General features: G+C 68.0%; 46 protein-coding genes, 4 tRNA genes and 1 pseudogene (1 of these 51 running past the window's edge). 29 read left to right on the forward strand and 22 right to left on the reverse strand.

Annotated elements, in window-relative coordinates:
• The 7 genes from Apa02nite_RS11905 to Apa02nite_RS11930 all read left to right on the forward strand — a co-directional run.
• A protein-coding gene (locus Apa02nite_RS11905) for a hypothetical protein (protein WP_203825095.1) crosses the window boundary here: on the forward strand, window positions 1–490 show its 3' portion. The gene continues 137 nt to the left of window position 1, outside the view; 490 of the gene's 627 nt are visible here — the last part of the coding sequence; the start codon falls outside the window, past its left edge; it ends in the stop codon at window positions 488–490.
• 698 nt (window positions 491–1188) lie between these two features.
• Window positions 1189–1281, forward strand: coding sequence for a hypothetical protein (locus tag Apa02nite_RS11910; RefSeq protein ID WP_203825096.1), 93 nt, complete (start codon window positions 1189–1191; stop codon window positions 1279–1281).
• Between the two features lie 12 nt (window positions 1282–1293).
• Window positions 1294–1632 (forward strand): hypothetical protein, encoded by a 339-nt coding sequence (locus Apa02nite_RS50955; RefSeq protein ID WP_239164262.1) that lies wholly within the window; start codon window positions 1294–1296, stop codon window positions 1630–1632.
• Window positions 1633–1718: 86 nt separating this feature from the next.
• The gene (locus tag Apa02nite_RS50960) at window positions 1719–2087 is read left to right on the forward strand and encodes a hypothetical protein (RefSeq protein WP_239164263.1); all 369 of its coding nucleotides are present in this window, start codon (window positions 1719–1721) and stop codon (window positions 2085–2087) included.
• A gap of 458 nt (window positions 2088–2545) precedes the next feature.
• Window positions 2546–4807, forward strand: a complete 2262-nt coding sequence (locus Apa02nite_RS11920; protein WP_203825097.1) for a tetratricopeptide repeat protein — start codon at window positions 2546–2548, stop codon at window positions 4805–4807.
• Window positions 4808–4927: 120 nt separating this feature from the next.
• Window positions 4928–6130, forward strand: a complete 1203-nt coding sequence (locus Apa02nite_RS11925) for a methyltransferase domain-containing protein (RefSeq protein ID WP_203825098.1) — start codon at window positions 4928–4930, stop codon at window positions 6128–6130.
• Window positions 6127–7251: an aminotransferase class I/II-fold pyridoxal phosphate-dependent enzyme gene (locus tag Apa02nite_RS11930; RefSeq protein WP_203825099.1), complete on the forward strand. Its 1125-nt coding sequence runs from the start codon at window positions 6127–6129 to the stop codon at window positions 7249–7251. The genes Apa02nite_RS11925 and Apa02nite_RS11930 overlap by 4 nt, the downstream gene beginning before the upstream one ends.
• On the opposite strand, the gene Apa02nite_RS11935 is transcribed toward Apa02nite_RS11930, so the two are convergent.
• Window positions 7182–8249 carry an aminotransferase class I/II-fold pyridoxal phosphate-dependent enzyme gene (locus Apa02nite_RS11935; RefSeq protein ID WP_203825100.1) on the reverse strand — a complete coding sequence of 356 codons (1068 nt, stop codon included), beginning with the start codon at window positions 8247–8249 and terminating at the stop codon, window positions 7182–7184. The two genes, Apa02nite_RS11930 and Apa02nite_RS11935, sit on opposite strands and share 70 nt — an antisense overlap.
• 10 nt (window positions 8250–8259) lie before the next feature.
• Window positions 8260–9132 carry a 2-hydroxyacid dehydrogenase gene (locus Apa02nite_RS11940; protein WP_203825101.1) on the reverse strand — a complete coding sequence of 291 codons (873 nt, stop codon included), beginning with the start codon at window positions 9130–9132 and terminating at the stop codon, window positions 8260–8262.
• A gap of 146 nt (window positions 9133–9278) precedes the next feature.
• Here Apa02nite_RS11940 and Apa02nite_RS11945 point away from each other — a divergent pair, with 146 nt between their 5' ends.
• Window positions 9279–10016 (forward strand): SDR family NAD(P)-dependent oxidoreductase, encoded by a 738-nt coding sequence (locus Apa02nite_RS11945; RefSeq protein WP_203825102.1) that lies wholly within the window; start codon window positions 9279–9281, stop codon window positions 10014–10016.
• Here Apa02nite_RS11945 and Apa02nite_RS11950 read toward each other — a convergent pair.
• A complete protein-coding gene (locus tag Apa02nite_RS11950) occupies window positions 10013–10939 on the reverse strand; it encodes an agmatinase family protein (RefSeq protein ID WP_239164267.1) in 927 nt (308 codons plus the stop codon). The genes Apa02nite_RS11945 and Apa02nite_RS11950 overlap by 4 nt on opposite strands.
• Window positions 10940–11314: 375 nt before the next feature.
• Here Apa02nite_RS11950 and Apa02nite_RS52325 point away from each other — a divergent pair, with 375 nt between their 5' ends.
• Window positions 11315–11440 carry a hypothetical protein gene (locus Apa02nite_RS52325; RefSeq protein WP_203825104.1) on the forward strand — a complete coding sequence of 42 codons (126 nt, stop codon included), beginning with the start codon at window positions 11315–11317 and terminating at the stop codon, window positions 11438–11440.
• A 193-nt stretch (window positions 11441–11633) separates the two neighbouring features.
• Here Apa02nite_RS52325 and Apa02nite_RS11960 read toward each other — a convergent pair.
• The 4 genes and pseudogenes from Apa02nite_RS11960 to Apa02nite_RS11975 all read right to left on the reverse strand — a co-directional run bounded on the left by Apa02nite_RS11960 (window position 11634) and on the right by Apa02nite_RS11975 (window position 19818).
• Window positions 11634–12512 (reverse strand): annotated as a pseudogene (locus Apa02nite_RS11960) (IS5 family transposase).
• 150 nt (window positions 12513–12662) lie between these two features.
• Window positions 12663–15473 (reverse strand): hypothetical protein, encoded by a 2811-nt coding sequence (locus Apa02nite_RS11965; RefSeq protein WP_203825105.1) that lies wholly within the window; start codon window positions 15471–15473, stop codon window positions 12663–12665.
• 231 nt (window positions 15474–15704) lie between these two features.
• The gene (locus Apa02nite_RS11970) at window positions 15705–18521 is read right to left on the reverse strand and encodes a DUF6042 family protein (protein ID WP_203825106.1); all 2817 of its coding nucleotides are present in this window, start codon (window positions 18519–18521) and stop codon (window positions 15705–15707) included.
• A 937-nt stretch (window positions 18522–19458) separates the two neighbouring features.
• Window positions 19459–19818: a hypothetical protein gene (locus Apa02nite_RS11975; protein WP_203825107.1), complete on the reverse strand. Its 360-nt coding sequence runs from the start codon at window positions 19816–19818 to the stop codon at window positions 19459–19461.
• A gap of 533 nt (window positions 19819–20351) precedes the next feature.
• Here Apa02nite_RS11975 and Apa02nite_RS11980 point away from each other — a divergent pair.
• Window positions 20352–20750, forward strand: coding sequence for a hypothetical protein (locus Apa02nite_RS11980; protein WP_203825108.1), 399 nt, complete (start codon window positions 20352–20354; stop codon window positions 20748–20750).
• Between the two features lie 52 nt (window positions 20751–20802).
• Here Apa02nite_RS11980 and Apa02nite_RS11985 read toward each other — a convergent pair whose 3' ends face one another.
• Complete coding sequence (locus Apa02nite_RS11985) at window positions 20803–21042, reverse strand: hypothetical protein (RefSeq protein WP_203825109.1); 240 nt, start codon at window positions 21040–21042, stop codon at window positions 20803–20805.
• 328 nt (window positions 21043–21370) lie between these two features.
• Entirely contained in the window at window positions 21371–22129 is a 759-nt protein-coding gene (locus Apa02nite_RS11990) for a TnsA-like heteromeric transposase endonuclease subunit (protein WP_203825110.1), read from the reverse strand.
• A gap of 764 nt (window positions 22130–22893) precedes the next feature.
• Between Apa02nite_RS11990 and Apa02nite_RS11995 the strand changes: the two genes are divergently transcribed.
• Window positions 22894–23712 (forward strand): MOSC domain-containing protein, encoded by an 819-nt coding sequence (locus Apa02nite_RS11995; protein WP_203825111.1) that lies wholly within the window; start codon window positions 22894–22896, stop codon window positions 23710–23712.
• Between the two features lie 85 nt (window positions 23713–23797).
• Window positions 23798–24754 carry an expansin EXLX1 family cellulose-binding protein gene (locus tag Apa02nite_RS12000; RefSeq protein ID WP_203825112.1) on the forward strand — a complete coding sequence of 319 codons (957 nt, stop codon included), beginning with the start codon at window positions 23798–23800 and terminating at the stop codon, window positions 24752–24754.
• A gap of 330 nt (window positions 24755–25084) precedes the next feature.
• Here the strand turns inward: Apa02nite_RS12000 and Apa02nite_RS12005 are convergent.
• The 3 genes from Apa02nite_RS12005 to Apa02nite_RS12015 form a co-directional block, all read right to left on the reverse strand.
• Window positions 25085–25167 (reverse strand) — tRNA-Leu (locus Apa02nite_RS12005).
• A gap of 279 nt (window positions 25168–25446) precedes the next feature.
• Window positions 25447–25923, reverse strand: coding sequence for a thioredoxin-dependent thiol peroxidase (bcp, locus tag Apa02nite_RS12010; RefSeq protein ID WP_067700814.1), 477 nt, complete (start codon window positions 25921–25923; stop codon window positions 25447–25449).
• Window positions 25924–25944: 21 nt separating this feature from the next.
• A complete protein-coding gene (locus tag Apa02nite_RS12015; protein ID WP_067700817.1) occupies window positions 25945–26373 on the reverse strand; it encodes an S-adenosylmethionine decarboxylase family protein in 429 nt (142 codons plus the stop codon).
• Between the two features lie 254 nt (window positions 26374–26627).
• Here Apa02nite_RS12015 and Apa02nite_RS12020 point away from each other — a divergent pair, with 254 nt between their 5' ends.
• Window positions 26628–26999: an Asp23/Gls24 family envelope stress response protein gene (locus Apa02nite_RS12020; protein WP_067700820.1), complete on the forward strand. Its 372-nt coding sequence runs from the start codon at window positions 26628–26630 to the stop codon at window positions 26997–26999.
• Here Apa02nite_RS12020 and Apa02nite_RS12025 read toward each other — a convergent pair.
• The 4 genes from Apa02nite_RS12025 to Apa02nite_RS12040 form a co-directional block, all read right to left on the reverse strand.
• Window positions 26992–27978: a hypothetical protein gene (locus Apa02nite_RS12025; RefSeq protein ID WP_239164264.1), complete on the reverse strand. Its 987-nt coding sequence runs from the start codon at window positions 27976–27978 to the stop codon at window positions 26992–26994. The genes Apa02nite_RS12020 and Apa02nite_RS12025 overlap by 8 nt on opposite strands.
• Window positions 27975–28724 (reverse strand): DsbA family protein, encoded by a 750-nt coding sequence (locus Apa02nite_RS12030; protein WP_203825113.1) that lies wholly within the window; start codon window positions 28722–28724, stop codon window positions 27975–27977. The genes Apa02nite_RS12025 and Apa02nite_RS12030 overlap by 4 nt, the downstream gene beginning before the upstream one ends.
• Window positions 28721–29206: a MauE/DoxX family redox-associated membrane protein gene (locus Apa02nite_RS12035; RefSeq protein WP_067700838.1), complete on the reverse strand. Its 486-nt coding sequence runs from the start codon at window positions 29204–29206 to the stop codon at window positions 28721–28723. The genes Apa02nite_RS12030 and Apa02nite_RS12035 overlap by 4 nt, the downstream gene beginning before the upstream one ends.
• 66 nt (window positions 29207–29272) lie before the next feature.
• Window positions 29273–29830 carry a sigma-70 family RNA polymerase sigma factor gene (locus Apa02nite_RS12040; RefSeq protein ID WP_203825137.1) on the reverse strand — a complete coding sequence of 186 codons (558 nt, stop codon included), beginning with the start codon at window positions 29828–29830 and terminating at the stop codon, window positions 29273–29275.
• Between the two features lie 85 nt (window positions 29831–29915).
• On the opposite strand from Apa02nite_RS12040, the gene Apa02nite_RS12045 reads away from it, so the two are divergent.
• The 8 genes from Apa02nite_RS12045 (at window position 29916) to Apa02nite_RS12080 (ending at window position 40360) form a co-directional block, all read left to right on the forward strand.
• Entirely contained in the window at window positions 29916–31577 is a 1662-nt protein-coding gene (locus Apa02nite_RS12045) for a copper resistance CopC/CopD family protein (protein ID WP_203825114.1), read from the forward strand.
• A gap of 140 nt (window positions 31578–31717) precedes the next feature.
• Window positions 31718–35422 (forward strand): hypothetical protein, encoded by a 3705-nt coding sequence (locus tag Apa02nite_RS12050; protein ID WP_203825115.1) that lies wholly within the window; start codon window positions 31718–31720, stop codon window positions 35420–35422.
• 486 nt (window positions 35423–35908) lie between these two features.
• The gene (gene orn, locus Apa02nite_RS12055; protein ID WP_083972211.1) at window positions 35909–36499 is read left to right on the forward strand and encodes an oligoribonuclease; all 591 of its coding nucleotides are present in this window, start codon (window positions 35909–35911) and stop codon (window positions 36497–36499) included.
• An 88-nt stretch (window positions 36500–36587) separates the two neighbouring features.
• A tRNA-His gene (locus Apa02nite_RS12060) sits at window positions 36588–36663 on the forward strand.
• A gap of 661 nt (window positions 36664–37324) precedes the next feature.
• Window positions 37325–37492, forward strand: coding sequence for a hypothetical protein (locus Apa02nite_RS12065; protein ID WP_157441815.1), 168 nt, complete (start codon window positions 37325–37327; stop codon window positions 37490–37492).
• A 207-nt stretch (window positions 37493–37699) separates the two neighbouring features.
• On the forward strand, window positions 37700–38974 hold the full coding sequence (locus tag Apa02nite_RS12070) for a glycoside hydrolase family 12 protein (protein ID WP_203825116.1): 1275 nt from the start codon (window positions 37700–37702) through the stop codon (window positions 38972–38974).
• Between the two features lie 41 nt (window positions 38975–39015).
• Window positions 39016–39534 (forward strand): SigE family RNA polymerase sigma factor, encoded by a 519-nt coding sequence (locus Apa02nite_RS12075; protein WP_203825117.1) that lies wholly within the window; start codon window positions 39016–39018, stop codon window positions 39532–39534.
• Window positions 39527–40360, forward strand: coding sequence for a hypothetical protein (locus Apa02nite_RS12080; RefSeq protein ID WP_203825118.1), 834 nt, complete (start codon window positions 39527–39529; stop codon window positions 40358–40360). Before Apa02nite_RS12075 ends, Apa02nite_RS12080 begins: the two co-directional genes overlap by 8 nt.
• A 19-nt stretch (window positions 40361–40379) precedes the next feature.
• Here Apa02nite_RS12080 and Apa02nite_RS12085 read toward each other — a convergent pair whose 3' ends face one another.
• The 3 genes from Apa02nite_RS12085 to Apa02nite_RS12095 form a co-directional block, all read right to left on the reverse strand.
• Window positions 40380–40835 carry a hypothetical protein gene (locus tag Apa02nite_RS12085; RefSeq protein WP_203825119.1) on the reverse strand — a complete coding sequence of 152 codons (456 nt, stop codon included), beginning with the start codon at window positions 40833–40835 and terminating at the stop codon, window positions 40380–40382.
• 141 nt (window positions 40836–40976) lie between these two features.
• Complete coding sequence (locus Apa02nite_RS12090; RefSeq protein WP_203825120.1) at window positions 40977–42245, reverse strand: L,D-transpeptidase; 1269 nt, start codon at window positions 42243–42245, stop codon at window positions 40977–40979.
• A 153-nt stretch (window positions 42246–42398) separates the two neighbouring features.
• Entirely contained in the window at window positions 42399–43634 is a 1236-nt protein-coding gene (locus tag Apa02nite_RS12095; RefSeq protein ID WP_203825121.1) for a L,D-transpeptidase, read from the reverse strand.
• Window positions 43635–43766: 132 nt separating this feature from the next.
• On the opposite strand from Apa02nite_RS12095, the gene Apa02nite_RS12100 reads away from it, so the two are divergent.
• The 3 genes from Apa02nite_RS12100 (at window position 43767) to Apa02nite_RS12110 (ending at window position 44995) form a co-directional block, all read left to right on the forward strand.
• Window positions 43767–43839 (forward strand) — tRNA-Lys (locus tag Apa02nite_RS12100).
• A gap of 72 nt (window positions 43840–43911) precedes the next feature.
• On the forward strand, window positions 43912–44883 hold the full coding sequence (locus tag Apa02nite_RS12105; RefSeq protein ID WP_203825122.1) for an SEC-C metal-binding domain-containing protein: 972 nt from the start codon (window positions 43912–43914) through the stop codon (window positions 44881–44883).
• A gap of 36 nt (window positions 44884–44919) precedes the next feature.
• Window positions 44920–44995: transfer RNA gene (locus Apa02nite_RS12110), tRNA-Lys, on the forward strand.
• Window positions 44996–45059: 64 nt separating this feature from the next.
• Here the strand turns inward: Apa02nite_RS12110 and Apa02nite_RS12115 are convergent.
• The gene (locus tag Apa02nite_RS12115; protein ID WP_203825123.1) at window positions 45060–45269 is read right to left on the reverse strand and encodes a hypothetical protein; all 210 of its coding nucleotides are present in this window, start codon (window positions 45267–45269) and stop codon (window positions 45060–45062) included.
• 240 nt (window positions 45270–45509) lie between these two features.
• Complete coding sequence (locus tag Apa02nite_RS12120; RefSeq protein WP_203825124.1) at window positions 45510–47306, reverse strand: glycoside hydrolase family 9 protein; 1797 nt, start codon at window positions 47304–47306, stop codon at window positions 45510–45512.
• Window positions 47307–47418: 112 nt separating this feature from the next.
• Between Apa02nite_RS12120 and Apa02nite_RS12125 the strand changes: the two genes are divergently transcribed.
• Window positions 47419–48048 carry an NADPH-dependent FMN reductase gene (locus Apa02nite_RS12125; RefSeq protein ID WP_203825125.1) on the forward strand — a complete coding sequence of 210 codons (630 nt, stop codon included), beginning with the start codon at window positions 47419–47421 and terminating at the stop codon, window positions 48046–48048.
• Here Apa02nite_RS12125 and Apa02nite_RS12130 read toward each other — a convergent pair.
• A complete protein-coding gene (locus tag Apa02nite_RS12130; protein ID WP_203825126.1) occupies window positions 48045–49562 on the reverse strand; it encodes a sulfatase family protein in 1518 nt (505 codons plus the stop codon). The genes Apa02nite_RS12125 and Apa02nite_RS12130 overlap by 4 nt on opposite strands.
• 466 nt (window positions 49563–50028) lie before the next feature.
• On the opposite strand from Apa02nite_RS12130, the gene Apa02nite_RS12135 reads away from it, so the two are divergent.
• The 4 genes from Apa02nite_RS12135 to Apa02nite_RS12150 are packed head-to-tail and all read left to right on the forward strand — an operon-like array spanning window position 50029 to window position 53544.
• Window positions 50029–51102 carry an ABC transporter substrate-binding protein gene (locus Apa02nite_RS12135; RefSeq protein WP_239164265.1) on the forward strand — a complete coding sequence of 358 codons (1074 nt, stop codon included), beginning with the start codon at window positions 50029–50031 and terminating at the stop codon, window positions 51100–51102.
• A 23-nt stretch (window positions 51103–51125) separates the two neighbouring features.
• Window positions 51126–51920, forward strand: a complete 795-nt coding sequence (locus Apa02nite_RS12140) for an ABC transporter ATP-binding protein (protein ID WP_203825127.1) — start codon at window positions 51126–51128, stop codon at window positions 51918–51920.
• On the forward strand, window positions 51917–52675 hold the full coding sequence (locus tag Apa02nite_RS12145; protein ID WP_203825128.1) for an ABC transporter permease: 759 nt from the start codon (window positions 51917–51919) through the stop codon (window positions 52673–52675). The genes Apa02nite_RS12140 and Apa02nite_RS12145 overlap by 4 nt, the downstream gene beginning before the upstream one ends.
• On the forward strand, window positions 52672–53544 hold the full coding sequence (locus Apa02nite_RS12150; RefSeq protein WP_203825129.1) for an ABC transporter permease: 873 nt from the start codon (window positions 52672–52674) through the stop codon (window positions 53542–53544). Before Apa02nite_RS12145 ends, Apa02nite_RS12150 begins: the two co-directional genes overlap by 4 nt.
• Window positions 53545–53947 lie beyond the last annotated feature (403 nt).

A 53947-nucleotide genomic window follows, 5' to 3' on the forward strand; every position in this document is an offset into this window, starting at 1 on the left:
GATGTTCGTTCAACAACTGCGTGAGAGGTACCTCGCTGAGCGGTCGACTGCCGACGTCGATGTGCCGGTCACCGCTGAGTGCGTGAGCATTGATGCCAAAACGGCTGCGGAGTCGAATAGCGACCTTCTCGGTTCGAGGAGCGTAGGAGTGCAGCCGTCGGCGAAGCGTACGGTTCGGCTGCCGAGTACTCGACCCCCATACGAAGATCGTGTCGGCAAAAGCGGCGCTCGTGATATTTCCAGTCCTGACAGCGATCGCCCGTGGGCTGATCGTGTGGCTGCCCTCATGATCAACAGTGGCGATCGTGTATGGTCGATCGAGCAGTTGAACATCAAGTTGATCGATGTGCGTTGGAGCGCAGAGGTGCAACGTAGAGCCAAGACGGCGCTGCGCAAGGCTGTGGAGCGGATGCTGAGTCGGGGGCAAGTAGTGCGTACCGGAACCGCTGAATACCGGCCAACGGCCCTGATCGCCAATGCGAGCCGATGATCTGATTTAGACAGGCTTCCGGTCCGCAAGAGCTATCCTTTCGTCCGTTACCGCTGCCTGTGCGGCCACGAGACACTCTCTTGGACTGGCTTTCTACATGGCACACCGTTTATGACGGTCATGCGGAACGACCGAGTCGTTCGGAAATGAACGACCATGACGGTATTCACAGGGTCTCGGGTAGGGCTCCCAGGCAACTTTTCTGCTGGTTGCGCACCTTATTCAGGAACATCTTCGGCGGGAATATATCCTGCCCAAAAGGGCAGGCCAGCCGCTGCTATCCGGTCGCGAACTAAAGCTTGTTCTTGATGTCGGTTTGCTTTGGCCTCAGCGATTATCCGAGCGTGTTGTGCGCGGAGCTCCGCTCGCCGCGTCACTGCTTCCGGAGCGTCACCGCTGATCTCGGCCAGCAGTTGACGAGTCCGTTCGGCGCTCGCGAGCAGCTGCGGGGACGGAACCGCGCGCCAAGAACGTCGCCCATGGCGCGGCGATAGCTGCGGCATAGCGGCTATGCCGGCAGGTGGGTGGTGACCTGTACGACCGTGTTCGCACAGGTCAAGATGTCTGTTCACCGGCCCGGCGACGATAATCATCGATGTTGCTCCAAGAGTGCCGCAAGATTTATTTGGCGACGTCGGGGTTGCGTGGGTCGGTGAAGAACAGACATTCATGTTCCTTCATGAAACGGGGTGACTGCGATGCGGGAGATCGCGAGCACCCTGCGCAGCGCTGCCGACACCTACGAAGCCGAAGACCGGGCCGGCGCCCACCGGATCAAGAACATCTACTGACGGGGGAACGTGATGTTCAGCGTCGCGCAGCACGAAGCGGTGATCGCGGAGATCAACGAGGGAATGAACACGCTCAACGCAAAGCTGGATCAAGCCATCCCCGCCGCCGACCGTGTGGCCAGCCAGTGGTGGGTGGCCGACGTGATCGGCGAAGCGCTTATGTACATAGCCCGCGAGACCGTGGAACTTGGCAAGGAGATCGTCGCTTTTATCGCCGACCTGCTCAAAGGGGCCGTCGCGCCGATCATCATGTTCCAGGATTCCTGGAAGTGGGCCGACATCAAAAGCGGGTTCAGCGGCGTCGCGACCGAACTCAGCGACACCAACCTGATCATCGACGACTCAAAATAGTCCGGCGACGCCAAGAGCGCCTACGTCACCGTGGCGGCGGCGCAGTCCGCTGCCGCCAGCCGGTCAGCTCGATCGCCGGAACCACCATGGGCAACCTGATCCAATGCGCACTTGCCGGCTCGGTCTTCTACCTCGCGGTCGCCACGATCGCCGCCAAACTGATCGTCGCCGCCTCGGCCGCAGTCGCGGCGATCAGTAGCGCAGTCTTTTCCGAGATTGGCGGCGTGATCTTCGTGGAGGAAGGCACGGTGAACATCACGGCACTGTCCGTGGCCGCCGGTGTCCTCGCGACGTTCCTGTCCTCGCAGGCCGTCGCCATGGTCATGATGCACAGCGACGCTACCGATCCGACCAGCTTCCCGGGCGGCGGCCATTGGCCAGCAGCTAACACCGCCCGCTACAACGACGCGACTATCAACGACACCGACGCGGACTGGAACCTCAAGGGCGAATAGTCGACGTCGTAACGCCGGCATGGAAAATCCCAGGCGGGAGGCCTTACGTTCGGACGTGTGTTCAAAGTCTTGACGACGTGGATTACGGGCAGGCTTATGGAACCGTGCTCAGGCGCTATGTGATCCAGGCGCGTTCTTGACACGGCAATCACGAGCAGGCAAAACGGTTAAATCAAACAGTCAGGCAGGAGCGTATCCCTTTGGCGGATTGAGATTAGAAGTGCGGCGGGTAGGCAAGGGTGTCTAACAGCATCCGAGCCCTCGGGGCTGTTCCGAGGCGCTCCGTCGAAACGGGGAACTCAGGTCCTGCGGCGAGCGGTGTGCCTGCGACTAGAGCTAAGACGATGGGTCTTGTGCTTGGCGGATAACCTGACTCGCAGTCGCTAAGATTCGCGGGCTGCAAACGGATCATACTGTTACCGCTGTGATCATGGGCATCTATTGACTACTCTAAGATGATGGACGCTGGAGCACTGTGGACGATTGTCGGCTCTGTGGCCGGCGTCGGAGCCCTGATCATCGGGTCCGCTCAGCTACAGCAGGGCAAGAAGAGTCTGCAGCGAAAGGCCAGCACGGCGGATGCGGCGCCTCACGAGGGCGGTTCCGGTTATGTTCTCGGTGACACTGTAGCGGTCCCGCTCGGTCGGTTGCCCCGCGAGGTTGTCGGACGTGAGACGACTCTGCGACTCCTTGCCCGTGCATTCAGGCAGGGGGATCGAGTCATCGTTCTCGCTGGCGTTGGAGGCATAGGCAAATCGACCGTCGCAGCGGAGTTTTGCCGGACCATGACAGGCCGTAGCTGGCCGCGGCGACCCAGTCCCTCAGTGTGGTGGATCGACGGATCGGACCGGGCGCGGCTCGTCGGCGGTCTGGTATCGGTGATTCGAGCGGTCGGTGGTACCGAAGCCGACTGTGTCGCAGTGCGTGACGGATATCCCGATGCGCCCGACCGATTATGGCGCCTCCTGCGCCGCTCGTCGCAGCGCTGGGTGATTACGATCGATAATGTCGACGACCCGTCCGTGCTCAACTGGGTCGCCGCCGATGCACCGGGACAATCCGCCAACGTCTCGACCGGGACAGGGTGGGTGCGATCGAGCCCACGCGGTTTGCTCATCATCACGTCGCGGAATGCAGACGCTACCTCGTGGAGCAGTAAGTCAGACATTGTCAACGTTGACACGCTGAGCCGTTCGGACTCTGCTAGCATCCTGCTCCGCCTGGCGCCGCAGGCTGGCGTACGAGAGGACGCCGAAGTTCTGGCCGACACCTTGGGAGGACTTCCGCTCGTTCTGCGCGTCGCAGGCGCCTATTTGGCATATCCCTTGGCTCGGTGGGCGACGTTCGACGAATACCGGTTGGCTTACCGGCATCAAACCGTAGAGGTGTTGGCCGCCACCAACACAACTTCGATCGGTGAACGGGATGATCTCATGACGACTTGGGAGCTGTCACTCGACGATCTGTCCAAACGCGGTGTTCCGGAGGCCAGAGCACTTCTACGCCTCATATCGTGCTACGCGGCGAACGCGACCATTCCACTCGACCTTCTCGATTCTGAGGCGCTACATCCGCTGCTAGGTGCCGCAGCTGGCACTGACGTGCGGCTCAGAGTAGAGCAGGCACTTCGTGGGTTACTCCGCTACGGTTTAATCAGCAGCGGACCGACGCCACCCCCAAGCATCGTCGGGCATCCAGCGATTACCGACAGCAATCGAAGCCATCTCCGTCGCGGCTCCGAGCCTAGCCCCCACCTGGTGTGCGCGGTGGCGTCGTCGCTCGTCGTCGAGAGAATCCGCGCGCTGTCCTTCAGCGCCCCCCGAGACTGGCCCGCGTTCGCCATGCTCGTGCCTCACTTGCAGGCCCTACTTAAGGTAACGCCAGAGTTCCTAGGCGAGGACGACCTCGGCGCTCTTTGCGACATGGCGAGCAAAGCCGTACTCGCCTACGACTGGAGCGGCGGTCTGGCGGCCGCCGAACAACTCACCCGAATGGCCCTCCACGCTGGCCGATCGCTGCCAGCCACATCGCCGCCCAAGCTTCGCCTGCTTCAGCAGGAAGCGCTGCAGAGGGGAAGGCGAGGCCATTGGGGCGAGGCGCTACCGGTTTTCAAGCAACTGGCCGGAGTCAGCGCCCGGGCGAACGGGGACGATCACCCGGTGACGCTGGCCATCCGTCACGACCTAGCGCGTGCCTACGCTCACGAAGGCCAGTGGACGGCGGCGGAGAACCAGGCGCGAGAGGTGTTCGAAGCCCGGGCGAGGTCTCTTGGCGGCGTCCACGTCGAGACGTTGGCAAGCGAGCACCACCTCGCGCGCGCGCTGTCCGCGCAGCACAAATGGGACGCCTGCAATCCGCTGTTTGAGGAGATCATCCGCAAGGAGCGCAGCCTCGTCGGTGATCGCGACATTCTGACCCTGGCAACCCGGGACGCTCAGGCGCGGAGTTTCGCCGAACAGGGTCGGTGGTTCGAGGCCAGTCAGGCTTACCAGGCGATTCTCGACATCCGTAGCGGTTTTATGGGCCGAGAGCACCCGACGACGCTTGCAAATCACCACAGCCTTGGTGTCGCGCTGGCCCATCAAGGCCGAATGAATGAGGCACGCGAGGCTCTCGAGCGCGTGTACGAGGCGCGCCTGCGTGTGTTGGGGCGCGATCATCCGGAGACCCACCAGACAGCCGATGCCCTCCGCGAGATCGACCGCGCGCGAGGCGAATGACAATGCCGCCCGTCCGGAAGAGGTGGACCCTTGCCGACAGTCGAACTGCATGGAATCTCGCGGAGCGCACATCCAGAAGTCGTACGGAGCATCGACGAGAGACTACGCACCTGCGCTTTCGTGGCGGACATCGTGGTCGTCGAGGCGCACACTAAGGTGCTCGATCTTGACGGGCGGCCGCGGCCGTTCGTGCGGGTGCTGACCCGAAGCGACGAAAAAGCCTCCGTTTTGGCCGACAAGCTCGCTGATCTTGCGGATGTGGAGACGGTGCTCATCGGCTTCCATCCGATCCGGCAAGCGACCATGGAAGGGCAGCTCGCCGAGGCGCTACAACCAGTCGCGCAGGCGTTCACCGCCTTCGCGTTGCATGCTTTTCTGGATACTGGTCTGGCGCGCAGCATTGAGTCAGGGATGGCTGACCTGGCCGCTCTGGCCGATCGGCATGCGATGGATCCGGACCGGCTATCCGCGCTGCTCGGTTACCTGGTCAATGAGCGCTATCTCACCCGGGTGGCCGACCGGTGGGAGCTGACTGGCAAGATGCGGGCAGTCGCCCGCATCGAGCCGTGGTACACCCTGCTGATCGGCGGTTACGGGCAGCTTCTGCCGACCATCCGGGAGTTGCTTCCCGCTGGCGCCCCGTTCGGAAGCCGGGACGCCGTCGCTGTCGGTCGCGGCAGTTGCGGCATCAGTCAATACGACGCGATCCCGATGATCGTGTCGCTTTTGAGCGGTGAAAACGCCCTACTCGGACGGATCATCGACATCGGATGCGGCGACGGCTCGTTCCTGGCATCCCTGATCAAGCAGAACCAAGCCGAGGCCGGGATCGGACTCGACAGCGATCCCGGTAGCATCCGAGCCGCCAATGAGTCCATCGATTCGTGGGGCCTGGCGTCGAGACTGTCGTTCCAAACCACGACTGTGCAGGACTTCATCGCCGCTCAATCCGGTGACGGTCGCCGCGACTGCTTCCTGGCCTCGTTCGTGCTCCAGGAAATCCTGGAGCAGCAGGGCGAGGAGAGCTTACGGTCGGTGTTGCGGGCGATCAGTCGACGAGGTTCACGCCTTCTCGTCGTCGAGGTTGAGCCCGGCCGGGACGGTCTGGACATGACCACCGGCCTGGCCAACCGGTATTACAACGCATATTTCCTGCTGCATGCGCTGACTGAGCAGCGGCTGGCTAGCCGCGATTACTGGGAGGCGATTTTCGCGGACTGCGGGTTTTCCGTCGCCCGATCGGCCACGGTGAACCCAGAGGTCGATTCGACTGGGCTGGAGTTCGGGCTACTGCTGTCGCCGCGGAGCGGGTGGGTGGCTTGACGCTGAGTGCTTTGCAGAGGCAGCTCGCCCATGTGCGGGCACACCCGGAGATCCGCTGGATTGACGGCATCGAGAACGTGCCTGTGTGGCCCGGTCGCCACCCGCTGACCGGAAGGCTTAGTGCTGCTCGCTACGCGGCCAGGTACGAGGATCCGCGCGGCGAACCACTCCTGATCGATGCGGTGCTTCAGCGGGAACGCGATCGCGGCAAATCGGTCGAGGGGTCGGGTGTGTGCATAACGCACGGTGGCCTCGCTGGACTCGGCCTGGTCTTCCGGCATCTCCGCTCGTCCGGGCTGCGGACACTGATCTGCCAAATGCCGATGCTGTCTAGCATCCATCTTCTTGCCGTTTCCGCCGGCCTCTCGGTCCGCGGCGTGGGCTCGGACGAGTTCCTTGACTACATGGCAAATGATGCTTCCCGCGATGCAGCGCTGTATCTCTGCTCGCCACACAACCCGACCGGCGCTGTATGGGACGAGGCAGAGATCAAGACCCTTATGAGCGGGCGCGCCGACAACTTCCGCCTAGTCGTAGACGGCGTCTACGATTCGTTCGTTTTCGGCGAGCGGCCTTGTTTCGGTTACCTCGAAGACCCGCGCATCTTCTACATCGACTCGATGTCGAAGAGCTACGGTTCGCCGGGCCTGCGTGTCGGCTGGGTCGTCGGAGCCCCCGATGAGGTGGACCGGCTGGTGGTCCGGAACGAGTTCGAGAACATCGCCGTGGGCGGGCTCAACCAGGAGCTCGCACGTCGCCTCTTGGAGCATGGCAATGTCGCCCTGATTGACCGGGTGGTTGACGGACGCCGGCAGGTGATCCGGTGGTGGTCCCGACTGAACGCCGCTGGGGCAGCTGAGGGTCAGCTATCCGTCGACGGTGGCACCCAGGCGTGCGTTCCGCTGCCGGTGGGCCTCGATGTCGAGCTCCTCTCCCACCGGCTCCTCACCGATTTCCACCTGGTGCTCGTTAGCTCTGCCAACTACCACAACGTCCCCGGCGCAGCTCCATTCCTGCGGGTGCCGTTGGGGTGTGACCCCCAGCGGCTCTGTCAGATTCTTGAGGCGCTGGAGCCCGCTATCGTCTCCCAGTACGGAGACAGCAGATTGACCCTGATGTAGCCGGGCCAGCCGTGCAGTCCGAAGTGTCGCTCGTCCATCGTCAAGCACTCGCGGCGAATGTTATCGCCTACCACGGCGAACGTGAAATAGCTTGCGTTCGGTGTGGCCATCTCCGGGCCAATCAGGCCGTCGGACAGCAGTCGGCGATGCTGCCTGGCGATGTGGCCGGTTAGGAGCGCATTGCCTTCCGCGCTGTTCAACGCCTTCATTATGGCCACCGCCTGCAGATAGCCGATGGTGCTCGTGGAACCGGTAATGTTGGAGCAGGGATAGCGGATGTCCTCTTTGAAGCGCTCCGGATAGATCAGGTAAGCGAAGCGGACTCCGTGGACGGCCAAGCTTTTGGTTGGGCAGACCAGTCTGACCGTCAAGTCCGGCAGAAGGCGCGATGTCTGTTCGGGCGCCCGAGGCTGATCCCACTGGGTGTATTGGAAGGTGCCGTCGACGAAGACTAGTGATCCAGTGTCCGCCTGCCAATCCCGAATGCGGTCAAAATGCTTCTCGTGCACTTTCGTGCCGGCCATCCAGATGGGATCGCAGAAGAGCAGAGTGGACCGTTCGGTGGGCAGTCTTAGGTCCGCGTCGCCGTGCAGAGGCATGGTTGAGATCGGGGTAAGTCTGATGCCGAGCCGTTGCGCGAAGTAGTAACACGAGTAGTAAATCGGTGGAACGTAGAAGATCTCGGTGATGCCCTGTGCTTGCGCGAACAGGAAGATGGTTAACAGTAGAGGGCTGGAGCCATTGGTCATGTAGATCGAGTTGGGGGCGATCTCGATGCCGTCGGCGTTCGCGTGGAAGTCCTGGATCAGGGTCGCCAAGTCGGCGGCCTCGCTGAGGATGTCGTAGCACTCCATCTGGTCGGCGGAGTAGGTGTGCGGCACATATTCGAAGGGATTGACTGTCTCCCAACCGGAGAGGAACTTTCCCTCGCCGATCCGGCGCCACTGCATGTCGATGTCCTGGTGCAGCCGAAGGATCTCTTGACCGTCGATTTCCATTGCCACCCTCTCACAAGACGGGGTTCACCCGTTCGCCGGCAATCCAGCCGCTTAACGCAGCCGCCCAGGTGTCCGCCCACCTCAGCTGACATTCGTACGTCCACCAGCCGTTTAAGTGGGTCGTGACGAGGTTCGGCACACCGGCGTAGCGAGTCGGGTCGCCGATGACATCGATGCCCGCGCCGGCCAGATGACCGTCGACCAGCGCCTGGTGGAGCGCCGGGAAATCCACGAGTTCGTCGGCGGAGACGTTGATCAGCACTGCCCCGTTCTTCATCCGGGCGATCGCCTCGGCATTGATCACCTTTTCGGTATCCGCGTCGAGCGGCGCTGTGAGAAAGAGGACATCGGCGACGGCGAACAGCTCCGCTCGCTCCATCCACTGCCCGATGCCACCTCGGCGCCCCGATCGATTGGTGTATGCCACCTGCATGCCGAGTGCATCGCAGGCTCGGGCCACTCGTTTCCCGATGTCACCGAGCCCGAAGATCCCGGCAGTGCGACCGTTGACGTCGTGGGCAATGAAGGCGGTGGTCTGAGTCGCGCCCTGCTGGATGGCCTGGTCAATCTCACTAATGCGCCGGCCAACTGAGAGCATCAGCCCGATCGCGAGCTCCGCCACCGAAGGCCCGGCATAGCCCGCCGTATTGCTGACGCCGATGCCGCGCTTACGACAGTAGTCGAGATCAACGTTGTCGTAGGCGGTGCCCATACAGATCACCAGTCGGAGGCCTGGAAAGCGCCGCAAAGTTTCCCCACCGAGTTCGCCGTTGGGGCCGATCAAGACCTCGATAGTGGTGGGGTCCCTCCGGTCCGGGTCGTCATCGTCCGTCCACGTGCATTGAGCGATCTTCTCCAGATTCGCGACGATCGGCTGTGGCACACCACTCCGGTTCGCTAGAACAAGAACTTGGGGTCGCGAGGTCAACGTGGTCTCCAAGGCGCAGCGATACGGTAGTGGTCATCATGTCCAACGAAGAGAAGCTGGATCGCCGTGTGGGGTGACAGATTGTCGACAGGGCGGTGCCCATGACCGTTGCGATCGTCACCGGCGCGTCGACCGGTATCGGACGTTCGGTTGCCGTCGCTCTGGGGCGCCGAAAGTGTCACGTAGTTGTGGTGTCTCGGTCGGACGATGACGGCAACCGGGAGACCTTGGCAGAGGTCGAGGCAGCGGGTGGAAGCGGCGTTCAAATCACGGCGGACGTAGGTACCTCGTCCGGGGTAGCAAGGGTCTTTGCCGCGGCCGATGGCGAACCGCGGTTCCTGATCAACAACGCCGGCCGCAACGTGGCAACACCTTTTCGGCACTGGGCGGAGGGCGACTGGGACGAGATGTATCGAACCAACCTCCGGTCGGTGGCCCTGATGAGCCAACGCTTCGTGACCCGGCTTGAGTCCAGTGGCGGGACAGCGACCGGTGCTATCGTCAATGTCTCCTCGATCCGCGGGCTCGACGGCGCCTCGACCGGCGACACGGCGGCATACTCGGCCGCTAAGGCAGGGGTGATTAGCCTGACCGGTGCCCTCGCCAAAGAACTCGCGCCTTCGGTCACGGTCAACTGCGTGACTCCGGGGTACGTGCGCACCGCGTATCTCGCGCAGACGTCCAGGGAGCAGCGACGCGCTTGGCTCGGCAGCGTGCCGATCGCTCGTTTCATTGAACCGCACGAAGTGGCCGACGCGATTCTTTTCTTGCTCGACCATCGTGCGTTGACCGGCGCCAATCTCGTGATTGACGGTGGTTGGCGGATGGCTGCTGCCTAGCCTTCGTCCACATGTCGATCGAGCAACGGTCGGGTTGGATCCCACTGTTGCGCATCTCCACCCTCCTCCCCGCTTCGTGCGATGCTGCTCAAAGCCTCAAGGACAACGCGATTGGCAAGCAGCGCAGTGATGTCGGCATGGTCGTAGGGTGGAGAGACCTCGACAACGTCAACACCCGCCAGAGGAACTCGCGAGCAGATCCTCCGCACGGCGTCCAGCAGCGCTCGCGCGCTCAAGCCGCCGGGCTCCGGCGTGCCAGTGCCAGGGGCGGCAGCAGGATCGCATACATCAATATCGACCGAGAGGAAGACCGCTTCTGAGCACTGAAGCGCGGTCTCGATCGCTTCGTCAATACAGACCATCAGCCCTCTATGCTCTATCTCGGCCATCTCGTAGGACCGCATGCGATGCTGGGCCATCCACCGGAGCACCTCCGGTGGTGGCCAGTAGCCACGCAATCCGAGCTGAAGAAACTGATCGCCACGAATCGCGCCCGATTCGATCAAGCGCCGCATCGGCGCTCCGTGCCCCCAGAGCGAGCCGAACTCGATATGGCCGGTATCGGCATGTGCGTCGAAGTGAATCAAGCTGACGCTGCCATGACCCCTCACGTTGGCCACGCCCCTCACGTCGGCATAGGTGATTGAATGATCGCCACCTAGGATGATTGGGAGGGCGCCATTAGATGCGACGCTCTCTACCGCCATCTCAAGCTGACCGAGCGCTCTTCGCGCATCGCCGGAGAACATTTCAACGTCTCCGGCGTCGCGGATGATCAAGTCACAGAAAGCGTCCCTGCCCATCGCCAGAGAGGGGCGAGACGCATTATGGGGTAGGTAGTCGCATGTTCTAATAGCTTGGGGCCCGAAGCGCGTGCCTGGCCGGTGAGACGTCCCGCCGTCGAAGGGCGCACCAAGGATCACGACGTCGCAGGCTCGGAGCGAATCCGGATCCTGCAGGCTGCAACGTTCGGCACCCAGGAAAGTAACATCAGGACCGTACTGAGATCCGTATCGATCCAACGCGTCTGCCCCCCAGTGAGGAATCGCATGGAGATCTGGTCAGAGCGTTGCAGACATTGACGAAGAGCGCCAGTGTTACTTACTCCGGGGAGGTCGGTCGCGGCCTGTTCGGGTTGATCTAGCGTTGGGTCCGTTTGGAGATTGTTCTGCGGGTTCCGGTAGATAGTGATCACTCGATGGCATGAAAATGAACATCGGTCGCGCCGCGCCGGTCGGCTGCACGGTTGGGCTGGTCATGAGCGCGCGTAGCGGTACCCCAGCGACGAGCAGTGGGCCTTGCTCGGCCCGTTCCTGGACGCCTGGGGAGCCACACGGAGCTCGGTAGCTGGCCGCCAAGGCGAACAGGATCTTCGGGAGATTATCAACGCGATCCTGTATGCCACAGAAACCGGTTACTTATGACTATTTCGTCCTGTGGCGCAATGACGGCACTGATCCGGCGATCCACGATCTGCTGCACGGCCAGGCCCGCGAGAGCCGGCCGGACCGAGGACCCCGTCCGCGGTCGCCCTGGATACCAGTCGATCCGGGCGGCGAACCACGTTCCGGCCGCCACGACGGGCAAAGACGCGGGTAGGGCCTGTATCGAAGTCGCTTACAGCCATTCGTTGATCGCGGCGATGGTCACGGTGGCTTCGTAGCGGACGGCCAGCTTGTCGTATCGAGTGGCGACTCCACGGTTGCGCTTGAGCCGGTTGATCCCGCACTCGACAGCATGCCGCTGCTTGTACAGCTCGGGGTCGAAGGCCGGCGGCCGGCCGCCCTTCCAGCCGAGCTTGCGCCGGTTGGCGTCCTGGTCAACCCTTGGACGGGATGGTCGCCTTGATGCCACGCCGACGCAGGTAGCGGCGGGTTTTTCGGCTGGTGTAGGCCTTGTCGGCCAGGACCCGATCCGGACGGGTCCTGGGCCGGCCGCCGCCAAGCCGCGGCACCCGGATGCCGTCGACCACCGCGATGAACTGCGGGTTGTCCCCACGCTGTCCGGCTGTCAGCACGATCGACAACGGCTTCTGGCCCTGCTCGCACCCCAGATGCAGCTTCGTGGTCAGGCCGCCACGAGACCTGCCCAGCGCATGATCAGCCGGCTCGACGCGCACCCCGCCCGGGAGTTCCGCCTGCAGATCCCCCTTTTACGCGCGCCAGCAGCATGCTGATGCGCGCGGGCGATCGTCGAGTCCACCGAGACATCCCAGACGATCTGGCCGGCCGCGTCCGCGACGGCCTGCAAAGCGGTCAGGATCCGCGTCCAGGTCCCGTCGCGCTGCCAGCGCCGAAACAGTGCGTACGCCGCCGACCAGGATCCATACGCCACGGGTATGTCCCGCCACGGAGCACCCACCCGGATACGCCACCGGACCCCATCGATGAGCTGCCGTTTCGTCCACTGCGACGGCCGGCCCGGCCTGCGACCGGGCGGCAACAGCGGCTCCAGCGCCGCCCACTGCACGTCGGTCAGGTCGTGCCGCCGCGTCACCGCTAAGGTGTCCACGAGGTCTCCGGTGGTCTCCGGTTTTGCTTGGTCGCTAAACCAACTACCGGAGACCTCGCTGCCTATCGATCAACGACACGCGTGACCTCCACCGCCGTGGGACCACTTCGATACAGGCTCTAGACGGGCCGTTCCTCAAGGTTCGTGGGTCGCGACGGGCCGGCTTGTGCCGATGATTCGGGCTGTGGTGCCGGTGACTATTTTCAGGATCTCCGTGCGGGTCCTGCTCCACGCGATGGCCGGTCGCGCGGTTGCGGTGGCTGGCTCGGGAAGCGATGAGATCAGCCGCTTGACCAGCAACATCACCAGGACGTCCCCGCCGTGCCGTTGCCCGCTGTTTCGGCACGAGGCGCAGGTGACAACCGTGTTGGTGATCGGGCTGGTGCCCAGGCAGTCTGGGCACCGTAAAAGCGGTCCGGCCGCGTGGCGGGCGAGCGTGCGGGCGAACGCATACGGTCCTTCGCCGCCGTAGCCCCAGGCGAACGCCCCTCGGGCGCCGGCCTCCTCGTCGCGCAGCAGTGCCGTTTGACCGTCGGGGTATTCGATGACGACCAGATGCTCGCCCTCGGAATCGATCACCCCGTGATAACGCCAGTTCGGTAGCCGAAGCTGACCGGCCGCCTGGTCGAGCACGCTGAGCAGATGGCGCGACCCGTCTTCGGACGAAGGCATCACCGCCTCCGTGAGATCCGTCGTGATCGCCCATGCCGTCATGACCTCGACGAGGGTGCGCGGGTAAGACAGGACCAGGCGCGACCGGGGTGCCTCGTCGGCGTCGTCATGGCGCTGCTCGACGGGCACCTCGACGGACTCATCTTCCTCAAGCAAATAGGGCTCGTCCTCGTCGCAGGCGGTGTACAGGTCGTCGAGGGTCGCGGCCAGATGCCGCGACGGCGTCTGGTCGCCGTTCAGCCGGGCGGCCAGGGCGTCGGCCCATAATGTCAGCAGCAGTGCCGTGGTGTAGGCGGCGTCCGTGGCCCGCGGCTGGTGGGCGAGTTCGTCGAGCGCGAGCTCTCGGATCGGCTCGGGCAGCCGTGTGACGGTGTCCGTGACCGGGCGCGCGGTGCGGGATTCGGATAGCCAGCCGGCGGCCCGCAACACAGATTGCCACGCTTGTGCGGCGAGTTCGAACTCGGAACCGCTCGCCTGCCAGGGCAGATAACGCAGCCTGTCGGTCGGGTTCTCCGCCTCCACGGCCCGGACCGGCAAAGCCCGGCGCAGGTCGTCGGATTCTCTGAGCAGTCCTGCGATGACAACGGCACCGCGGGCCGCGACGGCGGGTGAGCTGGTGTGGTAGGTGGAGCGGTTGACGAACAGGTAGAGGGCGTCGGTGTACACGCTGAGCGCGACTTGGTCGTCGGCGTTGGCTGCGGCGGTGGCCAGGCTGAGCAGACGCCGCCCGGTCAGCAGCGCCCGCCGGTCGTAGCCGTTCCTGAACGCCGCGATTCCCAGATCTCGTAGCGCTTCGGCGATCAGCGCGGCCGGGCTGGGCCGACGCGATAGGTGGGCGACACGCCAACCGGTGCGGTCAGCGGGGATCGACGGCCCGGAATCCGCCCCGATCAGCTTGACGCCGATCGTTTCCAAATGGGTCTCGATGGCGTCGCATCGGGAGTACCGGCGCTGGGTGTAGAGCGCGGTCCCGATCCGGGTGAGGCGCTCGATGTCAGCGCCGAAGCTTCCCGCCTCGTGATGCCCACCAGACCAGCCGATCGATGCCGAGCGGGGCGAAGCGAGGACCGCGAGCAGCCGGTCGACAGTCGACTCCAGCAGCTCATAGCTCCCGTCGAAGCCCGGGGCCGGGGCCGCGTTGGGAAACCGCGCACTGAGATCGTCGGGAACCAGCGTCGATAGCAGCCGACTGATCGTATCGACATTTGCGGGCTCGCGCGTCGACGCGTGGACCTGATCGTAGGCTGACCCTTCCAGTTGCGGCCGGACGGTCGGCGTGACTCGCGGCGTGAGAGCGCGGTCTGCGAGTCGGGTTGCCCGCGATGGGGGAGCAGGTGCAGGCTTGTCGGGCCATGCGGGTAGCTCCACGACGGCGAGCACGTCCTGCGGGGTCATGACGTGCACGAGCCGCGCCACTACGACTTCGGCCACGCCGTCGAGCGCCTCGGCGGCGACCTGATGGCGACCGGCCGCCCGGTCCTGCACCGCAAGATCGAAAAGCACGTCAAGAACTGCGCCGCAGACCGTCTGCGACCAGCTCAGCCGCACGCCCAGCGCGGTGAGCGCCATCACTGCCGCCTGGTGTACCGGAGCCGTCTCCCGGCCAAGATCAGCGCCGACCTCGCGAACGGAGCGTGCGACGTCATCCGCCTCCCACACTGTGTTCGGTCCGGAGCAGAGGGTGACGCTCCACGTCACCGCCGCCAGCCGGTGCTCGGCGACCGGCAGCCGGGAGCTGCCGACCAGGTCCCCGAGCACCGCCACCTCCCGGGAGAGATCGCGGCGGCGACCGGGCTCGGAGCGCAGGGCGCGCCGGGCGACGTGATTGACCAGCCATTCCGGCGTGGCCCGCCGAGCTCCGCTCGACGTGGCCCCACCGACGATCACGATCGACAGCACCAGGCACGTGAACGCCGCCCGGGTCGTGACAGCGCTCGGATTGGCCGCCAGCCCCAGCGGCACACAGACTCCTAGCAAGGCGGCGACCCCCACCGACGTAGCCATCCGCCAGCCGGCCACGACGCTGACCGTGCGCCACGAGAACTGTGACAAAGCCTGCGTCGCGACCGCGACGACGGCCGGGATCACCACCAGCAGCGCCGCGGCGACGGCCGCGATCGCTGCATCGACCGTGGCCTGATATGAGCCCGCGTCCGCTGCCCTCGAGATCGGCATCAGCCATACCACGGTCAGCGCAACGGCCAGCGAAGTCACCGCAGCCGACAAGGTCAGCACACGCCGCCACCATCCGCAGTCCCGAAACCAGAACGTCACAGCACGAGTATCAGCGGTACCCACCACTGTCGACGCTCGCCCCCCGCACTCACCCTGGCCGAGTGCGTGTGCCGGTTGTTGTGACGTCGCTCGCGGCGGTCATTGTCGGCGAGCGGCGCCTCCTGAGGACATCGAGGACCACCGTAAGCGACGATTACCAGCTGGGATTCGGGCTGGAACCCCTACACCAGAGCGCGATGACTGTGATGTAGATGCTGGCATGGAGCAGGCTCATGGGGCTGTATCCCCGATGGGCGATGGTCTCTCCGGGAGTTCTGGCTCGCCGAACCAGACTTCCTGAATCTCGTGTTTCCAGATCAGCAGCCCGCGGTCAGCGAGTTCCTGGAACGCCTGCGCAGCGGCCAGAACCGAGGTCCGCCCTTCGACCGCGGCCTGCGCCAAGCTGTAGAAGCTCGAGTCGCCGCCCGAGAATCGGGCGGCGAACGGCAACGCCCCGAGTGTCGTGATCAATCCTTCCTTGTCCTCACCTACCTGGCTGAACTGCTCAGCAACACGCTGATAGACCTGCCACGGTGGCCCGGACCACCGCAGACTACGCAAATCGATTTCTTCCTCGTGGTCGTCCTTCGGGCCCCAGCCGAGCAGCAGGGTGATCCGGGCGTGCCCAGCGAGGTGTTCCAGATCGGCCGGGGCGACGTCTACCGAGAACCGTTGCACCCTGGCTTCCCGATAGCGGATCATGCCGTCGAGCGCGACGCGGACCACGGAGGTGTCCATCGTTGCCTCGTCGGCGAGCCGTTGCACGCTGGTTGTCAGAACTTCCGGGCGTCCCCGGTCGCGGAGGTGCTGAAAAAGCTGGTCGGTGGCCGGTAAGATCCGAGTCAACAGGGCCACGCGTTGCTCATCCTGTACGAACTCGTCGGGCAGCGTCAGGACCTGCGCGACCTCCGGTAGATCGTCCTCGCACCGCCACCGCTCGACACCGTTCTCGGTCTGGTGGTGATAGACGCCGATCGTGGCCAGTGTCTCAGCGAGTTCGCCGACCGTGGTCGGCAGCCTGAGCCCCCGTGCCGCCAGCGCCGTTCGCAGCGACTCCCGGGACCGGATCTTCAGCAGGTTCGTCTCCATGTCGGCGTCGTCGCTGATTCCCCAGCTCAGGCCGGTCTGGCTACCCTTAGGGAGCGTTTCTGCGCGGCTAATGCCTATCTGGTCGAACAACTCGTCCAGACTGCCGTCGAGGTCCAAGACGGTGGCGGTGGCGACGGCGATCTCGACGAACATCGCCTCGTACGGAAGCAGCCGCTGCCAGCCGGACGGCGTCCAACCACGGCGTAGGTGTCTGACAACCGAGCTGACTTCCTCTGGCAGCTGGCCGGAGATCAGATACTCCCGGAAGAGGTCCCAGTACGTGTCGAGCCGGCCGCCGACGTCCACCAGCAGCCGAGCGGCGATCAGCGAGTCGATGACAACTGCCGGAGCCAAGTCGGCCGCTTCGTCGGCGGGGACCGGCGCCGCCGATGCGATCTTCTCCAGGGCACGCCGTTCCATCGGCCGTAGGCCCGCAAGGTCCTGCTCGAACAGTGCCGCGACATCGAGCTGCTGATGTGCCAGCACCTTCGTGCTTCGACCGGTGATGTGCTCGGCGAGCTTCTTCAGCAGCCACGGGAGTCCCTGACCGTAGGTCCGCAGCCGTGCCGCCGTGCCGGCCGACAGCCCGGCGTGCGGGCTGGTCAGGAAACCGTCGATCTCGTCTTCCGTCCAGGTCTGGAGCGTGAACACCGCCGATGCCGCCAGAATCTGGTGCCGGACCGGGTGCGCGATATCCGTGGACCAATCGGCCAGGTCGGTGCGCCAGGCGAAACCCAGTGTCAGCGGAATACCGGCGCCGGACATCGCGAGGAGCAGGTCCCGGAAGTCTCGGGCAGCCAGTTCGTCGCCGAACACGGACTCGAACTGGTCGAAGAACAACAGAAGTGGCCGTCCCGACGTGTTCCACGTCGCGTCTCCGACACTGCGGACAGCGCTCGCCACGCCGTCCCAGGACTGCTCGCCTCCGAGCGTGACGAGTCCAGCCGTCGCGGCCTGGTCGACGAACTGCCGCAACGCCGCAGCGGCGTACCCGTGGTGGCTCACAGCACGGGTGTCCAAGACGGTGGCACAGCCCCCGCGCCGTTCGATCTCGTCCTTGAGGCGCAGGGCGACCGAACTCTTGCCCCACCCCGATTTGGCGTGGATCACGACGGAGGAGACCGCGCCGACCTGCTCCACGATCTCGCTGATCAGCCGTTCTCTGCCGACGAAGAACTCGGCAGCGGCGGGCAGCCGATGGTCCAGGCCGCTCTCACCGCCCCGCACCTCCACCAGCACAGGCAGGTCCGCTTCCACCCCGGCGGGTGGCACGCCAGAGGTACCCCAGTACGCGACGATAGGAAGGCCGCGGGCGTACCGGTCTGCCGCGACCAGGGTCACCACCGGCTCAGGTACCGGGACCGGACCCCAGACCACGACCTCAACGCCCTGCCTGGTGTCTATGTCCAGTACAACTCGCGCCGAGAAGATCCCGTGCTCGGTGACCACCAAGGCTGGGTCGACGAGCATCCGGTCGCGCAGCGGCACGGGAAGAGGCTCGATTAGGTGCAACTGTCGGGCGATGTCAGCGACCCGGTCGGCGTCGAAGTACCTGAAGAGGCTGTCCCTGGCCTGGATGGTGCGAGCCTGTTCGGCGCCTTCACTCGTCAATCCTGGCAGCACGAACATGAGCCCTTCAGTCTCGGGCTCGGCCAGCCGCCGCGCATGAACCTTGCCGTAGAACGCGACCAGTTCCTTGGCCGGGACGGGACTGCTGTAAGCCTTGCACTCCACCAACACGGTCCGGCCGTTGCTGACATGGGTGAGCACGATGTCCAGCTCGATACCGTTGCTGGTCACGTTGAGATTCTCCCGGCGTGGCTCGGTGAATCCGAATCGGGCCGAAAGCCGTGCGATGAAATGCTCGAAGAGATGACCTCTTGCGTTGGCGATCTCCGAAGGACTATCGCCCTCGGCGACTACGACGACCTTCGTCTCTTGAACCGTCATCGCGTGCATACGATGACGATATCGAGCACAGTAATCATTCCGCGCCGGCCGCATGCCGCGACGGCCTCCCGGCCCGGCTGGGGTCGACGGGTTATGCGCGTGTAAGGGCGTTGCGCAGGTCCGCCGGTCCGCCGCGGCAGGAGTAGAGCCGCCATGCAAGGCCGAGATCGTCCGGGATTGGAAGCCGCCGCCAACGGGCGCACCACCCTGGCCTCCGCCACACACCCGCAGCTGCTCAACGTAGCTTGCCGGGCCGCACCCGCCCCGCCCCGCCCCGCCAAGTGAAGTGAAGTGAACACCATGACCGGCCGCGAGCAGGGTCCTTCAGTTGACGGCCGAAGGGCGGCTGCCCAACGCTACGATCGGCCGGTGCCAGCTGATCGGCGAGGCGCCGGCCGTGGGATCTCCAGTTCGAGGCGGATCCACTCGGCCCGCTCCTGTAGGAAGGCCACTTGGTCCAACCAGCGGCCTTCCTGCTTATTCTCACCGCAGACGAGCCACGTCGGGACCCGAGCCAACAGACCCGGCAGGCACATGTCAAAGATCCTGCCGCGGGCCGGACCGAACTGCTTGTGGAACGCGACGATCGGCCGTGGATAGTCCGTGAGAGCAGCATCCGTATGTTGCGCTCGGGGCTGACGCGACGCCAATCGCGCGGCCCAGAGTGTTGCGCTGCCACCCAGTCGACCGGGTGGCAGCGGTGCCGGTCGGCCCGCAGAGCACGATCGGTGCACCAGCGATGTGCGGCATGTCGGCCCCCGCCGCGGCCCCTTCGATGAGACCAGACGCTGGCCGAAGCGGGCGCCCAGTCGGTCGATGACGGCGGTGATCGTCGCCGGCCACGGGCACCTCTGGTTGACCGCACACCAGGACGCTGGGGTTGCTCATCGCGAAAACCGTCACCGACTCTCGCCATTGTGGGCATCGGCATGCGGGTGGGTTGTCACTACGGCGCAGGCGGCTCGTGCTCGGCGGCGCCGGGATGGCCCGCGTCGGTCCGCGGCTCACGCTGGGCCTGCTCCAGTACGGCATACGAGACCCACTGGGTGACATCGGCATATTGGTACCCGCCGTTGCGCCATGCCGCCTGGGCTGCCAGGCCGGTGAGTAGGACCAGTGCCGGCGGAGGCTGCCACGGTGCGCCACCGGCGGCGTCGCTGCGGCGGGCCCGCCCGGTCTGTCGGGCCTGCTGCTCGAGCCGGACGGCAGCGTACGTTTCGACACTGACATCCAGCGCGTCGGCGCCGGCCTTCAGGTCGGCGAAGAGGCCGTCGTCGAGTTCAACGAGGAATGTGGTGCGGGCCATCAGCATGTTCTCCTCTCGTTGGGGCGAGCCGTCATGACGTCGCGGTCGGCTCGCTGGTGTCCGGGCTGGCTGGCGATGTGGTGTTGGAGAACCGGAACCGATCATGGAGGCTGTCGAGCAGGCAGCCTGCATGCGGCCCACCGGGCGTGCAGCAGGGTCGGGAAGCAGACGCCTTTGAAGCGGATGTCCATCGCGGATGGCTTTCCGTATCGGGAAACAGGACTGCCATGCCCCTGGCCGGGGAGATCGGCTGCTGAGCGCTGAGGCCGGTGCGGGCCTGTAAACCCGAGGATCCGGATGCCGTAATCATGCAGTGTCGATGCTGCAGCACCGTAGCGGCTGAGGGCCCTACCTCGCTGCATGACACGCCGGTGGCACGGCGGATCAGGGGATGCCGTCGGAGCCGTTCGCCGTCGCGGTGCCCGGGCCGGAAGGTGGATCAGGCGGAACTACCGCACCAGCCGATCCGAAGCCTGCAGGACCGGTCCGCGGGCGGTTCGACATCATGCTGACCTGCACGGCCGCGGATATCGATGGGTTACATGCCCGAAATGCCGCTCTGTCGGCGCCTGTCGCCCGGCTACTCCGCGCCACCATGCGGGCACGCGGATCCGTACGTCGAGCGGATTGTGCCGCGGGAGGATCCCCGGTTCCTGGTCTCCTATTGGCTGGCTGACCCGGCACAGACCGCCGAACGTGTCGGCAAATGCGTCCGATGCAAGACGCAGTTGCGTCCCGGTGTACTTATCGGCGTCATAGGGCCGGCACCGATCGACCAGGTCGTCGTCTACGGTGACACTGATGGGCTGGCCAGCACGGCCTGGGCCGGCCTCGTCGGGATCTGCCCGTACCAGGTCGCCCGTTACGAGGCGCTGCGAGCCGCCAGACGCAGCATGCCCGCGGCCTACCGACAGACCGTCGCCGGGACCTGATTTCCACCCTAACCGCAGGGTGTCGCGTTGTCGGGTACTGATCGGCTGGTCGTCAGTCGCCGTTGAGGCTCCAGTCGGCGTCGGGCCGCCCGGTCTTGTCGTTGACGGTGGCGTCGTTGTAGAGCCCTACGTTCGTGCGCGGCCAGGTCCCGTTGGGGAAGCCGTCTGGGTTACTGGCGTCGCCGTGCAGCTTGATCATGACGTGGGCCTGGTCTCCGAGAAAACCAGCCAGCACGCCCACCGCGCCGACGATGACGGCGGTGTTCACTCCGCCCTCCTCCAGGAAGATCATGGCACCGATCTCGGAGAACCGCTGCGGAATCCCGTCACCAGTTCGTTGACGTGAGCGATGCGCAGTGCAGCCCATTCCTGTTGTTGTTTTGTGAGGTCATCCCAGGTGGCGGGCTGCCGGCCACGGTCAGCAGGCAGGAACGATGAGCGGCTCGACTGGCGGCAATCAGCATCATGGAGAAGCTCACGTACGGATGTCTGCTTGAGTTCTCCGTTAGATGCCTCGAGACAGACTCGCCCGTACTGCGGCTCAACCTTGGTGACTGCCCACTCTCTTCGTTCCAGGACGATGACGGAGCCTGGAACCAGTTCTATCTTCGTGCGTGATCTCACCATGAGCCGGGCCGGGGTGCCCAGACAAGGCAGCTGTCACCCAGCGGTCTGCTTAGGTCGATGACCGCGCGACGCCACCAGATCAGGTGGGACAGGTGAGTGCGGGCGATGGCGGGAACCGAGGTAGCCTCGATGATCTCGTCGAAGCGGCGAGGGCCGGGACCTAACTGCGCGAGGACTTGATCCTGCATGCCCATGGGGTCTTTCATCGGTCGCCGTCTGGCGAACAGTTCGTCCAGGGTGTCGACCACGAATCGTTGCCAGCCACCGACCACCAGGTATCTCCAGCCCATTACGAGGGCAACCTCGGCAGCGGCTGCAAACTTGATCCGGTCGTCTTCGCGAATCAACCGCGATGGCCTGACATCGATAAGAGTCAAACCAGTGTCCGTGTACGCCAGGTAGTCCGGAATGTGGCCGGACGAGCCCGCTGCGGTGCTGAAGCACAGAGAGAACGGCTGCGACTGCACCTCCCGCAAACCGCCTGCGAAGTCCAGCGCGCGCAGCAGCATTCGTTCTTCCTGCGACTCGTATCCATGCTGACGGACAGTGGACACGAGCACCTCGGTCCCAGGACGGTGTCGCTGCTCAGGGCTGAAGGTGAAGCCCCGCACCGGCACGCATCCTCGCGCTGGCATTGAAGTGAGACCACTGACAGGAACCGTGACCTTCTCGCGGTTGTACACCCATGTCGCGGTCCACTGGCGTGTCCAACCGGGACGGAGGTCGAGTTCAGCCCGGGCGTCCGCTGTCACGCGGTCCAGGGTTGCGAGTTCATTCCACCTGCACAGATGAGACCAGATCGGCGGTTCAGTGCTAGTGACACGGCTGTGACTGTCGCTGGATTCAGTGCGCGCCCACATAGCTGCATCGAACTAGGTCGAACACATGGTGTCCACCATGACACGCTGTCTCATGGAGGCTGTCGCACGAGTCGTACATGACAAATAAGGATTTAGCGTACTTTTAGGGGCTTAATACTCGAGTGACTCGGTGGCCTGTCGCATCGCAGTCCTGGTCGTATGACGATTTGTACTATCTGCATTGCTTTGACCATTTCAATCCCGATGCAGGTGTCGCGTCGGGCAGTACGCGATAGGGGCTGACGGCTCTACCAGGTCCATGCTGGGGTACCAGTCAGAAGGAAGGTCCTGGCAGCGAGCGAAATGAGGCCAGGAGCACTCCATCGGTGGTCGCGACAGCAGTTGATCGAGGTGCGGCCGCCAGCGGGACATCTCGAACGGAGGGCGGATCGGATGCTGTCTTGCCAGGGCACCGGCTCGAGTGAGACGGGCTTCAACGGAAGCGTGCGCTGCTCGAACAGGCACGTACTTTGACGTGCTGATACTCGACCACACGATGGTCATCGACCAGATAGGTTTAATGATCGGCCAACTAAAGCGAAAATCCGCATGGGGGTGTCTCGGGCGGCCGGAGGCACCCCTGAGGGCCAGCCGGTCTCCGCTGGGGGCGGGCGGTGGCGGTCGAGGGGGCCGGTGGAACGTGAAAAGGTGAGGGCATGCGGATCGCTGCGCTGCACACGTACCCGGTAAAGGGTTGTCACCGCCTGGACCACGACGAAGCCGGAGTGGAGCCCTGGGGCCTGACCGGCGACCGCCGGTGGATGATGGTCGACGCCGGCGGCGTCGGTGTCACCCAGCGCGACACCCCGCTGCTGACCCAGCTCACCGTGCGGCCGCGCCCCGGCGGGCTCCGGCTCAGCGCCCCCGGGTTGCCCGAGCTCGATCTGGACGAGCCGGCTGGCGGCCCGAAGGTCGCGGTGCGGGTGTTCCGCAACAAGCCGGAGGTGCCGGCCCGGCACGCCGATGCGGGGAGCGCGTGGTGCAGCGAGTTCCTCGGCCGGGACGTGCGGCTGGCCTGGCAGGCCGACCCGACCGGGCGGACGATCCCGGAGGCGGCGCAGCCCGGTGACCGGGTCAGCCTCGCCGACGGCTACCCGGTGCTGCTGGCCAACACCGCGTCGCTGGACGCGGTGAACGGCTGGCTGGTCGAGGCCGGCGACGAGCCGGTGCCGATGCACCGGTTCCGGCCGAACCTGGTGGTCGACGGCGCGCCCGCGTGGGCCGAGGACGGCTGGCTGGGCCGGCGGCTGCGGATCGGCGAGGTGACCTTCCGGGTGTCGAAGGCCTGTCCGCGGTGCCGGGTGACCACTATCGATCAGGAGACCGGTGAGACCGGGCGGCAGCCGTTGACGGTACTCGGGCAGCACCGCCGGATCGACGGCGGCCTGATGTTCGCGGTGAACCTGGTCCCGGAGCTGTCCGCGGGTGACACCGGAGTGTTGCGGGTCGGCGACTCGGTGGTACCGCAGGAGTGACTCGGCACTCATTAGCGGTACTCGTGTCTTAGGAGTGTCTTAGAAGATTTGCTGGGAGCGCTCCACCCGACGAGTATCGCTGAGCGTGAGTGCTCATCGACGACCGTTCTCGAACCGTTGGCTGGCCGCCGGCGGCGCCGCTGTTCTCGCCGGGATCATCGGCGTGGCGTTGCTGCTGCAGACCGGCGGGTCGGCCTGCGCCGCGCCGCCGAGCACCAGCGCGAAGTCCGGCAAGGCGACCTTCTACGACCTGGCCGGCACGTCCGGTAACTGTTCGTTCGAGGTGCCCGCCGACGATCTCTACGTGGCGCTGGGCCCGGACCAGTACGCCGCGGGCGCCTCCTGCGGCGCGTACCTCGACGTCACCGGGCCGAAGGGCAAGGTCCGGGTCAAGGTCTTCGACTCCTGCCCGGAGTGCGACACCGGCCACCTGGACCTGAGCCGTACCGCGTTCAAGAAGATCGGCGCCGAGGTGGCCGGGATCATCCCGATCACCTACAAGCTGGTCGCGAACCCGTCCGTGCCCGGCCCGGTCACCGTCCGGATCAAAGAGGGCGCGTCGCAGTACTGGTTCGCCGCGCGGATCGACAACCACGCGAACCTGCTGTCCTCGGTCAAGGTCTCCAGCGGCGGCGGCAGCTTCAAGACCGCGCACCGCGAGGACTACAACTACTGGTTGATCGACAGCGGCGCCGGGTCCGGCCCCTACAAGATCAAAATCACTGATGTGTACGGCAACAGCACCACGGTGTCCGGAATCGACATGAAGCCTGGCGTGGTCCAGAAGACCTCGGCGTCGATCTCCGGCGGCTCCTCCACCGTCGAGAAGGCCACCACCACCACGAAGGCCAGGACCTCGGCCTCGGCGTCGGCCTCACCCGCCGCGAAGAAGTCATCCCCCGCCACCAAGCCCACGACCGTTGCTCCGTCGGCGTCCTCGGTGGCCCCGCTGCTCGAGTCGGCCCCTGCCGCCCCGGGCACCACCGAGGACGCCCTGGTCAACCTCACCGCCGCCGACGCCACCAAGCCCAACTGCGGCTGACAACACCCAGCGAGTCGACAGCCCGCCGCCGAGCGCACCCCGGCCGCGGGCTGTTCGACGTGTGCACAACCTGTGGATAACCCGCCAACCCACCGCACAAAAAAGGCCAAAGCACCACAAAAAGCAGCCCGTCGCAAAATGCGAGCGAAGCGAAGCATGGGGGTTAACCGCAACTGGACCGCTACAGCGAGCGCGCCGGAGGGTTAACCGCAACCGGGCTGCCCGCGAGAGTCACCGTGATGCGGGGCTTCCGGGGGCTCGGCCCCCGGAGCCAGCATGACGAGGCGTCATGGTGAGCGCGTTTCGCGAACACACTGCGCCTGCGCCTCGTGCGGAAGAAGGGACTCGAACCCTCACGCCCTCTCGGGCACGGGCACCTAAAACCCGCGCGGCTGCCATTTCGCCACTCCCGCTCGTTCTGCCCATCAAGAGCAAAGCGTTGCGCAGAGAGTCTAAACGGTTCAGCCGGTCGGTGCCTCGCCGGTTCTGGCGGAACGTGATCGTTCGGGCCCGTCGACCGGGTGAACCGTGCACGGCGGCCGCCTTGCGGGTTGGGTACCGCATGACGACCGCCGTGAGCCCGGACCACCCCGCGCCGCGGCGGGACTTGTGGATCGCCCTCCTCATCGGCGCGGATGGCCCGGACTTGCACACTTTCCCGAAGTCCGGACCGGTGACTCTGCCCAGGAAGATCAGTCCAGGCCGAGGTCACGGCGCAACTTGGCGACGTGGCCGGTGGCCTTGACGTTGTAGAAGGCCCGCTCGATCGCGCCGTTCTCGTCGATCACGAACGTGGACCGGATCACCCCGGTCACCGTCTTGCCGTACAGCTGCTTCTCGCCGTACGCGCCGTACGCGATCAGCACGCTCTTGTCCTCGTCGCTGACCAGTGGGAACGTGATCGCGTCGCGCTCGCGGAACTTGGCGAGCTTGGCCGGCTTGTCGGGGGAGATGCCGACCACCTCATACCCGGCGGCCTGCAGCGAGGCGAGCGAGTCGCGGAAGTCGCAGGCCTGCTTGGTGCAGCCGGGCGTCATGGCGGCCGGGTACGCGTACAGCACCACCTTGCGCCCGCGCAGATCCTTGAGCGAGAGCTGGTCGCCGTTGTCGGTCGGCAGGGAGAAGTCGGGCGCGGCGTCGCCGGCGTCGAGACGCACGATGTCAGTCATGGGACCGACGATAGTGCCGGGTCAGGGTGCCACCCGCCGGCCACTCCAGAGCTGCTCGGCGGCGGCCAGATCGCGGGGCCACTCCTCGCCCCGGCGCCGCAGCGTGTGCTCGCTGATCTCGTAGTCGCCGACCAGCCGGTGGAACTCGGCGAGCACGTCGGACTCGCGGAACGGTTTGCAGGAGAAGACGTTCACGAAGATCTCCCGCAGGTGCGGGTAGGTGTGGATGGCCGCGTGCGACTCGGCCAGGATCACCACCGCCGACTTGCCGGACTTCTCCGGCGGGCCGCCCTCGGTGGCGACCAGCGGGCCGGCGATCACCGTCATGCCGATCCGGTCGACCAGCTCGCGCATGAACGTCGTCAAGACCTGATCGTCGTCGAGCGCTGTGATGTCGGCGATGCCGGACAAGCGCAAGGTCAACTCATCGCCGTAGTGGTCATTTTCCATGACGCCTCCCAGGGCCGTGAAACGTACGTTACCGGCCTTCGGCGCCTCCGAATGTGCCACGTTTTCGCTGGCCAGAGGCCATGAGGGATTCCTTTCCGGCAAGCCAAGGTCACCATCAATTCCGTTTTCGGACCACGGTGGACGGTGTGGTTTCCGGTGTTCCGCCGCGGACAGTCGGATACCGGTCTGGCGGCCCGGCGCGGATCTTCAGTACGCTCCGCGGGCAGATCGCGTCGAGAGCGGAGATCAGGGCCATGACTGAACCCACCGGCGGTACCACGCCGAACGGCAACACCACCGTCTCCGGCGAGGTGGTGGAGAAGATCGCCGCCGCCGCGGCGCGCAGCGTCCCCGGTGTCGCGGACCTGGGCGGCGACGTCTCCCGGTTCTTCAACAGCGTGCTGGACAAGGTCGGGCTGGACACCGTCGGTGACGCCAGCCGCGGCGTGTCGGCCGAGGTCAAGGACGGCACGGTGACCGTCAACGTGGTGGTCGTGCTGGCCGCCGGCACCGTGGTCGCCGAGGTGACCAGCGCCGTCCAGCTGAAGGTGACCGAGGCGGTGCAGAGCTACGGCCTGCGCGTTCTCTCGGTCAACGTCAACGTGGACGACATCGCGATCAGCTGACACTCGCAGCGGGCTCCGGGGCGGTGGGTACGGCGGCGCGCATCCGGAGCAGGCCGGTCAGGGCCAGGGCCACGCCGGTCGCGACGGTGACGGCGATGCACGCGCGGGCCAGCCAGCCCGGGCCGGTGGCCGGGACCACCGCCGCCAGGAACGCCTCCGAGCTGCCGAGACCCGCGAACGCGGTGAGCACAAAACCGGCCAGCGCCAGGTAGAACGGTGGATGCCGCCACGCCGCGCCGAGGGCCAGGGCGCTGCTGAGCAGCAGCACGCCGTCCCAGCCGGAGCCGTCCAGGCCGCGCATCACCGCGTACGAAAAAACGGACAGACCCGCGATGATCGCGAGGGGCGCGACAAGCCGTGACCAGCGGCGGACCAGCGCCGTCAGCAGCAGGCCGAGCAGTGCCGCGCCCACCCACCAGGCCCAGGTCACCGGCGGTGGTTCGTAGTCGAGGGTGCCCCGGAGCTCGAAGACCCGCACCTGGTCACGCAGCGGCACGGCCCACTCCCGCAGCCGGTGCGCATGGTCAGGATCGGCCACGGCCTGCGGCGGGCGGGCCGAGCCGAGCCAGTGCGTGCGCTGGTCGTGCCAGCGGACCGTGTCACCGGTGGCGATCCGTTCCCAGGTCGGCGGCGCGGTCGGATCGGCGGCAGGCGGCACCGGGGTGTCCCCGGCCAGGGTCTGGTTCACGTACGCCGCGGGCGAGCCGGTGTTCTGGTAGACGCCGTCCGCGCGCAGCTCGAGATACGGCTCGCCGGAGTAACCGAGCACCTCGATCGCCCGCCCGGTGGTGTTCGTCAGCTCGAGCCGCGCGCCACCCTCGACCGTGCGGACCGTGAGCCCGTCCATCGGGCTGCTGAGCCCGGTGATCGTGGTGCGGTACGACGTGACGTTCGCCCCCTCACCACCATGGGCGGACGCGGGCGTGGCCGGCGCGATCATCGCACCGGCCACGGCCAGGATCAGGGTGATCCGTCTCACCCGGCGGCCTTGTCGACGGCCTGGGTGATCAGATCGAGGGTGGGCACGCTGTCCTGCGGCCCGGTCACCTGGGTGCCGTTGACCACGATCGTCGGGGTGCCGTTGAAGTGGCGCGCGGAGAACGTCTCGGTCGCCTTCGTCGCCCACGCCGTGTACATGCCGGCGTTCACCGCCTCCGCGAACTTGTCGCTGGTCAAGCCGATCGACTTCCCGATCTCAATGATCTTGGCGTTGGACAGCCCGTCGCTGTTCTCCTCGGGCTGGTCGGCGTAGAGCGCGTCGTGGAACTCGGTGAACTTGCCCTCCTCGGCGGCGGCCGCGGCGGCGCCGGCCGACCGGGTCGAGTACTCGGTGCCGTTCGACGCGCGGTCCAGGATCGACACCACGTGGTACCGCAGGGTGACCTTGCCGGCGGTGGCCAGCTGGCGCAGCCCGGCCGAGCTCGCCGACTCGAAGTTCTTGCAGATCGGGCACATGAAATCTTCGTACAGGTCGACGGTGACCGGCCCGCTGCCGACCGCGAACGCGGTGCCCTCGTCGACCGCCACGCTCGGCGTGACCAGCGCGGTCTGCGTCTTTTCGTCCTTGCCGGACACCATCGAGTACCCGATCACGCCCGCGATGATCAGCACCGCGACCACCGCCACCGACGTCCAGAGGGTCACCGTGCGGCGGCGCTCCGCGAGGCGCTGCTGCTCGACGATCCTCCGGGCCTTGTCCGCCCGGTCCCGGCTGCCCTTGCTCACGACGATTCCCCCATCAGCACACCATCGATTGAATACCGGGTCCGCGGTCGCCACAGCAGGACTCCGGCGAGTGCCAGGAAACCGAGGTCGCGCAGGATGTCCAGGCCGTACGTGGTGTTCCGCCCGGCACCGAGTTCGCCGCCCGAGCTGAAGCAGCCGCAGTCGATGCGCAGCCCCTTCGTCCAGGCCCAGACGATGCCGGCCATGAAGATCACCAGGAGGACGGCGGAGATCGCGGCGGTGAGCCGGGTGGCGAGGCCGATCAGCAGCAGCACGCCCAGGCCGATCTCCAGGAACGGCTGGACGCCGCCGATCATCTTGGCCACGTCGTACGACACCAGCTGGTACGCGTTGACCGCCCGCGCCGACTCCGCCAGGTCACCGATCTTGGTGGCGCCCGCGATCAGCCAGACGGCGGCCAGCCCGACCCTGGCCAGTGTGGAGATCCACGGCCAGACCGCGGACCGCGTAGTGGTTTCCATGGTCACGTCCTGTTAGACGGAGTTGATCGGGTTCCAGTTCCCGATCATCCCTGGCTGAGAGAATTCTCAGCTGGCCTGTGCCTTCGACACCGCGGTGATCAGCTCGTCCCGGGCCCGGGCCACCCGGGACCGGATGGTGCCCACCGGCACCGCCTCGACCTCGGCGGCCTCCGCGTAGGACAACCCCAGCACCTGGGTCAGCACGAACGCCGTGCGCCGCTCCTCGCCCAGCCGGTTCAGCAGATCGGCGCTGCTCAGCCGATGTGCCGGATCGGGCACCGGCACCTCGGTGGCGGCCTGCGCGGCGAGCCGGGCGTCCAGCTTCCGGCGGCGCACCACGGCCCGCAGGTGATCCGCGCAGGTGCGCCGGGCGATGCCGAGCAGCCAGGTCCGCACCGTCGACCTTCCCTCGAACGAGTCGAGCGCCCGGAACACCCGCAGGAACGTCTCCTGGGTCAGGTCGTCCGCGGCGCCCGAGTCGACGAGCGCGGCGGTGAAGCGCCAGACCTCGGCCTGGGTGGCCCGCACGAACGCGGCCTGTGCGACCGGGTCGCCGGCGCGGGCGGCCAGCGCCAGCGCGGTGGTCTCGTCCGTCTCCTGCTCACCAGCCGTCACGACCGGCATCGTACGCGGTGCCGGTGGATCTGGAACCATGCGAGGGCCGCCGGCGACCACCCGCAGGTGGCCGAACGGATGGTGATCAGAGAGCATGGCCGTCATGACCGTCTACCGACGCCGGCGCGCGACCGTTCTGCTCGGGATGCTGATCGGCATGATCGGTGTGCTGCTGTCGGCCGTTCCGGCCAGCGCGCACGCCGCTCTGGTCAGCAGCGACCCGAACAACGGCGTGATCGTGCCGGACGCGCCGAACAAGGTGACCCTCACGTTCAGCGAGTCGATCCAACTGATCTCCGGGAAGATCCGGGTGCTCGCGCCGGACGGGTCCCGCGCCGATCAGGGCGATCCCACCGCGGACGGCTCGCAGGTGACGATCCCGCTGCGCTCCGGGGGCGGCCGGGGCACATACCTGGTCACGTTCCGGGTGATCTCGGCGGACAGTCACCCGGTGGCCGGGACGATCACGTATTCGGTGGGCGCGGCCTCCACGCCGCCCGCGGCCGACGAGATCGAGGACGTCAAGGTCGACCCGGTGGTCCGGGCGCTCATCCCGATCGGCAAATATCTGGGGTACGCCGGGCTGGTGCTCCTGGTCGGCCCGGTGCTCGTCCTGGCGCTGCTCTGGCCGCAGCGGCTGGCCCGCCGTGGCCCCGGCCGGCTGATCTGGACCGGTATCGGGCTGGTCGCCGGCAGCACCGTGCTGGGGATCTGGCTGCAGGCGCCGTACACGCTCGGCACCACGCTCTTCGACGTCCGGGTCGGTGACCTGCGGGACGTGCTGGGCAGCACGTTCGGCGCGGTGATGCTGGTCCGGCTGGCCGTGGTGATCGCCGCCGGATTCCTGCTCCGGCCGCTGCTCGTCGGCTCGGGCGGGGAGTCGAAGCTCGACCTGGCCCTGCTCGGGGTCCTCGGCGTGGCCGCGCTGGCCACCTGGCCGCTGACCGGCCACCCGACCGCCTCACCGGTGCCCGGCGTCTCGGTGGTGCTGGACGCGCTGCACCTGGCCTCGATGTCGGTCTGGCTGGGCGGTCTGGTGATGCTCTTCGCGTTCCTGCTGCCCCAGGCGAACGCCCGGGAGTTGGGCGCGATCCTGCCGATCTGGTCGCGCTGGGCGTTCACCGCGGTCGGCGCGCTGATCTTCGCCGGCACGGTGCAGGCGCTGATCGAGGTCTCCTCCCTGAACGGCCTGGTCAACAGCACGTACGGGCGGCTGATCCTGACCAAGGTGGCCCTCGCGGCGATCGTGATCGCGGTGGCCGCCTACTCCCGCCGGCTGGTCAACCACAAGATCGCCGAGGAGTCGCCACGCGGGCTGCGCCGGGTGCTGCTGGCCGAACTCGGGATCACCGCGGTGGTGCTCGGGGTGACCGCGGCGCTGGTGCAGATCGCGCCGCCGCGGACCGCCGAGGCCGTACAGACCACCGAGACGTCGACGACGGTCACCCAGACGCTCACCGACAAGAACATGTCGCTGCAGGTGGACATCTATCCGGCCGCGGTCGGCAACAACTCGATGCACCTGTACGCCTACACCCCGGACAACAAGCCGTTGCCGGTGGTCGAGTGGAAGGCGACCGCCGCGCTGCCGGCCAAGGGCATCGAGCCGATCGAGATCCCGCTGCTACGGATCACCGACTTCCACGCGATCGGCGACATCGCGCTGCCGCAGGCCGGCGAGTGGACGTTCAAGTTCACCGCCCGGACGACCGACATCGATCAGACGTCGTTCACGATGACCGCCAAGATCTCTTAGCCCCCTGTCGGTTATGGCCCGTTCCGTAATGGATCGGGCCTTAACCGTATCTGTCGAGGGTCGCCTGCTCGTTTGACCAATTTGGGGCTATTTGCCTCGGTATGGTGCGCGCAGTACGGCCCGAGAAGGGGGAATTAACAATGCGGCTGTTCCGGCCGGTCCTCGGCATGCTGCTTTTGACGATCGGACTGCCCGCGTTGCTGGCCGGTGGGTGCCTGTGGGCAGCCCTGCGGCATCGCGACGCCGGTGGAGCCTTCAGCGCCGAGCTGCAGCGGCTCAGTGCGCCCGGGTACGCGATCGTCGTACCGGACGTCGACCGCCTGCTCCGTGACGACGCCTCGTTCGCCCGGATCGGCGACACCGAGCTGCGGATCACCGCGCTCACCGGGACCGGCCCGGCCTTCGTCGGCCTGGCCCCGGCGGGTGACGTCGCCGGATTCCTGCGTGACGTGCCGCACACCGAGATCCGCGGTGTGCAGGTCGGCACCGGCGAGCTGCCGATCACCGCGGCCCGGATCGAGGGCGTCCGGAGTCTGCCCTCCGCCCCCGGCCGCCAGGACTTCTGGACACAGACCGGCGGCGGCGCCCTGCGCTGGGTCCCCGCCGACCTCCCCGCCGGCTACAGCCTGGTGATCATGAATGCCGCGGGCGGCGCGAACCTCCGCCTCAACGGCACCGTCGAGGTCCGCGCCGGCTGGCTCGACTCGACGACCTGGTGCCTGCTGTCGTTCGGGGCCATGCTGCTGATGTCCGGCATCGCGGTGCTGGCAACGCCGCGCCGCCGCCGCGAGGTGGTCTACGTCGTCGAACCGAGCCAGGTCCCGGCCCTGATGCTGGCGATCGGCGCCCCGATCCCGCTCCGCGCCCTCGGTCAGCGCGACCCGCGGCTCGCCCTGGACGCCCTCGGCGACGGCGACGGCCCCCTCGCGCTCCGCGAACTCGGCCAGGGTTTCGCCGCCTTCGCCCCGCGCGCTCGCGGCGGCGCTCACCGTCCGCGCACGCTTGCCGACTCCCCACTGTCACGCCCGCCGGCGCTGCCGCAGTTCTCCTGGCCGCCGGTGCAGGGAGGCGGTTCGCTCCCGCTCACACCAACCCCTTCCGGTACGACGATGACCGCGCCGATCCAGGCCGCCCCCTCCGGTACGTCCACCGGCATCCGCCCCGGCGGCATCACCCCGGTGGTCCCCGGCGCTCTCCCGATCCCTCCGGCGGCCTCGGTCGACGCTGCCTCGGTCGACGCCGCTTCGGTTGACGATGCCTCGGTCGACGCTGCTTCGGTTGGCGCTGCCGGGGCCGGACACGGTCGTGAGGAGCCGGTGGCGTCCGGTGGGGTGGTGGCCGAGGCCCCGAGCGGTCTGCTGTCCGCTGCCGGCCTGGCCGCCGAGTCGCCGAACCCGGCGCCGGGCCGGCCGCTGAGCCTGCTCGGCGAGATGCCCTCGCTCGCCAGCATGCTCACCCCGCCGGGCACCCGCCCGGAGCGGCCGGCTCGCCGGCGTCTCCCGGCCCCGGTCGACCTGGCGGAGTTCCACGCCACCGCGGTCGGCGCCTGGGTCGCGCAGACCGCCCCGGAACGCGCCCGCCAGACCCAGGCCCAGGCCGCTGCGGCACTGGCCGAGGCGGCCCGCCTCCGCGCCCCGATCTCCGCCACCCAGCCCGCAGCCGAGGCCGCCGCTGCCGCTGTCGAGGCCGTCGCTGCCGACGAGCAGGCCCGACAGGCCGAGGCGGCACGGTCCGAATCGGCCATCGAACCGGCTTCGGCCGTGCCGTCCGCCACCCAGACACCGGCCGAGGCCGGACCCGAGAACGACACGGCCCGGGGTACCGGTATGGACCTCGAGAACGGCATGGACCTTGCGAACGGTGCCGGTCTTGAGGGCGGCATCAACCTCGCCGACAGCGCCCGCCACGAGGCCGGTGGGGGTCTGGAGGCCAGCGCGGTCCGCAAGGGCGGTGTGTGGCCCGCTCCCGCGCCGCGCCGGGTGGTGCTGCTCACCGGGCCGAACGCCACCGACTGGGCGGCCACCGGCCTGACCCGGATGGGCGGAGCCCGCCCGGCGATCAAGGCCACCACCCCGGACGAGCCGGCGCCGGCGATCGAGAACGGCGCGGCTTCGGAAGCGCCGACCGAGCCGATCGAGAACCGGCCGAACCCGGACGCCCTGACCCGGCCGATCGAGAACCGGCCGGAGTCCGCGTCCGCGAGCGTTGCGGAGGCCGCACCGGAAGGCCCGGAGCCGGCGGCGATCTTGGCCGCCACGGAACGCCTCGAAACCGAGGCCGAGGATGCCGTCACGGTGACGGGGGACGCTTCGCCCGAGGCCGGGTCGGTCTCTCCTGCGGTTCGCGACGTCCAGGACGGTGCAGGCGCCACCGAAACCGGCCAGGCCACCGACGCCGCTGTGCCCGAAACCGGGCAGGCAGCCGGCGACGTGACCGAGATCGAGCAGGCAGCCGGCGACGTGACCGAGATCGAGCAGGCAGCTGGCGAGCTGACCGACATCGAGCGGGCCGACGACGGCTTGGCCGGGACCGAGCCGATCACCGAGGGCCGAACCGGGACCGGGTGGCCCGGCGATGGTGGGAGTGAGGCCGAGCAGGCTGGTGAGCCGGGTCCGGAGACGGAGAAGCGGGTTGAGCCGAAGCCGCCGATCGTGCCGTTCCCGACTCGGCACCCGAGCACGCCGGCTCAGCCGGTTCCCGCCGCGCGGGCGGCGGAGAGTGGCCGCACGTCGATCCACGAGACCGAGGCCGGGCCGTCCGAGGTGACCGGGGCCGGTCAGACCGGGGGCGGTCGGGCCGAGGTGGGGCAGGGCGCGGCTGACGACCGTACTCGGAAAGCTAGTGGGACGAACCGCCTGCCCGGCGGCGGAAAGGCGGCGGTGACCCCCGCGGCCGAGAATGAGCAGGCCGGCCCGGCGCGCGGTCTGACGCCGAAGCAGGGCGGCGAGCGGACGGCGGACGCCGAGGAGCGGCCTTCGGTGCACGCGGCCGAGGCCGGAGCGGGGGAGCCGGTCGCGGAGGCACAGGCCAAGGCGGCGGCCAAGTCGGCAGCCAAGCGGGCCGAAGCGAAGCGGGCGACCGAGCCGAACCGGCCGTTGTCCCGGGCCCAGGACCGGCTCGCCGGAACCGTGGCCGGCCGGCAGTCCACCGCGGCGACCGGCCGCAAGGTCCCGGCCGCCTGGCTCAAGGCCGCCGAGTCGGTCGCGGCCCGCGCCGCGACCAAGACCGCTGGCGACCAGACCGTTCCCGACCAGATCGCTTCGCACCAGACCGCTCCCGAGCAGACCGCTCCGCACCAGTCCGCTGGTGGCCAGACCGCTCCCGAGCAGACCGCTCCGCATCAGACCGCTGGTGGCCAGACCGCTCCCGAGCAGATCGTTCCCGGGCGGGCCGCTTCTGGTCAGGGAGAGCCGGCGGCGGATCAGCAGGCGGCGGGTGAGGCCGCGGCCGCGCGGAAGCCGCGGCCCCGGACGGGAAGCGCCCGATCGGCCGCGACGCGATCCGCCGCGGAGAACGCCGAGCCGGCGCCCACCGGGATCGAGCACGTCGAGCCGGCGTCCGCAGGCACCGCGCAGGTCTTGGCGGCATCCGCCGGCACTGCGCAGGTCGAGGCGGCGTCCGCAGGCACCGCGCAGGTCGAGGCGGCGTCCGGCTCGGGGAACGTGGAGATCGTCGAGACCGGTGAAGGCGCCGAGGGCGGGAAGGCGAGCCGGGTGCCGAGCTACGTCGAGGAGGCCGCCGAGTTGCTGGGCACCACCGCTGTCCCTGAGCGCAAGCGCCGGCGCGCCCCGTCCACCCGCACCTCGGCCCGCAACCGGCCGAAGGACATCCCGGACGAGAGCTGACCGGAACAGATCAAGCGAGAACACCACCACCGCGAGGGCCGCCCACACCGGGCGGCCCTCGCCGCGTTCCAGGCGGCGCAGGCGGGGATCGGGAGAACGACCGATTGCCGGTGGCTGCGGGCGACGCCTCAACCCGCATCGGAAGGATCGGTGGCTGCACCGGACCGCTGTCCTGGCCGGAGTCGGCGAGATCCGGCCGGCGCGGCCGGATGGCGGCGGAGCAGCTGGTGTGGGCCGCGCGGGGCCGCCGGTCGGCCGCTGTTCGGGGGCGGAAAGCCGAAGGGGCCCTTCGCGCTGCCGACACGAAGGGCCCCTTTACCGGGGGGAACGGAGTAACCGAAGGGGGGCTTCGTCCGTTAAGTTCACTTTACCCCCTCAATCGGCCAATGCGGAAGTCGACCCACTAAAGCGGACAAACAACGCGAATGTTCGCTGGGCCGACACTCACGTCGAACAGCGGAGCGCCCACCGGGCTACGCTGTCCGGGTGGCGGATCTTCTGGTATGGATCGACTGTGAGATGACCGGTCTCGAGCTGGGCAAGGACAAGCTCATCGAGGTTGCGGCCCTGGTCACCGATCCTGAACTCAACGTGCTCGGCGAGGGCGTCGACCTGGTCATTCACGCCGATGACGCGGCGCTCGACGCCATGCCTCCGGTGGTGCGGGACATGCATGCGAAATCGGGACTGACCGAGGAGGTGCGCCGCTCCGTCCTCACCATGGGTGAGGCCGAGGAGCTGATCCTGGCGTACATCAAGGAGCACGTCCCCAACCCGCGCACCGCGCCGCTGTGCGGCAACTCGATCGCCACCGACCGGGGCTTCCTGGCCCGGGACATGCCGGCGCTCGACTCGCACCTGCACTACCGCATGATCGACGTCTCCTCGATCAAGGAGCTCACCCGTCGTTGGTACCCGCGGGTGTATTTCGGGCAGCCGGCCAAGGGCCTGTCGCACCGGGCTCTCGCCGACATCAAGGAGAGCATCCGCGAGCTGGAGTACTACCGGCGAACCGTCTTCGTGCCCCTGCCGGGCCCGGACGTCGAGGCGGCCAAAGCCATCGCCGCGGAGCTCTGACGCGCCGAACGGGTAACCCGCTCGACGAGCCGGGTCGGGGTGTGGCTATGATTGTGCCGCACCACGGGGTTAGCCCCTCGCGGTAATGGTGGTCGTAGCTCAGCTGGTAGAGCACCGGGTTGTGGTCCCGGGGGTCGCGGGTTCAAGTCCCGTCGGTCACCCCATGAAGTTGCAGGTCGAAGCGCCTGATCGCGAAAGCGGTCGGGCGCTTTTCGTTTCACCGCCCGGCGCCGGTCGCTGCTCGTCGGCAGAGGTCCGCGCTGCACGCCGGTGGGGCGGCGGGAATCCGCGCTGCACGCCGGTGGGGCGGCGGGAATCCGCGCTGCGCGCCGGTGGGGCGGCGGGAGTCCGCGCCCGGCACCGCAGGGCGGTGAAAGTCCGCGCTGAGGCGGGTTCGGGGGCGGTAGGGGTACGCGATCGGGTTGTGCGTGCGGTTGCCGCCCGCCTGTGGGCGGCGCACGCACGCAATCTGGCATCGCGGGCTCCCGCCGCCCCGAGGGCGGTCCATGCGCCCGCTCGGCATCGTGCCCGGGGTCGTTTCGGCGGCCGTGGCTGCTCGCCGGGTGGATCCGGCGAGCGCGTGTGGTGTCCGGGTTCGGCCCGGTGGCCGTGACCGTGTGCCGGGCGGGACCGGCCTCGCGGAGTCGACAGGTTTCTTTATTGTCTATTCTTCGATCGGCAGGAAACTTGATCTTCTCGAATTTGGAGTGATACTTTCCCGGCTCGACATGGCTGGGCCGTAAGAAATCCTGCGTATAGGCATCTGCGCGGAAGAATTTTCTGCACCCGGCGAAGCTGTGCGCTACCTATGCGTAAGGGAGAGAGATGACTCGGGTCGGGGGCATCGCCTACTTCCTCGTCATCGTCACCCTGATCGTGCTGGGCTTCGTCATCCGGCCGTGTTTCTGGATCGGGCTCACCGTGGCCACGGTCACCATGGTCGCGGCGTGGCTGCTCGAGTTGCTGCTCGGCCGGGGGTGCCGTTCTCGCTGAGCGGCGTATGTCCGCAGGGCATGGGGGCCGGCCGGGGTGAACGGGGGCCGGCCGTCCCCCATGGGCGCGGTCCGGCGCCCGGAAAGCGGAGCGGGGCGGGCGAACGGAAAGCTCGGGTGGGAAAAACTTCCTGGGAGCGCGCAACCTTTCCGCCCCCGGGTGCCACTGGGTGGGTGATCAACACTCATCTCCCCGGGAGTTCCCCTGATGCTCGCCAAGCGTTTCGTCGTGCCACTCGCGGTGGCGGCCCTCGGTTCCGGCGCCGCCGTGTTCGGCGTCCTGAACGCCGATGCCGCCGAGACTGCCGGCTGCGCCGTCACGTACACCGTCAACAGCCAGTGGAATTCCGGCTTCACCGGTGACGTGAAGGTCCGGAACACCGGTGCTTCCGCGGTGAACGGCTGGACACTCGGGTTCGCCTTCCCGTCCGGGCAGAAGCTCGCCTCCGGCTGGAACGGCACCTGGACCCAGACCGGCACCGGCGTCACGGTGACCGACGCCGGGTGGAACAAGAGCCTGGCCGCCGGGTCGACCGTCACGCTCGGCTTCAACGGCACCTGGAGCGGCAGCAATGCGGTACCCACCACGTTCTCCGTGAACGGGGTGACCTGCGGCGCCACGGCCACCACGGCCCCGTCCGCGACGGTCACCGCGAGCGCCACGAAGACCGCGACCGCGTCACCGACGGCCACCAAGAGTGCGACGCCGACGCCGACCGCGACGGCATCCCCGAGCGCGAGCAAGACAGCGAGCGCGACGACGAGCCCGACACCGGCGGCCACCGCCACCAAGGGTGCCGAGAACTGCACCGATTTCGCCGCCCTGATCCGCGGCAAGTACTGGGTCAACAACAACGTCTGGGGCAAGGCCGACGGCACCGGCTCGCAGTGCGTCTGGGAGAACGGCCTCTCCGGCGACAACCTGAGCTGGGGCACGAGCTGGACCTGGGCCGGCGACAACACCAAGGTCAAGTCGTACGGCAGTGCGGTCCTCGGCTGGCACTGGGGCAACAAGACCACCGGCACCGGCCTGCCGGTCCAGCTCAGCGCGGGCAGGACGGTCAAGGCCAGCTGGAATTTCACGGTCACCCAGAAGACCGCGAACGTCATGAACGTCTCGTACGACCTGTGGTTCCACAAGATCGCCAATCCGGACTGGCAGGACCAGCCCACCGACGAGGTGATGGTCTGGCTCTACAAGTCCGGCGGGGCCGGCCCGGTCGGCACCAAGCAGGCGACGGTGACCCTCGGCGGCGCCACCTGGGATCTCTACAAGGGCAACATCGGCTGGGACGTCTACTCGTTCGTACGGACCGCGAACACCACCTCCGCCGACCTGAACCTGACCGATTTCACCACTGACCTGGCGGGGCGGGGATGGCTCGACAAGACCAAGTATCTGTCCAGCGTGCAGGCCGGAACCGAGGTCTTCACCGGCTCGGGGCAGCTCGACACCAGCTCGTACTCGGTGAAGATCAGCTAGCCCGGTCGGCCTGTGTGCCATTGACGGTCAGGAAGTCCCGCGTGCCGGAGCAGGACGCCGAACGCGCCTTCAGGCGCTTCTTCGACGCACACCACACCGATCTGTCGCGCCTCGCGTACCTCGTCACCGGCGAGACGCAGATCGCCGACGATCTGGCGTCGGACGCGTTCGTCGAGGTCTGGCGGCACTGGGAACGGGTGCAGGCGGCGGACAGCCCGATCGCGTACGCCCGGGGCATCGTGACCAACCTGGCCCGCCAGTGGATCAAAAAGCAGACCCGGGAACGCGCCGGCCTGCTGCGGCTCGGCCTGTTGCGCCGGGACCGCGGCGAGACCGACACCCCCGCGATCCTCGACGTGCGCGCGGCTCTGGGGCGGCTTCCGCTCCGGCGCCGCGAGTGCGTCATCCTCCGGTACGCGTTCGACGTGCCGGAGAAGGAGGTCGCCGCGATCCTGGGCATCTCGGTGGGTGCGGTGAAGAGTCACAGCTCGCGGGGCGCCGCCCAGCTGAGTGAGTTCCTCCGGGAGATGCCGCTGATGACGGGAGGTCACCATGGCTGAGCGGCCCCAGAACGACCTGGGTGCGGTGCTGCGCCAGGAGGCCGAGCGGCACCTGCCGGACGGCGACGCGATGTTCGATCGGATCAACCGGCAGCGCTTCGCCGGTACGCCGGCCCCACCGGCTCGCCCGCTGTGGAGTTTCACCGGGCTGCGGCCGATGGCGGCGGCCTTCTCGGTGGCGGCCACCCTGGTGGCCGGGTTCACCGGGATCAAGCTGCTCACCAGCGACGAACCGGAACGGACACCGACCGCGACGACCGGCACCGCCTCGGCCGCGCCGACCAGCCGGCCACCCCTGCCGGTCACCACCCGGCCGAGCCCGTCCGCGGCCGGCACGCCGAAGCACACCACCACCACCACCACCGGCGGCGGCGGGCCCACCGGCCGGCCGCACGCCAGCCGGTCCAGTGCTGCGGCGCCGCCGGCGTTCCAGCCGGTGTCCGGTTTCGTCAGCTCGTCCGGGGTGATCAACGAGTACTCGACGGACACCTGGGGGCAGAGCGACGTGACGATCACCAACACCCGGCAGATCACCGCGCTGGACCTGGCGATCAGCGTGGCCCGGACCGCGGGCGTGGCGAACACCGGCAACTGGAGCACGGTGCCCGGCTCGATGATCACGATCACCCTGGCCGAGGAGAAGGACGCGCTGATCTACCGCTTCACCCTGAAGCCGGGCGGCGTCCTCGCGGCCGGCAGCTACGTCTTCGCGGCCCAGTACCAGCAGGCCGGGAAGCGCGACCCGGGCGCCGACCTCTACGGCGCGGTCGCCTCGGCCGGTGAGCAGCGGGCGGAGGTCACGGGGGCCTTCGTCGCGGCGAGCTGAGCCGGGCGCCTGGGCGCGGTCAGTTCACCGCGTCCAGGCCACTGTCCGCGCAGACCTGCGCCATGTCGGCCGCTGCGGCGCTGACCGCGGCGATGGCGTCCGGCTCATCGCCGCTGTCGTGCGAGGCCAGAGCTATGTCGTACGCCTGAGCCAGCGTGGTCGCGGCGTCACCGACCGGTGCGTCCGCCGTGGCACTGGCGTCCGCGATCGCCCGGACCACGCCCGGCTGCATCAGCGACGCGTCGCGGATGGCGGCACCCAGCAGCCCGCAGGTGATCAGGCCGGGCGGGTTGTCGGCCGCCGGGGGGCCGATCGCCGGTGACGCCGTGGCGGCCGGGGCGGGGGAGGGCGGGTCGGCGATCGTGCCCGGTTCGGTCGTCGGCACGGCCGCCGTCGACCCGGGCGCCTGCTCCGAGCCGCAGCCGGTGAGGCCAGCAACCAGGACCAGGGCGACAAGTCGTGCACATGCTGACATTCCAACCACGCTACGGCTTCCGCCCCGGGCGCGGCCGGCGAGGTGGGGGAGGCGGCCCCTGGGGTGCTCCGGTCGTACCGGAAAAAAGAACGCGGACCCGGTCGTCAGTGACCGGGCCCGCGCCGAGCGGGGTGTTGACGATCAGCTCAGGGCGCTGCCCTTCTTGTACTCGTCCCAGCTCATGTTCCAGTCGGTCCAGCCGTTGCCGTTCTTGAGCTTCTCCTCGGTGCCGGACACCGTGATCACGTCGCCCATCAGGGTGCGGCCGAAGAGCCACTTGCCCATCGCCTCGGAGACGTTCACACAGCCGTGCGACACGTTGGACTTGCCCTGCACGCCCTCGGACCACGGGGCGGCGTGGATGAACTGGCCGCTCCAGGTGATCCGCTGCGCGAAGTCGATGTTGGTCTTGTAACCGCCGGCCGGGTCGGTGTCGGTGGTGTCGAAGACGGTGTGCTCCTTCTTCTCGATCACCACCATGGTCCCGCTCGACGACGGCGTGGCCTTCTTGCCCAGGCTGACCGGGATCGTCTTGATCGTCTTGCCGTCCTGCTTGACCGTCATGGCCTTGGTCTTGTTCGAGACGGTCATGACCAGCGAGCGGCCGATCTTCATGTCGACGGTGAGGTCGGAGCGGCCGTACCACCCGTCACCCATCTTCACGCCCTTGAGCTGGACCTTGTAGAAGACCTTCGAGTACGCCTTCCAGTACACCTTCGGCCGGAAGTGCACCTCGGTGGGGCTGATCCAGTGCCAGGTGCCCTCCTGCGCGGGCGTGGCGGTGACCACCATCTTGCGTTCGACGTCCGCCCGGTACTTCTCCGGGATCGCCCGGCCGAACTTGATGATCAGCGGCATGCCGACGCCGACGGTGTTGCCGTCGCCGAGGAAGCTCGTCACCCGGACCAGGTTCGCCGGCTTCTTCATCGTGGTGAACGTGCTGGTGACCGTGTTGTTCTTGCCCTCGGCGGCCGGGGTGCTGACCGTGGCGGTGTACTCACTGCCCCAGTCCATCGACTGGGCGGGGTGCCAGACGCTGTCGTCCTTGTCGACGGTTCCCTTGACCTCTTCGCCCTGGGAATCCGTCACCTTGACGGTGGTGTTGTCCGGGTCCTCGCTGGTGTACTTCACGTCGGACCAGGCCTCGACGCCGGTGGCGGCGGCGGCCGGCGAGGTCACCGCGACGGTGCTCAGCGTGGGCTCGGGCGATGGGGCGCCGGCGGCGTTGCCGGTGGCATCGCCGGAACCGCCACCGTTCCAGCTCGGTGTCTTGCTGCCGCTGCACGCGGCGGTGAAGAGCAGACTCCCGGCCAGCAGCGCGACCATGGCCGTGCGCACCCGGCGCCGACCGCTGCCGGCCGGCTGGCTCAGCCCCGCCGACCTCAGCCCTGCCGACTGAACTTGATCCATTTCCATGGTCCCCTCACGGCGTCGTATCTCCCCCGGCGCCCAATACTGCTCCACAAAAGCCAGTTGACCAATCCCGGATTCGTGCCGGTACTCACTGCTTGCCCTATCGGTGTGACCGGGCAAACGCTGAATCGGACCGTGTCGCGAGGCCGGTCAGCCGAGGCCCGCGGGCACCGGGAGCGCACTGCCCTCGGCGAACTTCTCCCAGCTCACGTCCCATGGCGTCCAGCCGTTGCCGTAGTCCAGTTTGTCGCCGGTGCCCTTCACCGTGACCGGGTCGCCGACAAGCGTCTTGTCGAACAGCCAGGTCGCGTTCGAGGGGGAAACGTTGACACATCCGTGCGACACGTTCCGGCGACCCTGTGCGCCCGTCGACCACGGCGCGGAATGGATGTACTGGCCACTCCAGGTCAGCCGCTGCGCGTAATCGATCGGGGTCTTGTAGCCGTTCTCCGGGTCGGTGTCGGTGGTGTCGAAGACGGTGTGCGACATCTTCTCGATGATCACCATGGTGCCGCTGGAGGACGGGGTGCTCGACTTGCCGAGGCTCACCGGCATGGTCTTGACCACCTTGTCGTCCTTGAGGACGGTCATCTTCTTGGTGGCGTTGTCGACCTTCATCACGAACTTGCGCCCGATCTTGGCGGTCGCCGCCCGGTCCTTGTCGCCGTAGAAGCCCTTGCCGGTGGGCAGGCCACCGACCGCGATCCGCACCTTCAGCGTGGTGCCGGACTGCCAGAACTCCGGGGCGCGGTAATACGCCTGAGTGCCGCTGGACGTCCAGGACCAGGTGCCCGGCTGGGCCGGCGTGGTCTCGACGAACATCCGCTTCTGCACGGCGGCCCGGTCGGCCTTCTTGATGCCCGGGTTGAACTCGACCACCACCGGCATGGCCACGCCATACGTGTAGTCGTCGAACAGGTAGAGGCCGGTGCCGGTGCGCTTGCCGGGCGCGCCCATCGTGGTGAAGCTGGTCTTCGCCGTGGTGGTGGTGCCGTCGGCGGCGGTCGCGGTGACCTGCGCGGCGTACGTCTGGTTGGTCTTCAGGGTCTTGCCCGGCACCCACGCCGAACCGTCCGTGCGCAGCTCGCCGGCGACGGCCTTGCCTTTGCTGTCGGTCAGCTGGACCGAGGTGACCTCGCCGTTGCTCACCTTCAGCCCGATCTCCGCGCTGACCGGCACGTTCTTCTTGCCGGCCGCCGGAGTGACGGACACCGTGGCGGGCCCGGCGTCGACGGTGGCGCTCTCCGGGATCGGTGCCGTGGAGGTGGCCGGCCCGGCGCTCGCCGCAACGGCGGCCTCCGGCGACTTGTCATCGCCGCAGGCCGCTAGCGGCACAGTCACGGCCAGTGCGAGCAGCGTCGCCACACAGCGGCGGAGGTCAAGCATGGTCGTGCCCCGTTCTGGAGTTCTCGGCGCAGACATCGTGACGCACGCGCGCAAATTCCGGGTCCCCCTTAAGGAGGGAAGCGGTCGATTTCAAGGATCTCCGGGGGCCGTGCTACCGTTTTCTCGTTGCCAGCGCCGCTAGCTCAACTGGCAGAGCAGCGGACTCTTAATCCGCGGGTTGTAGGTTCAAGTCCTACGCGGCGCACAACGTGATCAAGGCCGCGTCACCTCCGGGTGGCGCGGCCTTCGTCGTATCCGGGTGGGGTTAGGGTTGCCCGTGCCTTCCGACGCCACGGTCACCCTCGATGACCTCGACATCCTCGCCCACCAGGCCTTCGACCTGGACGACCCGATGCCGGTCGTCGCCGATCTGGTCGACGCGGTCGAGCAGAACCGGCTGGCCGATCCGGCCGACGCCTCGCACGCGCTGCTACTCGCCTCCGAGTTGGCCGAGCAGGCCGGTGATCTTCCGGCGGCCCTCGGGTATGCCGAGCGGGCCACCACGGCGCCGGGTGGCGGTCCGTTCGCCCGGTCCTGCTGGGCGGAGCTCCTGGTGAAGTCGGGACGCGAGGACGAGGGGCTCGAGCAGTTCGCCGCGGTGCGGCCCGAGCTGCTCCGCGATCCGCTGGCCGCGTCGTACGTCCCGGCCGCCCTGGAGGCCTGTGACCGGGCCACGGTGGCCCTGGAGTGGCTGACCGAGGCGGTCCGCACGGTGATCGAGCGCGCCCCGCGGGACGAGCCGGACTACGCCGAGGTCGAGCTGCTGTTCGCGCTGATCAAGGAGCGGCACCGGGTGCGCGAGGGCCTGGAGCTGTCCCACGACGACCTGGACGACCTCTACCACGAGATGGAGGCCGCGGTGGAGGCGCCGGAGCCGGACGAGGGCCGCGCGGTGCTCTTCTGGCCGGAGCCGGAGCTGGCCACGCTGCTGGCCCGCTGGCCGGAGCAGGCCGAGGCGTACGGCGCGGACTGGGACCGGCACCGGGAGCTGCTGGAGCAGACCCTGGCGACCTGGTCGTCGTCCGGGGTGATGCGGCTGGGGCTGTTCCGGGGCTCGGTCGACGGGCTCGTCGCGTTCGCCGCCGCGACGGGTGTCGAGCCGGACGATCCGGCGGTGCACACCGACTACGCCGACACGATCGGCGACCAGGGCGGCGCCGTCGTGTGGCCGCCGCAGCGCAACGCTCCGTGTTGGTGCGGTTCCGGCGCCAAGTACAAGAAGTGCTGTCTGCCCCGTTCGCGAGGCTGACCCCGGGGGTGTGCTAGCGTTCTCTCTCGTTGGCCAGCGCCGCTAGCTCAACTGGCAGAGCAGCGGACTCTTAATCCGCGGGTTGTAGGTTCAAGTCCTACGCGGCGCACCACGCAGGAGAACGGCCCCGGGTTTCCCGGGGCCGTTCTTCTTTCTCTCGGCCAGGTCGATTTCTCTCAACCGGCTCGACCGTTGATCAAGGCGCGGTCCAGCGGGTTCAGGCAGACCAGGGCCACTCGGCTGCAGAAGTCCTCACTCCCGGCGTCGTGCCGGGTCAGCCAGGCCGCACCGGCCATGGTCTCGCCGCACATCGCCGCGGTGTACTCGACCGTCCGGGCCGGCTCGGGCCGCCCGTCGATCTCCACCGTGAGGTCGGATTGCGCCATTGCAGATCACACTCCCGATCGTTGTCGACTGCCGGTCGCATCGGGCAGGCGGTACGGCCGCCACCGTTCCGGGCATCCCTGCCCGACGCGACTCGCCTCGGGATACGCCTACCGTCCGTAATCAGTTCACCGATCCGGGACAGTGGCACGTTTTCCTTGGTGGATCTTCGCTCCCGGCCTCAGTGGATCTTTCCTCCGGTCTCTGTGGATCCTTTTGTCTCCGGTCTCCGGTCTCCGGTCTCAGTGGATAAGGGCGAAGGCCAGCATGCCGGTGGCGGTGAAGTCGATCGACGGCTCGTTCGTCGCGGAGATCCGCATGTCGTCCACGTACTGCGCGTCCGCCCGGTCGAAGGTCGCGTAGGACCCGGCGGAACAGAGCGTGCTGGGCGACTCCGAGGCGAGCGACTCGACCCGGTCGGCGGTGTTCGGCCCGTTGACCACGCCCCCGGTCATCGACGAGCGGGTCAGCGTGCCGATCTGGTCGTGCGGGCACTGCGGGTAGACGTCCCCGGCGCCGATGACCAGCGACATCCCCCAGCCGTTGGCGCCCAGGGCGACGGCGCGCTGGGCGGTGGCGAACGCCGCGTACCGGTCGTCGCCGGTCATCTGCCGGTAGAGCGTGGCGGTGGCCGCCCAGCCCAGCTGCCGGGCCGCGTAGTCCGAGCCGCCGGTGCCGGTGGCCGCGCCCATCGGATCGGCGGCGGCCGCCTTCACCGCCTTGTCCAGGCGGCCGCGCATGTCCTGGACGAGCACGGTGGACGGCGCCAGCCGGTACAGCTCGGCGTCGGCGATCGGGTCGACGTCGTAAACGGTCAGGCCGTCGTCGCCCCCGCCGGCCTCGTCGGCCCAGCGGGTCGCCTGCGCGGTCCACTCGGCGACCCGCTTGTCGCCGAGCGCCTTCGCGGCCAGAGCGAGCTCGGCGGCGCCCAGCGCCAGGTCGTCGGCCCAGGTCTCCTCCGGGTAGAACGCGTTCGGCACGGTGGTGACCAGGTCGCCGTCGGTACCGGTGTTCGCCTGCCCGAAGATCTTGGCGGCGGTGTCCAGGTGGGACCGGGCCGCGGCGGGGTCGGTGCCCGCCTCCCGCTGGGCGGCGAGCGCGAACGCGGCGGCCACCCGGCCGGCCAGGTTCGGGCTGATCGGGTCGCCCGGGTCTGCGGCCCGGAACACCGGCCGGTAGCGCTGGTAGTAGCGCTGGTCGCCGGGCTCCACGGCCAGACCGTCGTCGGCCTGGGGCAGTCGCCAGCTGTCGTGGTCACCCAGGAACTCGTCGTTCCCGGCCACGCCGACCTGGGTGTAGAGCACGCCGTCGCGGTACATCCTGGTCAGCCAGGACATCCCGTGGTCGATCTCGGCGGCCAGGGTGGCGGGGGCCGGGCCGTCCCGTTGCACGAGTTGCATGGCGATCAGGGCGTAGGCCGTGGTGTGGGTGAACTTGAGGTAGTCGCCGGCGTCGTACCAGCCGCCCTCGGCGTCGATCGTGGTGCCGGTGGCGGTCAGCGAGGTGTCGTCGTCATCGGGCGTCTGGTAGACCCTCGCGGACTTGTCGTCCAGGTGTGCGGCGGCCCGCTGCCAGGGGCCGTCGACCTGGTCGGCGCCGTCCCGGTGCGCCTGGAAGTAGCGGACCGAATCGGCCACGAGCGGGGGGTAGAGCTTGCCGGCGGCGTCGATCCGGAACGCCGGGGACTCCGCGGTGACGCGGTCGTTCACGCGTACCCGATAGGTGCCCGGCGTGCGCAGCGCACTGAGGTCAACGGGATTGATCGCGCGATAGCGCGGATTCCAGGCGCCCCGGCTGGGTCCGGCCGTGGTGGCGAGCACCTCGCGTCCGTGCTCGTCGACCACTGTGGCCTTCGCGCCGGCGGCGTCGGCCGGGGCCAGCAGCATCGCGATCTTGGTTTCCCGATCGGCCCAGCCGACCTGGTCGACCCGGATCACGGCGGCGGGCAGCACCGGCCGGGGCGCCGGCCGCGGCGCCTCACAAGAGGTGGTCAGGAGCAGGATCAAAATCAACGGTACGCACCGCAGGCGGAACCTCACGAGGCGCAAGCTTCACCGAGTGAACGATCGGACGGACGCACCGGGTGTGCGCCAAACATCTGACAGTTCGCTGTGAGCGGGGCGTTCGGCACGGGGACGTAAGGTCGGCGCCATGACCTGCGTCCTGCTGATCTCGGGGAGCACCCGGGAGGGCTCGCTGCACTCCGCGGCCCTGCGTACCGCCGTCCGGGTCGCCCCGTACGAGGTCGACGCCGTCTTCTATCCGGGGCTGGCCGGGCTGCCGGCGTTCGTGCCCGGTGATCCGGCGCCGCCGGAATCGGTGGCCGACCTCCGCCGCCGGGTGGTCGCCGCGGACGTGCTGCTGTTCAGCACCCCGGAATACGCCGGCTCGCTGCCCGGCAGCCTGAAGAACCTGCTCGACTGGCTGGTCGACGGCGGCGAGTTGACCGGGAAGGCGGCGGCCTGGCTGTCCGTTGTCGCGCCGGGCCGGGACGACGGCGCCCGGGCCGGGCTGGAGTCGGTGCTCGAGCACGGCGGGGCGCGGCTGCTGCGCCCGGCCTGCGTACGGCTGCCGCTGGACATCCGCACCGTGGACGAGCACGGCCTGGTCGCCGACCCGCGGCTGCACACCGCGCTGCGGGACATGCTGCAGGCGATGGTCCGGTCACACACGCCGTCGCCGGAGCCGCGTCGTGAGCCGTCCTGGCAGGTGCACTCCAGCATGTACCCGGTGATCAGCCGTACCGACATGCCGTCGTTCGGGCGCCGTACGCCGTTCTAGCTTCCGGACCTTCGGGATCGCCCGGCGGTCGCGCAGGCGCTCTGGCCTTCGCAGGCGGTCAGGGTCAGCACCTGCTGGTGCAGCTGGGCCAGCCGCTGCGGGGTGAGCTGGGCGATGACGTTGTCGAGCATCGCCGGGTCGGTGGTCCGGTCGTAGAACTCCTTCGACCCGTCCACGTACTCGACGTAGGTGAAGGTCCTGGTGCGCAGCGCGTTGTAGGCCGGCGGGATGTTCGCGCTGTCCCGCTCGTAGTCCGGGTCGTGCGGGTCGGTGGCCGGGTCCCGGTGCTCGATCAGCGCGGTGTCCCGCCAGTCCGGCGGGGTGACGCCGGAGAGCAGCGGCACGAGGCTGCGCCCGTCCACCTCCGGGGTGGGTGCTGTCGTACCGGCCAGCTCGGCGAAGGTGGGGCGCAAGTCGATGTTCTCCACCACGGCGGGCACGGTCTGCCCGGCCCGGACGCCCGGACCGGCCACGACCAGCGGCACGTTCACGTCGGTGTCGAAGGCGGTCTGCTTGCCGGAGGTCAGCCGGTACTCACCCATGTGGTAGCCGTTGTCGGAGTTGAACACCACGATCGTGTCACCGGCCACGCCGGCCCGGTCCAGGGTCGCCCGCAGTGAGGTGATCATCCGGTCGACCGACTGGACGGCCTGCACCCGGCGGCGGAACTCCAGGTCGAGGGTCTGCCGCTGCTTCGTGGTCAGCGGCGCGTGGCGGGACAGCCAGTGCGGCGCGTGGTCCGGGATCGTGTCGTAGGCGGCCGTCCGGGGTGCCTTGACGTCCAGGAACTTCGACGTGTCCGCGACCGCCGGGGTGTACGGCGAGTGCGGCGTGTAGGTGGCCACCTCCATCATGAACGGCCGGCCGCTCGCCGCCGCGGTGGTGATGAACGCCGACGCCTTCGCGGAGAGCACGTCGGTCAGGTAGTCCTGGGGCCGGTGGCCGTACGTGGTCACCACGCCGTTCTCGTTCAGCGCGTAGTCGTAGTTCTGGTAGGCGTTGCCGCCCACGTACCACTCGTCCCAGCCCGGCGGGACGTACGGCCGGCCGGTGCCCTGGGTGTTCCTGGGCAGGTACTCGTTGAGGTACTTGCCCAGGAAGGCGGTGCGGTACCCGGCCGCCTGCAGGTCGGTCGCGAAGGTCGACTTCTCCTCGCCGCGGCTGTGGAAGAGCTGGAACCCGCCGTCCGCGCCGTGATTCTTGAAGATCCCGGTGTGGTGCGGGTACTGACCCCGCAGGATCGAGGCCCGGGACGGGCAGCACAGCGAGTCGGTCACCGTGTAGTCGGTGAACGTCGTGCCCTCCTTCTGCAGGGCGAGGACGCTCGGCAGGTACGGCACCAGGTTCGCCGACAGGTCGTCGGTGAGCACGAAGACGATGTTGGGTCGCGGGTCGCCACCGGTCGCGGTGCTGGGGGCGGGCACGGCGGGCCAGTCGTCGGCCGTGCAGCCGGCCGCCGCCAGCAGGGTGACGGCGAGGACACCGGCGAGGGCACGGCGTAGTCGGGGAATCATGGCGCTGCGGCTGCTCCGTCCGTGCTCCGTCCGGCGGGGTGGTCACTGGAGGTTAGCCGTCGGTGAGATGATCTTTAAAAGAACCTCAAGTGCGGGGACTGCCGCGGGGTTGGTGACGCATAGTGGACACCCGAGACGCTCCCGGAAGGGGAACCATCACCGTGGCCAGCGCAGACCCGCTGTACCCCCGCATCGTTGTGGTCACCGAATGTAGCTGCTGCAGGCCGGAGCGTCCGGTTCGTTCGGCACCACGTCGGCCCCGTCTCCCGGTTCGCCCACCCCGTTCGCCGCGCCGCAGCGGCGGCTGAACCGGCGCCGGCGGCGGTTGCCCCACGGCTCACTCGACCGATTCGACACCTTGCGAAACAAGCAGGTGGAGAGCGCTACATCCCGGCTCAATGCGCGAAACTGCCGCGAAACGAGCCGTGGTTAGCGTCGGGCCCTCTTGAGGGAAAGTGAGCTTCGCGTGACTGCATATATGAACCGGCGGGCCCTGCTGCGTGGTGGCGCCGGACTGGCCGGTCTCGGCATCTCGGCGGCACTGCTCGCCGCGTGTGGCGATGACAGCGACGCGCCCGCGACCTCCGCCTCCGGCGGCGCGAAGAGCTTCGGCGCACTGAACTACCAGCTCTCCTGGGTGAAGAATGTGGAGTTCGCCGGCGCCTACATCGCCGACTCCAAGGGCTACTACACGGCGGCCGGGTTCAGCTCGGTCAACCTGATGGCCGGTGGCCCGAGCGTCAGCCAGGACGCGGTGGTCGCGTCCGGCAAGGCGCTGGTCGGCATCTCCTCGCCGGACATCACCGCGGCCGCCATCCTCAAGGGCGCCGACCTCGTCGTGATCGGCGCGCAGTACCAGAAGAACCCGTTCGCGATCGTCAGTCTCGCCGCGACCCCGCTCACCACCCCGCAGGACCTGATCGGCAAGAAGATCGGCGTGCAGGCCACCAACGAGCCGGTCTGGAACGCGTTCCTCAAGGCGAACAACCTCGACCCCAGCAAGATCACCAAGGTGCCGGCCCAGTTCGACCCGTCCCCGCTGGTCTCCAAGGAGGTCGACGGCTGGTTCTCGTTCTTCACCAACGAGCCGAACCTGCTCAAGATGAAGGGCGTCGACACCGCGGTGATGCTCCTCAACGACCACGGCTACCCGATGGTCTCCGAGGTCTACGTGGTCAAGAAGTCCAGCCTCACCTCGGACCGGGACAAGCTCAAGGCGCTGCTCACCGCGGACATCAAGGGCTGGACCGAGTCGCTTGCCGACCCGAAGGTGGGCGCCGACCTGGCCGCCACCAAGTACGGCAAGGACCTCGGCCTGGACGCGGCCGAGCAGGCCCTCGAGTCGGCCGCCCAGAACACCGTCGTGCAGACCGCGGACACCAAGGCCAACGGCCTGTTCACGATCACCGACGAGCTGGTCGACGAGACCATCAAGACGCTCGCCCTGGGCGGCGTGACCATCAGCAAGGAACAGCTCTTCGACCTCTCCCTGATCAAGGAGCTGTACACCGAGAACCCGTCGCTGAAGGCAGCGTCCTGACCGGGACCGCCGACCGGGGAATTGTGCTGCGCGGTCTGACCAAGCAGTTCGCGATCCGCCGGTCGACCGTCACCGCACTGGACAACGTGGACCTGGACACCCCGGCGGGCGCGTTCGTCGCGCTGCTGGGGCCGTCCGGCTGCGGCAAGTCGACGATTCTGCGCATCCTCGCCGATCTGGAACAGCCCACCTCGGGTGAGGCGTTCGTGCACGGCGAGGCGCCGGCGGCGACCCGGCGCAACCACCACCTCGGTATCGCCTTCCAGGACGCCGCGCTGCTGCCGTGGCGTTCGGTGGAGGCGAACATCCGGCTGCCACTGGAGGTCAGCGGGGTCAAGGTCGACGATCGTACGATCGCGGATCTGATCAAACTGGTCGGGCTGGAAGGTTTCGAGCAGGCGCGCCCGGCGCAGCTCTCCGGCGGTATGCGCCAGCGCGTGGCGATCGCCCGCGCGCTGGTCGTCGAGCCGAAGATCCTGCTGCTGGACGAGCCGTTCGGCGCCCTCGACGAGATGACCCGGCAGCGGCTCAACCTGGAGCTGCAGCGGATCTGGACCGAGCGGGCCACCACGACGCTGCTGGTCACCCACTCGATCGCCGAGGCGGTCTTCCTGTCCGACACGGTCGCGGTGATGAGCGCCCGGCCGGGCCGGATCGTCGCCCAGGTGGAGATCGACCTGCCCCGGCCGCGCACGCCGGAGATGATGCGGACGGCGCGATTCCACGAGCTGGAGGATCAGCTGAGCGCGTTGCTCTTCGACAACGCGTCCGCTCCCGCTTCCGCTGCCTCGGCGGCGGTTGAGGAGCCGGTCGGATGAGGAAGTCGCCGCAGTGGGTGTTCGGCGCCGGCGGACTGCTCACCCTCCTGGTGATCTGGGAGGTGGTCGGGCGGACCGTCTTCGCCGACAGCCGTGCGGTACCGCCACCGACCGCGATCCTCGGGCAGCTCGTCGACGACGGGTTCGGCTTCTACTGGCCCAATGTCGAGACCACGCTGCGCGAAGCCGGGATGGGCTGGCTCTGGGGCAACGCGATCGCGATCGTGCTGGCCGTGGTGATGGTGCAGGTGCCGTTCGTGGAGAAGGCGCTGATGCAGCTCGCGCTGGCCAGCTACTGCCTACCGGTGATCGCTATCGGTCCGGTGCTCGCGGTGCTGTTCAGCGACGACACTCCCAAGGTCATTCTGGCCGCGCTGTCGGTCATCTTCACCACGCTTGTCGGCGCGCTGGTCGGGCTGCGCAGCGCGGACCGCACCAGCCTCGACCTGGTCCGCGCGTACGGCGGGGGCAGCTGGACCCAGCTGTGGCGGGTGCGCCTGCGGGCCAGCCTGCCCAGCCTCTTCGCCGGCCTGCGGATCGCCGCGCCGGCCGCCATGCTCGGCGCGATCATCGGCGAGTACCTGGGCGCCGAATCCGGACTGGGAGTCGCGATGATCAACTCGCAGCAGAGTCTCGCGGTCGAACGGACGTGGGGGATCGCGCTGGTCGCGACCGCCCTCTCCGGCGCCGCCTACGGCCTGACCGCGCTGGTCGGCCGGTTGCTCACGCCGTGGGCGCCGAGGACCGCCCGATGACCGCCCCGGTTGCGGATCCGGTTGCCGCCCCGGTTGCCGCCGCCGCGCCGGTCGGGGCGTCGCTGGACCGGCACGTCGCCCGGCGGGCCGTGCTCCGGCTGGCCAAAGGGGTCGGCGGCGCGCTGCTCTCGGTGGCGGTGATCTGCGGCGTCTGGCAGTTGCTGGTCAAGGGCTTCGACCTGGACCCGTTCCTGACCCGCGGCCCGCTCGACGTCTGGAACTACCTGACCGACCCGGCGAACACCGCGGAACGCGCCCTGCTCCGCGAGGCCAGCCAGGTCACGGCGGTCGACGCGTTCCTCGGCCTGATCGGCGGGGCGGTCGCCGCGCTGGTCACCGCGATCGCCTTCGCGCTGTGGCGCAGCGTCGAGCAGACCCTGCTGCCGATCGCGATGGCGCTGCGGGCGGTGCCGCTCGTCGCGATGACCCCGCTGATCGCCCTGATCTTCGGACGTGGGCTGCTCGCGGTCACGGTCATCGCCGGGATCGTCACGTTCTTCCCGGTGCTGGTGAACGTGTCGCTCGCGCTCCGGTCCGTGCCGAAGTCGTCTGTGGACCTGATGCGGGCCTACGGCGCGTCGCCGTTCGCCACCCTGTTCCGGGTGCAGCTGCCCGGAGCGCTGCCGGCCCTGTTCGCCGCGCTGCGGGTGGCTGCGCCGCTGGCTCTGGTCGGGGCCCTGCTCGCGGAGTGGCTGGCCACCGGCAAGGGGCTCGGCTACCTGATGCTCGCCGCGGTCACCACGTTCGAACTCGATCGCATGTGGACCGGGGTGACCATCGTGACGGTCGCTTCGATCGTGCTCTACACCCTGATCAGCGTGATCGAGCAGCTGACCCTGGCCCGCTACGCCCCCGAACAGGCCCGCTGACGCAGCTCGCAGCCACAGCCACAGCCACCCAAACTCCCCACGCCCGTGGTTGTCACACGTTGCGTGGGGACTTTCGGTGCGCCCCGCGCCCAAACTCCCCACGCTCGGGGTTGTCACGCGTTGTGTGGGGACTTTCGGTGCGTTCCGCGCCCAAACTCCCCATGCTCGGGGGTTTTCAGCCCTGCGTGGGGACTATTGGTTCGCTCCGCGCCCAAACTCCCCACGCTCGGCCGTTCCGGGCGTTGCGTGGGGACTATTGGTTCGCTCCGCGCCCAAACTCCCCACGCTTGGCGGTTGTTGGCCCGGCGTGGGGACGTTGGGTTTGCTTCGTGCTGGACGGCGCTGCGGTTGGAGGTCTGACCGTGACCACCCGCGGACGTCGCCCCGGAGGGGTCCGCGTTCT

This window comes from Actinoplanes palleronii (genome assembly GCF_016862315.1).
Lineage (GTDB): Bacteria > Actinomycetota > Actinomycetes > Mycobacteriales > Micromonosporaceae > Actinoplanes > Actinoplanes palleronii.

Coding starts and splice junctions, on each gene's coding strand:
- Apa02nite_RS11910 (WP_203825096.1), top strand. CDS start 1,189: ATGCGGGAGATCGCGAGCACCCTGCGCAGCGCTGCCGACACCTACGAA.
- Apa02nite_RS50955 (WP_239164262.1), top strand. CDS start 1,294: ATGTTCAGCGTCGCGCAGCACGAAGCGGTGATCGCGGAGATCAACGAG.
- Apa02nite_RS50960 (WP_239164263.1), top strand. CDS start 1,719: ATGGGCAACCTGATCCAATGCGCACTTGCCGGCTCGGTCTTCTACCTC.
- Apa02nite_RS11920 (WP_203825097.1), top strand. CDS start 2,546: ATGGACGCTGGAGCACTGTGGACGATTGTCGGCTCTGTGGCCGGCGTC.
- Apa02nite_RS11935 (WP_203825100.1), bottom strand. CDS start 8,249: ATGGAAATCGACGGTCAAGAGATCCTTCGGCTGCACCAGGACATCGAC.
- Apa02nite_RS11945 (WP_203825102.1), top strand. CDS start 9,279: ATGACCGTTGCGATCGTCACCGGCGCGTCGACCGGTATCGGACGTTCG.
- Apa02nite_RS11970 (WP_203825106.1), bottom strand. CDS start 18,521: ATGCACGCGATGACGGTTCAAGAGACGAAGGTCGTCGTAGTCGCCGAG.
- Apa02nite_RS11975 (WP_203825107.1), bottom strand. CDS start 19,818: ATGGCCCGCACCACATTCCTCGTTGAACTCGACGACGGCCTCTTCGCC.
- Apa02nite_RS11980 (WP_203825108.1), top strand. CDS start 20,352: ATGGGTTACATGCCCGAAATGCCGCTCTGTCGGCGCCTGTCGCCCGGC.
- Apa02nite_RS11985 (WP_203825109.1), bottom strand. CDS start 21,042: ATGATCTTCCTGGAGGAGGGCGGAGTGAACACCGCCGTCATCGTCGGC.
- Apa02nite_RS11995 (WP_203825111.1), top strand. CDS start 22,894: ATGCGGATCGCTGCGCTGCACACGTACCCGGTAAAGGGTTGTCACCGC.
- bcp (WP_067700814.1), bottom strand. CDS start 25,923: ATGACTGACATCGTGCGTCTCGACGCCGGCGACGCCGCGCCCGACTTC.
- Apa02nite_RS12015 (WP_067700817.1), bottom strand. CDS start 26,373: ATGGAAAATGACCACTACGGCGATGAGTTGACCTTGCGCTTGTCCGGC.
- Apa02nite_RS12020 (WP_067700820.1), top strand. CDS start 26,628: ATGACTGAACCCACCGGCGGTACCACGCCGAACGGCAACACCACCGTC.
- Apa02nite_RS12035 (WP_067700838.1), bottom strand. CDS start 29,206: ATGGAAACCACTACGCGGTCCGCGGTCTGGCCGTGGATCTCCACACTG.
- Apa02nite_RS12040 (WP_203825137.1), bottom strand. CDS start 29,830: ATGCCGGTCGTGACGGCTGGTGAGCAGGAGACGGACGAGACCACCGCG.
- Apa02nite_RS12045 (WP_203825114.1), top strand. CDS start 29,916: ATGGCCGTCATGACCGTCTACCGACGCCGGCGCGCGACCGTTCTGCTC.
- Apa02nite_RS12050 (WP_203825115.1), top strand. CDS start 31,718: ATGCGGCTGTTCCGGCCGGTCCTCGGCATGCTGCTTTTGACGATCGGA.
- Apa02nite_RS12065 (WP_157441815.1), top strand. CDS start 37,325: ATGACTCGGGTCGGGGGCATCGCCTACTTCCTCGTCATCGTCACCCTG.
- Apa02nite_RS12070 (WP_203825116.1), top strand. CDS start 37,700: ATGCTCGCCAAGCGTTTCGTCGTGCCACTCGCGGTGGCGGCCCTCGGT.
- Apa02nite_RS12080 (WP_203825118.1), top strand. CDS start 39,527: ATGGCTGAGCGGCCCCAGAACGACCTGGGTGCGGTGCTGCGCCAGGAG.
- Apa02nite_RS12085 (WP_203825119.1), bottom strand. CDS start 40,835: ATGTCAGCATGTGCACGACTTGTCGCCCTGGTCCTGGTTGCTGGCCTC.
- Apa02nite_RS12090 (WP_203825120.1), bottom strand. CDS start 42,245: ATGGATCAAGTTCAGTCGGCAGGGCTGAGGTCGGCGGGGCTGAGCCAG.
- Apa02nite_RS12095 (WP_203825121.1), bottom strand. CDS start 43,634: ATGCTTGACCTCCGCCGCTGTGTGGCGACGCTGCTCGCACTGGCCGTG.
- Apa02nite_RS12115 (WP_203825123.1), bottom strand. CDS start 45,269: ATGGCGCAATCCGACCTCACGGTGGAGATCGACGGGCGGCCCGAGCCG.
- Apa02nite_RS12125 (WP_203825125.1), top strand. CDS start 47,419: ATGACCTGCGTCCTGCTGATCTCGGGGAGCACCCGGGAGGGCTCGCTG.
- Apa02nite_RS12130 (WP_203825126.1), bottom strand. CDS start 49,562: ATGATTCCCCGACTACGCCGTGCCCTCGCCGGTGTCCTCGCCGTCACC.
- Apa02nite_RS12145 (WP_203825128.1), top strand. CDS start 51,917: ATGAGGAAGTCGCCGCAGTGGGTGTTCGGCGCCGGCGGACTGCTCACC.
- Apa02nite_RS12150 (WP_203825129.1), top strand. CDS start 52,672: ATGACCGCCCCGGTTGCGGATCCGGTTGCCGCCCCGGTTGCCGCCGCC.